This window comes from Streptomyces zingiberis, from assembly GCF_012034935.1.
Lineage (GTDB): Bacteria > Actinomycetota > Actinomycetes > Streptomycetales > Streptomycetaceae > Streptomyces > Streptomyces zingiberis.
Genome location: NZ_JAATEN010000011.1, coordinates 115,344 through 172,561, shown reverse-complemented (window position 1 = coordinate 172,561; position 57,218 = coordinate 115,344). Strand labels below are relative to the sequence as shown.

At 72.2% G+C, this 57,218-nt stretch carries 51 protein-coding genes and 2 pseudogenes (1 of these 53 only partly in view); 25 read left to right on the top strand and 28 right to left on the bottom strand.

Translation table 11 applies throughout. The features are described 5' to 3' along the window. The 3 genes in view from HCK00_RS16245 to HCK00_RS16235 are tightly spaced (at most 14 nt apart) and all read right to left on the bottom strand, a layout consistent with a single transcriptional unit that may run on beyond the window. Positions 1–704, bottom strand: partial view of a carbon-nitrogen hydrolase family protein gene (locus HCK00_RS16245; protein WP_168102671.1) — the 5' portion only. It extends 241 nt beyond the left edge of the window; 704 of the gene's 945 nt are visible here — the first part of the coding sequence; the start codon lies at positions 702–704; its stop codon lies off the left edge, out of view. A 14-nt stretch (positions 705–718) separates the two neighbouring features. Then, a complete protein-coding gene (locus HCK00_RS16240; protein WP_168102670.1) occupies positions 719–1,105 on the bottom strand; it encodes a hypothetical protein in 387 nt (128 codons plus the stop codon). Beyond that, positions 1,102–2,568 carry an APC family permease gene (locus HCK00_RS16235; RefSeq protein ID WP_168102669.1) on the bottom strand — a complete coding sequence of 489 codons (1,467 nt, stop codon included), beginning with the start codon at positions 2,566–2,568 and terminating at the stop codon, positions 1,102–1,104. The genes HCK00_RS16240 and HCK00_RS16235 overlap by 4 nt, the downstream gene beginning before the upstream one ends. A gap of 498 nt (positions 2,569–3,066) precedes the next feature. Here HCK00_RS16235 and HCK00_RS16230 point away from each other — a divergent pair, with 498 nt between their 5' ends. The 10 genes from HCK00_RS16230 to HCK00_RS16185 all read left to right on the top strand — a co-directional run bounded on the left by HCK00_RS16230 (position 3,067) and on the right by HCK00_RS16185 (position 14,605). Next, on the top strand, positions 3,067–3,465 hold the full coding sequence (locus tag HCK00_RS16230) for a peptidoglycan-binding domain-containing protein (RefSeq protein ID WP_168102668.1): 399 nt from the start codon (positions 3,067–3,069) through the stop codon (positions 3,463–3,465). A gap of 230 nt (positions 3,466–3,695) precedes the next feature. Then, positions 3,696–4,109 (top strand): peptidoglycan-binding domain-containing protein, encoded by a 414-nt coding sequence (locus tag HCK00_RS16225; RefSeq protein ID WP_168102667.1) that lies wholly within the window; start codon positions 3,696–3,698, stop codon positions 4,107–4,109. A 1,036-nt stretch (positions 4,110–5,145) separates the two neighbouring features. Further along, positions 5,146–5,976: an SDR family oxidoreductase gene (locus tag HCK00_RS16220; protein WP_168102666.1), complete on the top strand. Its 831-nt coding sequence runs from the start codon at positions 5,146–5,148 to the stop codon at positions 5,974–5,976. Positions 5,977–6,079: 103 nt separating this feature from the next. Then, positions 6,080–7,093: an ABC transporter permease gene (locus tag HCK00_RS16215; RefSeq protein WP_168102665.1), complete on the top strand. Its 1,014-nt coding sequence runs from the start codon at positions 6,080–6,082 to the stop codon at positions 7,091–7,093. Between the two features lie 231 nt (positions 7,094–7,324). Next, a complete protein-coding gene (locus HCK00_RS16210) occupies positions 7,325–8,296 on the top strand; it encodes a sugar ABC transporter substrate-binding protein (protein WP_168102664.1) in 972 nt (323 codons plus the stop codon). Between the two features lie 21 nt (positions 8,297–8,317). Then, the gene (locus HCK00_RS16205; RefSeq protein WP_168102663.1) at positions 8,318–9,823 is read left to right on the top strand and encodes a sugar ABC transporter ATP-binding protein; all 1,506 of its coding nucleotides are present in this window, start codon (positions 8,318–8,320) and stop codon (positions 9,821–9,823) included. Positions 9,824–10,259: 436 nt separating this feature from the next. Continuing rightward, a complete protein-coding gene (locus HCK00_RS16200) occupies positions 10,260–11,153 on the top strand; it encodes a transketolase (RefSeq protein ID WP_168102662.1) in 894 nt (297 codons plus the stop codon). After that, positions 11,150–12,109 carry a transketolase family protein gene (locus HCK00_RS16195; RefSeq protein ID WP_168102661.1) on the top strand — a complete coding sequence of 320 codons (960 nt, stop codon included), beginning with the start codon at positions 11,150–11,152 and terminating at the stop codon, positions 12,107–12,109. The genes HCK00_RS16200 and HCK00_RS16195 overlap by 4 nt, the downstream gene beginning before the upstream one ends. Then, positions 12,106–13,614, top strand: coding sequence for an FGGY-family carbohydrate kinase (locus HCK00_RS28200; RefSeq protein WP_168102660.1), 1,509 nt, complete (start codon positions 12,106–12,108; stop codon positions 13,612–13,614). The genes HCK00_RS16195 and HCK00_RS28200 overlap by 4 nt, the downstream gene beginning before the upstream one ends. Before the next feature lie 217 nt (positions 13,615–13,831). After that, positions 13,832–14,605 carry an SDR family oxidoreductase gene (locus HCK00_RS16185; RefSeq protein ID WP_168102659.1) on the top strand — a complete coding sequence of 258 codons (774 nt, stop codon included), beginning with the start codon at positions 13,832–13,834 and terminating at the stop codon, positions 14,603–14,605. Between the two features lie 302 nt (positions 14,606–14,907). Here HCK00_RS16185 and HCK00_RS16180 read toward each other — a convergent pair whose 3' ends face one another. The 7 genes and pseudogenes from HCK00_RS16180 to HCK00_RS16150 form a co-directional block, all read right to left on the bottom strand. Beyond that, complete coding sequence (locus HCK00_RS16180) at positions 14,908–15,861, bottom strand: sugar-binding transcriptional regulator (RefSeq protein ID WP_311765348.1); 954 nt, start codon at positions 15,859–15,861, stop codon at positions 14,908–14,910. Positions 15,862–16,212: 351 nt separating this feature from the next. Continuing rightward, positions 16,213–17,349, bottom strand: coding sequence for a non-reducing end alpha-L-arabinofuranosidase family hydrolase (locus HCK00_RS16175; RefSeq protein WP_311765352.1), 1,137 nt, complete (start codon positions 17,347–17,349; stop codon positions 16,213–16,215). A gap of 627 nt (positions 17,350–17,976) precedes the next feature. Next, a pseudogene (locus HCK00_RS16170) lies at positions 17,977–18,635 on the bottom strand (class I SAM-dependent DNA methyltransferase). 79 nt (positions 18,636–18,714) lie between these two features. Continuing rightward, positions 18,715–18,897, bottom strand: coding sequence for a DUF397 domain-containing protein (locus HCK00_RS16165; protein ID WP_168102657.1), 183 nt, complete (start codon positions 18,895–18,897; stop codon positions 18,715–18,717). After that, positions 18,894–19,757: a helix-turn-helix domain-containing protein gene (locus HCK00_RS16160; RefSeq protein WP_168102656.1), complete on the bottom strand. Its 864-nt coding sequence runs from the start codon at positions 19,755–19,757 to the stop codon at positions 18,894–18,896. Before HCK00_RS16160 ends, HCK00_RS16165 begins: the two co-directional genes overlap by 4 nt. 382 nt (positions 19,758–20,139) lie before the next feature. Next, complete coding sequence (locus HCK00_RS16155; RefSeq protein WP_168102655.1) at positions 20,140–20,805, bottom strand: class F sortase; 666 nt, start codon at positions 20,803–20,805, stop codon at positions 20,140–20,142. Then, entirely contained in the window at positions 20,802–21,626 is an 825-nt protein-coding gene (locus HCK00_RS16150) for a hypothetical protein (RefSeq protein ID WP_168102654.1), read from the bottom strand. The genes HCK00_RS16155 and HCK00_RS16150 overlap by 4 nt, the downstream gene beginning before the upstream one ends. 361 nt (positions 21,627–21,987) lie before the next feature. Between HCK00_RS16150 and HCK00_RS16145 the strand changes: the two genes are divergently transcribed. From HCK00_RS16145 to HCK00_RS16125, 5 genes are all read left to right on the top strand, one after another. Then, positions 21,988–22,353, top strand: coding sequence for a 6-pyruvoyl trahydropterin synthase family protein (locus HCK00_RS16145; RefSeq protein WP_168102653.1), 366 nt, complete (start codon positions 21,988–21,990; stop codon positions 22,351–22,353). A gap of 82 nt (positions 22,354–22,435) precedes the next feature. Continuing rightward, on the top strand, positions 22,436–23,113 hold the full coding sequence (locus HCK00_RS16140) for a 7-carboxy-7-deazaguanine synthase QueE (RefSeq protein ID WP_240965616.1): 678 nt from the start codon (positions 22,436–22,438) through the stop codon (positions 23,111–23,113). After that, entirely contained in the window at positions 23,110–23,709 is a 600-nt protein-coding gene (gene folE / locus HCK00_RS16135; protein ID WP_168102652.1) for a GTP cyclohydrolase I, read from the top strand. Before HCK00_RS16140 ends, folE begins: the two co-directional genes overlap by 4 nt. Before the next feature lie 63 nt (positions 23,710–23,772). Beyond that, positions 23,773–24,981 carry a glycosyltransferase family 4 protein gene (locus HCK00_RS16130; RefSeq protein WP_168102651.1) on the top strand — a complete coding sequence of 403 codons (1,209 nt, stop codon included), beginning with the start codon at positions 23,773–23,775 and terminating at the stop codon, positions 24,979–24,981. Between the two features lie 2 nt (positions 24,982–24,983). Then, positions 24,984–26,240 carry a glycosyltransferase gene (locus HCK00_RS16125; RefSeq protein ID WP_168102650.1) on the top strand — a complete coding sequence of 419 codons (1,257 nt, stop codon included), beginning with the start codon at positions 24,984–24,986 and terminating at the stop codon, positions 26,238–26,240. Between the two features lie 107 nt (positions 26,241–26,347). Here HCK00_RS16125 and HCK00_RS16120 read toward each other — a convergent pair whose 3' ends face one another. From HCK00_RS16120 to HCK00_RS16105, 4 genes are all read right to left on the bottom strand, one after another. Beyond that, entirely contained in the window at positions 26,348–27,127 is a 780-nt protein-coding gene (locus tag HCK00_RS16120; RefSeq protein WP_168102649.1) for an FkbM family methyltransferase, read from the bottom strand. Next, a complete protein-coding gene (queC, locus tag HCK00_RS16115; protein ID WP_168102648.1) occupies positions 27,124–27,876 on the bottom strand; it encodes a 7-cyano-7-deazaguanine synthase QueC in 753 nt (250 codons plus the stop codon). The genes HCK00_RS16120 and queC overlap by 4 nt, the downstream gene beginning before the upstream one ends. Positions 27,877–27,985: 109 nt before the next feature. Next, positions 27,986–31,048 carry a helix-turn-helix domain-containing protein gene (locus tag HCK00_RS28505; RefSeq protein ID WP_168102647.1) on the bottom strand — a complete coding sequence of 1,021 codons (3,063 nt, stop codon included), beginning with the start codon at positions 31,046–31,048 and terminating at the stop codon, positions 27,986–27,988. Between the two features lie 43 nt (positions 31,049–31,091). Continuing rightward, positions 31,092–32,003, bottom strand: coding sequence for a methyltransferase domain-containing protein (locus HCK00_RS16105; protein ID WP_311765347.1), 912 nt, complete (start codon positions 32,001–32,003; stop codon positions 31,092–31,094). A 530-nt stretch (positions 32,004–32,533) separates the two neighbouring features. Here HCK00_RS16105 and HCK00_RS27695 point away from each other — a divergent pair. Beyond that, positions 32,534–32,689: pseudogene (locus tag HCK00_RS27695) on the top strand (IS630 family transposase); the annotation flags it as partial. A 21-nt stretch (positions 32,690–32,710) separates the two neighbouring features. Here HCK00_RS27695 and HCK00_RS16100 read toward each other — a convergent pair. Continuing rightward, entirely contained in the window at positions 32,711–33,394 is a 684-nt protein-coding gene (locus tag HCK00_RS16100) for an alpha/beta fold hydrolase (RefSeq protein WP_168102645.1), read from the bottom strand. Between the two features lie 107 nt (positions 33,395–33,501). After that, positions 33,502–34,431, bottom strand: coding sequence for a DUF6461 domain-containing protein (locus HCK00_RS16095; RefSeq protein ID WP_168102644.1), 930 nt, complete (start codon positions 34,429–34,431; stop codon positions 33,502–33,504). Between the two features lie 306 nt (positions 34,432–34,737). Here HCK00_RS16095 and HCK00_RS16090 point away from each other — a divergent pair, with 306 nt between their 5' ends. Beyond that, positions 34,738–35,346: a TetR/AcrR family transcriptional regulator gene (locus HCK00_RS16090; RefSeq protein ID WP_168102643.1), complete on the top strand. Its 609-nt coding sequence runs from the start codon at positions 34,738–34,740 to the stop codon at positions 35,344–35,346. 107 nt (positions 35,347–35,453) lie between these two features. Continuing rightward, the gene (locus HCK00_RS16085) at positions 35,454–36,599 is read left to right on the top strand and encodes an epoxide hydrolase family protein (protein ID WP_168102642.1); all 1,146 of its coding nucleotides are present in this window, start codon (positions 35,454–35,456) and stop codon (positions 36,597–36,599) included. 174 nt (positions 36,600–36,773) lie between these two features. Here HCK00_RS16085 and HCK00_RS16080 read toward each other — a convergent pair whose 3' ends face one another. The 6 genes from HCK00_RS16080 to HCK00_RS16055 form a co-directional block, all read right to left on the bottom strand. After that, positions 36,774–37,448 carry a lytic polysaccharide monooxygenase auxiliary activity family 9 protein gene (locus tag HCK00_RS16080; protein WP_512700811.1) on the bottom strand — a complete coding sequence of 225 codons (675 nt, stop codon included), beginning with the start codon at positions 37,446–37,448 and terminating at the stop codon, positions 36,774–36,776. 318 nt (positions 37,449–37,766) lie between these two features. Next, on the bottom strand, positions 37,767–38,399 hold the full coding sequence (locus HCK00_RS16075) for a hypothetical protein (RefSeq protein WP_311765346.1): 633 nt from the start codon (positions 38,397–38,399) through the stop codon (positions 37,767–37,769). A gap of 73 nt (positions 38,400–38,472) precedes the next feature. Further along, positions 38,473–40,833: a hypothetical protein gene (locus HCK00_RS16070; protein WP_168102640.1), complete on the bottom strand. Its 2,361-nt coding sequence runs from the start codon at positions 40,831–40,833 to the stop codon at positions 38,473–38,475. A gap of 19 nt (positions 40,834–40,852) precedes the next feature. Next, complete coding sequence (locus HCK00_RS16065; protein ID WP_168102639.1) at positions 40,853–41,281, bottom strand: hypothetical protein; 429 nt, start codon at positions 41,279–41,281, stop codon at positions 40,853–40,855. A gap of 136 nt (positions 41,282–41,417) precedes the next feature. Beyond that, on the bottom strand, positions 41,418–42,158 hold the full coding sequence (locus HCK00_RS16060) for a MerR family transcriptional regulator (protein ID WP_168102638.1): 741 nt from the start codon (positions 42,156–42,158) through the stop codon (positions 41,418–41,420). Positions 42,159–42,606: 448 nt separating this feature from the next. After that, positions 42,607–42,813, bottom strand: coding sequence for a hypothetical protein (locus HCK00_RS16055; RefSeq protein ID WP_168102637.1), 207 nt, complete (start codon positions 42,811–42,813; stop codon positions 42,607–42,609). Here HCK00_RS16055 and HCK00_RS16050 point away from each other — a divergent pair. From HCK00_RS16050 to HCK00_RS16035, 4 genes are all read left to right on the top strand, one after another. Then, positions 42,806–43,456: a GOLPH3/VPS74 family protein gene (locus tag HCK00_RS16050; protein WP_168102636.1), complete on the top strand. Its 651-nt coding sequence runs from the start codon at positions 42,806–42,808 to the stop codon at positions 43,454–43,456. The two genes, HCK00_RS16055 and HCK00_RS16050, sit on opposite strands and share 8 nt — an antisense overlap. A gap of 70 nt (positions 43,457–43,526) precedes the next feature. Then, entirely contained in the window at positions 43,527–44,261 is a 735-nt protein-coding gene (locus HCK00_RS16045) for a DUF3159 domain-containing protein (RefSeq protein WP_168102635.1), read from the top strand. Positions 44,262–44,311: 50 nt separating this feature from the next. Then, positions 44,312–45,574 (top strand): phthiocerol/phthiodiolone dimycocerosyl transferase family protein, encoded by a 1,263-nt coding sequence (locus tag HCK00_RS16040; protein WP_168102634.1) that lies wholly within the window; start codon positions 44,312–44,314, stop codon positions 45,572–45,574. A gap of 168 nt (positions 45,575–45,742) precedes the next feature. Then, positions 45,743–47,185 carry an FAD-binding oxidoreductase gene (locus tag HCK00_RS16035; protein WP_168102633.1) on the top strand — a complete coding sequence of 481 codons (1,443 nt, stop codon included), beginning with the start codon at positions 45,743–45,745 and terminating at the stop codon, positions 47,183–47,185. 257 nt (positions 47,186–47,442) lie between these two features. On the opposite strand, the gene HCK00_RS16030 is transcribed toward HCK00_RS16035, so the two are convergent. Then, a complete protein-coding gene (locus HCK00_RS16030) occupies positions 47,443–48,090 on the bottom strand; it encodes a hypothetical protein (RefSeq protein ID WP_168102632.1) in 648 nt (215 codons plus the stop codon). Positions 48,091–48,233: 143 nt separating this feature from the next. On the opposite strand from HCK00_RS16030, the gene HCK00_RS16025 reads away from it, so the two are divergent. Further along, a complete protein-coding gene (locus HCK00_RS16025) occupies positions 48,234–48,845 on the top strand; it encodes a TetR/AcrR family transcriptional regulator (protein WP_168102631.1) in 612 nt (203 codons plus the stop codon). Between the two features lie 484 nt (positions 48,846–49,329). Here HCK00_RS16025 and HCK00_RS16020 read toward each other — a convergent pair whose 3' ends face one another. Both HCK00_RS16020 and HCK00_RS16015 read right to left on the bottom strand, forming a co-directional pair. Then, entirely contained in the window at positions 49,330–50,673 is a 1,344-nt protein-coding gene (locus HCK00_RS16020; protein WP_168102630.1) for a class I SAM-dependent RNA methyltransferase, read from the bottom strand. 272 nt (positions 50,674–50,945) lie between these two features. After that, complete coding sequence (locus tag HCK00_RS16015; RefSeq protein WP_168102629.1) at positions 50,946–53,063, bottom strand: APC family permease; 2,118 nt, start codon at positions 53,061–53,063, stop codon at positions 50,946–50,948. Between the two features lie 339 nt (positions 53,064–53,402). Here HCK00_RS16015 and HCK00_RS16010 point away from each other — a divergent pair, with 339 nt between their 5' ends. Both HCK00_RS16010 and HCK00_RS16005 read left to right on the top strand, forming a co-directional pair. Next, complete coding sequence (locus tag HCK00_RS16010; protein WP_168102628.1) at positions 53,403–54,071, top strand: potassium channel family protein; 669 nt, start codon at positions 53,403–53,405, stop codon at positions 54,069–54,071. Beyond that, the gene (locus tag HCK00_RS16005) at positions 54,068–54,736 is read left to right on the top strand and encodes a potassium channel family protein (RefSeq protein ID WP_168102627.1); all 669 of its coding nucleotides are present in this window, start codon (positions 54,068–54,070) and stop codon (positions 54,734–54,736) included. Before HCK00_RS16010 ends, HCK00_RS16005 begins: the two co-directional genes overlap by 4 nt. Before the next feature lie 286 nt (positions 54,737–55,022). Here HCK00_RS16005 and HCK00_RS16000 read toward each other — a convergent pair whose 3' ends face one another. From HCK00_RS16000 to HCK00_RS15990, 3 genes are read right to left on the bottom strand one after another with little or no spacing between them, the layout of a single operon-like run. Continuing rightward, the gene (locus HCK00_RS16000; protein ID WP_311765344.1) at positions 55,023–55,946 is read right to left on the bottom strand and encodes a DUF3159 domain-containing protein; all 924 of its coding nucleotides are present in this window, start codon (positions 55,944–55,946) and stop codon (positions 55,023–55,025) included. Between the two features lie 3 nt (positions 55,947–55,949). Further along, the gene (locus HCK00_RS15995) at positions 55,950–56,351 is read right to left on the bottom strand and encodes an OB-fold nucleic acid binding domain-containing protein (protein WP_168102626.1); all 402 of its coding nucleotides are present in this window, start codon (positions 56,349–56,351) and stop codon (positions 55,950–55,952) included. Between the two features lie 45 nt (positions 56,352–56,396). After that, entirely contained in the window at positions 56,397–57,107 is a 711-nt protein-coding gene (locus HCK00_RS15990; RefSeq protein ID WP_168102625.1) for a response regulator, read from the bottom strand. Positions 57,108–57,218 lie beyond the last annotated feature (111 nt).

The following is a 57,218-nucleotide window of genomic DNA, read 5'->3' as shown; positions in this document are numbered from 1 at the left end:
CCGGCTCCGCGGGCGTACGCCTCCCTGAGCTCCTCCGGGACGTCGGCCACCGGCAGCCAGGTCGCGGCGGCGACCACGAAGCACCGGCCCTCGAAGGCGTAGGAGCGCGAGGCCAGCCGGTGGGCTTCCGGCAGGTCGGGCCAGAGGGCGACGTGGATCTGCTCGTCACCGTGGTGCAGCGCGTGCCGGGCAATCGGATGCCAGTGCTCCCAGCAGATCAGGCTGCCGACCCGGCCGGCCGGGGTCCGGTGCGCGCGCAGACCGTGGGCGTCGCCCGGGGTCCACACCAGGCGTTCGGCGTGGGTGGGGAGCAGCTTGCGGTGAACGCCCAGCAGTTCGCCGTCGGGGCCGATGGTGGCGGCGCTGTTGTACAGGGTGGCCGAGTCAGGTCTGCTCCGCTCGTTGAAGCCGATGACCACGCTGACGCCGTGGGTGGCCGCGGCCCGGCGCAGGGCGCGCATGTGGTCGCCGTCGGCCGTGGCGGAGGCCTCGACCAGCCGCCGGAACCAGTGGCGGGCCGTGGCGTCGTTCCAGCCGGCGAGCCCGAACACCCAGGCCGGATAGCCACCCAGCCAGGTTTCCGGAAAGACGGCCAGGTCCGCGCCGAGCGCCGCCGCCTCGGCGATGTGGCCCACGGCCGCCTCGGTGCCGGCGTCGAGGTCGAGGAGGTGCGGCGGCCGCTGGACGACGCAGATACGGGTCATGGGGAGAGTGCTCCTTACCAGCCGGTGACGGCGCGTGCGGCGACCCAGGTCCAGGCGGCCGAGAACGCGGTGAAACAGATGAGGTCGACGCGGGCCGCCCAGGGGGTGCGGGACGGCAGGTCCGGCCACCAGGCGAGGGCGCCGGTGGAGATCGCCGTGTAGTACCCGGTGGCCAGCAGCACCGCCGCGGTGACGGAATCGACGGCGGCGAGCGTGTCGGCCGCGACGAGGACGGCGCCGATGATCAGGGCGTCCACGTGCCCCTGCCGCAGCCGCGTCCACTCCTTGATGCCGGCCCACCCCTTCGGCCTGGCGAGGGAGACATAGAGGAGAAGCCCGGACCAGCCGCCGATCGCGAGCAGGACGAGCCCGCCGGCGCCGAGGACGCCCACGTCGTTCACGGCGTCCCGCCGGTACGGACCTTGTCGAGCGGGCGGGCCAGCGCGAGGTGGAGGCCGGCGCAGCAGATGATCGCGGCGAACACCCACACGACCGCCCAGATCTGCCAGGCAGGCGCGCCGGGCGGCGCGAGGATCGCGCGGGGCCAGGCGATGTTGACGGTCTCGAACGCGAGCCAGCAGAAGGCCAGGACGTTGACGACCAGGCCCTTGCGGCCGAGTCGCACCGTTCCCGCGGGGCGCCAGCGCCCGGTGAGGCGGGCGAACAGGGCGGCGGAGACCACGATGAGGAAGGTGATGTACAGCCCGCCCGTCCCGAAGGTGATCATGGTGCCGATCGCCCCGTCGTTCAGGCCGAGGAGCAGTCCGGCCGCGGCGGCGGCGCTGACGGCCGTCATGGCGGCCAGCGGCACCCGGCCACGGCCGGTGACGGAGGCCAGTCTCCCCGACGCGGGCAGCATGCCGTCCCGGGCCAGGCCGAAGGTGATACGGCCCAGATAGGCCTGCATGGAGACGAGACAGGCCAGGAAGGTCACCACGACGACGGCCAGGAACGGCTTCTCCGACCAGGATCCGAACGAGCCGATGACCGTCGGCGTGACCGGGTCGGCGGTTTCCCCGCGGACGACGGCCCCCAGGTCCCGCGTGGCCAGCATGACGGCTATGGCGACCAGCACCACCGCGCCACCGACCACCGCGGTGGCCCTGACCATCGCGCGCGGCACGTTCCTCACGGCGCCCTTGGTCTCCTCGGCGACCGAGGCGCTGGAGTCGAAACCGACGAAGGCCCATCCGCAGACGGCGAGCGTGGCCAGGAGCGCCGCGCCGGTGGAGTTCCCGGCGGCGGCCGGCGCGCCGAACGTCTGGAACAGCACGGAGAAGTCCTGCACCCGGAAGAAGAACAGGAGGGCCAGCCCGACGGCGATGGAGCCGATGATCTCGGCTCCGAGGCCCCCGAGCACGACGAGACTCATGATCTTCACACCGGACGCGTTGACGGCCAGCGCGAGGGCCAGCAGGCCGGCCGAGACGAGGTAGCGGGCCGGCCCGTGCGGCTCACGGCCGGTGAACAGCAGCCCCAGCCAGGGTGCCGCCAGGTACGCGACCGTGGTGAGCGCGGCGGTCACCGCGGAGATGTAGACGACGCCGGTGAACCAGGCGGCGCGCGGTCCGATCAGCCGCCGCACCCACTGGTACGGCCCGCCGGCCACCGGGAACTCCGAGGCCAGCTCCGCGTAGACGACGACCACGAGCAGTTGCGCGACGAGGCTGACGAGCAGCATCCACAGCCACGCGGGACCGCTCAGCAGAGAGCCGAGCGAGAAGATCGCGTACAGCCCGACGACGGGCGCCACGGTCGTCACGCCGACGGAGAAGGTGGACCAGATCCCCAGGCCCCGACGCAGTTGCTGTCGGTAACCGAGCTCCTCCAGCCGGCTGTCGTTCTGACCGGTATGTTCGGTCACGGCTACCTCCCTATCGATCGATAGGGAAAGAATGGGCAGGGCGGCCTCCCGTGTCAACGGTTGCGGACGAGGACGTCGAATTTCCTGGTCGTCGGAGCGCCGCCGCGGCACGGCGCGCCCCGGCACGCCACGGGAGGAGGAAGCGCCCCGTTCCGGGGGTCCCGGACCGCCCCGCCCCGCCGGCGGCCGGTGGGGTCACGGCGCGTCACCGCGACGGCTCGCGGCCCGGCGTCCGGCCCCGGCTCCCGCCGCCCGCTCCGGCCGGGCCCGCGGCCGTCCTTTCGCACCTGATCGAAAAGGTGGCGGCGGCAGGGCCGCACATCACAGCCTGAGGACCGCGGTGGGCGCACCTCGCCCCCGCGGGGAGCCGGGTCGCCCGACCCCGGGGACACGGGAGCCACGGCGCCCGGGCCCCGCACGACCGGAACACGTGCCCCGAGGAGCGGCCGGCCCGCGGTGACCACCGCCGGATCACGGCCCGAGAGAAACGAGACGACCTTGCGCAGAGACCTCGCCGTGGCCCTGACGGCCGCGACGCTGATCGCCGGCACCCTCACCGCGCCCGCGGCCTTCGCCGGCACCACCACCGCCCAGGCGTACACCTGTCACTACTCCGTATCGGGCGGCAGGGCCTATGCCGGCTACTACAGCGGCAACACCGTCGTTCCGAGCTCCGGCGGGGTGTCGAACGCCGGGATCGAGGCCCAGTGCCTGCTCAAGCGGGCGAAGTTCGACCCCGGCACGATCGACGGGGTCTTCGGGTCCAACTCGCGGGCCGCCACCCGGCGCTTCCAGACCCTGATGAACAACGCGTTCGGCTACAACATCGCCATCGACGGCATCATCGGCCAGGAGACCTGGCCCGCCCTGCGGTGGTACGCCGAGTACAACGCCTGAACGGCCGTCGCCGCCCACGGTTCGGAGCCCTTTGCCCGGGAACGCCCCGGTGTGGCCGCACCGGGAGGACGGCGCAGCCGGAAGCGGAGCCCGCGGTCGCCGTCGCCGACGGCGCCGGGGTTCCGCCCGCCCACCGGCAGACCGGCCGCCCCGAGCCGAAGGACCCGCCACCAGGCGCAGTTGACCGGCGGGCACGCGGCCGGACCACGACACGAGAGAGACGAGACGACATGCGCAGAAGCGTTGCGACGGCGTTGACGGCCGCCACCCTGATCACCGGCGCCGTCACCGCGCCCGCCGCCTTCGCCACCACCGCCACCACCGCCGGCACCACCGCCCAGGCATACAGCTGCAGATACTCCGTCTCGGAGCCCTACGCGTACGCGGGGCACTACAGCGGCACCACGGTCGTTCCGGGGTCCACCGTGGTGACGACGGCCGGGATCGAGGCCCAGTGCCTGCTCAAGCGCGCCGGTTTCGACCCCGGCACGATCGACGGCGTCTTCGGAAGCAACTCCCGAGCCGCCGCCAAACGGTTCCAGACCATGATGAACACGACATACGGTTACCAGCTCGCGACCGACGGTATCGTCGGCAGCGCCACATGGCCCGCCCTGCGAACCTACGTCTGCTACCGGACCTGAGCCCCTTTCCGGCGGCACGCCCGCCGCGGACCGGCGCTCCACGCCGACGCGACCGCCCGATCCCGACCCCGGCCCGGACAACGGGCCGGGGTTCCCGCCTGTCCGGACATCCTCACGGTTCAGGCCACACCCACTTCGGGCCTTCCCCCGCCTGCCCGGCACGGCGAAGGCCCGGTCGCCTCCGCCGCCGGCATCGCCCGGTTCACCCCGGGCGGATCCCCGCCCGGAACACCTCGGGGCGCTTCGCGGCCGCCGGCGGCCGGCGCCGGGCGCCACAGAGGCCGCAAGGCCGGTCACGGCAGCCGTAACGGCCGCCCCCAGAGGGTGCCCGCGGCCGGGCCGACCGCGAGGAATCCGCCACGCCACCACTCGCCCCTCGGGGATCGGCCTTTCGCCGCCACCGGCACCCCGCATCCATCCCGCTTCACCACCACCCGGCACCACCACCCGGCACCACGCCCGGGCCGCCGCCCGTCCCGGGCTCCCCACCGCCCCCATTTCCCGGCCTCGGCACCCCGGCATCCCGCGCGCACCCCCGCGCACCCGCCTCCCCCATCGTCCAGTTCTGGCCACTCACCCGGGGATCGGCGACGGGACGACCGGGCAGCCGGCCCCACCGGGCCCGCCCCGGGCCGCCCGCCGGGCCTCCGGCGCCCGGCCCACACGCACCGGACCTCGGCGGGCCGTCACCCCTTCGCCGACAGAAATGTGCTGCTCAGGCAAGGCTTTCCGGGCGGCGGGACCGGCCGGCGCCGCCCTCCGCCATCGCCGCCCCGACCACCGGCCCGGTCGCGGCGGCGGAGGACGCGGGACAGGTGTTCCGACGGCATCGATTCACCCTATTGACACGTGGCCGAAACACGCCCAGCATGATGAGCGTCACGATTCATTCGTGAATAGCTATTCGGCCGCTCGGCGTCGTCCACCGCCGGCAGCCCACCCGTTCCCGCCCCTCCCGCCCGTCGCGCCTCCCGGCCGTGGGCGTGAGACCCCGTCGGATGCGGGATCCACGGTCCAGCCATCGAGGACGATCCACATGGTCACCACTGATTCAGCCGGTACCGCACGGTTCCGGGAACAGCGCCGGTTCGACGGCAGGAGCGTCGTCGTCACCGGGGCCGCCCAGGGCATCGGGCTCGGGCTGGCCGCGCGATTCGCACATGAGGGCGCGAACGTCGTGATGCTCGATCTGTCCGCGGCGGTCGAGGAGGCGGCCGAGCAGGTCGCCGCCCGGTACCCGCAGGGCAGCGCGCTCGGCGTCCGCGCGGACATCACCTCCGAGGAGGACGTGGACCGCGCCTTCGGCCTCGCCGACCGGGCCGGGGACGGCGTGGACGTCCTCGTGAACAACGCCGGCGTGATCACCATCAGCCCGGTGGAGGAACTGAGCCTCGCCGACTGGCAGCGGGTCCTCGCCGTCAACACCACCGGCACCTTCCTCTGCGCACGGGCCGCTGCCGCGAGCATGCGCGGACACGGCCGCGGCGGGCGCATCCTCAACGCCGCCTCCGGCCAGGCCCGCCAGGGATTCATCTACACCCCGCACTACGCGGCCAGCAAGTTCGGGGTCGTGGGACTCACCCAGAGCCTGGCGAAGGAACTGGCGAAGGACCGGATCACCGTCAACGCCTACTCCCCCGGCATCGTCGGCAGCGACATGTGGGACTACAACGACCGCGCCTGGGGCCGGCTGCTCGGCGGTTACGAGCCGGGCGAGCTCATGGCCGAGTGGGTCGCCGGCATCCCGCTGGGCCGGGCCGGCACCGCCGACGACGTGGCCGGTCTCGTGCTCTTCCTCGCCTCCGAGGAAGCCGCGTACATCACCGGCCAGACGATCAACGTCGACGGGGGGATGTTCATGAACTAGCCCCTCGCGCGGGTCACCACGGCCCACAGCCCCGGTGGCCGGCCACGGTCCACGCCGCCACCTCCCGATCTGGATTGCACCCTTTCACTCTTCGGAGACCCTCATGAGCACGACCAGCAGCGCGGCGAAGCCCGTGGACGCCCAGCCGGCCGGACGCCGGCCGAAGGCGCCCGCCTGGGCGACGGGCCTGCTCACCGGATCCCGCGGTCCCGCGCTCGGGCTTCTCGCCATGTGCGTGGTCTTCTCCGTCGTGACACCGTATTTCCTGACCCAGAACAACCTGCTCAACATCGTCGACCAGGCCGTGATCCTCGGTCTGCTCGCCCTGGGCATGACCGCCGTGATCATCACGGGCGGCATCGACCTCTCGGTCGGCGCCGTCCTGGCGCTGGCGACCATGGTGCTCGGATGGCTCTCCCACGACCAGGGCTGGCCACTGCTGCCGAGCGCTCTCGCCGCGATCGTCGTGGCCGGAATCTGCGGGCTGGCCAACGGACTGGGCGTCACCTTCACCAGACTTCCCCCCTTCATCGCCACCCTGGCGATGATGTCGATCGCCCGCGGCCTGGCCAACGTCATCACCGACGGCCAGCAGATCGTCGGGTACCCGGAGTGGTTCGACAACCTCTCCACCACCCGTTACCTCGGTGTCTTCACCGTGGTCACCTTTGTGCTCGTCGTGCTGTACGCGGCGGGGTGGGCGTACATGCGCTACCGGACGGGCGGGCGTGAGCTGTACGCCATCGGCGGCAGCGCGGAGGTCGCCAGGCTCGCCGGCATCAGCGTGCGGAAGCGGACGGTCCTCGTCTACACCGTGACCGGCGTTCTGGTCGGCCTGGCCGGTGTCTTCCTCGCGATGCGCCTGGACTCCTCACAGCCGAGCGCCGGCACGGGCTACGAACTCGACGCGATCGCCGCCGTGGTGATCGGCGGCGCGAGCCTGAGCGGCGGCGTCGGCTCGGTGACCGGAACCCTGTTCGGCGTCCTGATCATCGGGGTCCTGCACAACGGGCTCAACCTGCTCGGTGTCTCCCCGTTCGTCCAGCAGATCGTCATCGGCGTGGTGATCGCCCTCGCCGTCATGGTCGACGCCCTGCGCCGGCGCGACCCGCGCTGACCGACCGCCCGGATCAACCGGGGCCGGCCCCCGGCGCCACCGCCCCGCCCCTGCGCGGCTCCCCTCTCCCCCACCCCGCGCGCTCCCCCCGCCACCGGGTCTCCCCTCCCCTCCTCACGCGGTCCCTCCTCGGCCGCCCCGCCCGACCCCACGAGTTCCCCCTGCCTCTGGCCACCGGTCCGGCGCCCTCCCCGAGCAGCCGGACCCGCTTCCCGAAGGAGTACCACCGTCATGAAGTCCCCGTTCCGCAGAATGGCCACCGCTGCCGTGGCCGTGCTCACCCTTGCGCTCGGCGCCACCGCCTGCGGCGGTGAGACCGCAGGCACCACCACCGCCGACGGCAAGCCGGTGACGATCGGCCTCTCGGTCGCCAACCTGCAAGCCGACTTCTTCAACCAGATCAAGAAGTCCGTCGAGGCCGAAGGCAAGAAGCAGGGCGTCAAGGTCGTCGTCGCCGACGCCCGCGGTGACGCCGCCACCCAGGTCAACCAGATCCAGGACTTCATCAGCCGCCAGGTCAGCGCGATCATCTACATCCCCGCGGGCGCCACGGCCGCGGGTGTGCCGGTGAAGGCGGCCGCCCGCGCGAACATTCCCGTCATCACCGTCGACCGCAACCCGTCGGACGCGCCGGGCAAGTCCTTCATCGCCACCGACAGCGTCGCGGCGGCCAAGACGCTCGGCGAGTGGGCGATCGAGCAGAAGGACGGCAAGGGGCAGCTCGCCGTCCTTCAGGGTCAGCTCGGCACCACGCCGCAGGTCGACCGGCAGAAGGGCTTCGGCCAGGCACTCGCCGGGGCGCCCGGTGTCAAGGTCGTCTCCCAGCAGTCCGCCGACTGGGCCCAGGACAAGGCGTACTCCGTGGCCCAGGACATGCTCCAGGCCCACCCGGGCATCGACATCTTCTGGGGCCAGGCCGACGCGATGGCGCTGGGCGCCGCGCAGGCGGTCAAGAGCGTCGACCACAAGAAGCGCCTGATCCTCGGCTTCGACGGTGACTTCGCGGGTATCAAGGCCGTCCGCAACGGCACCATCGACGCCACCATGGTCCAGCAGACCCAGAAGATGGGGCGGCTGTCGGTCACCACCGCGCTGGACGTCATCAACGGCAAGAAGGTCCCCGCCACCCAGCTCCAGCCCGCGTTCCTGCTGACCAAGAACGACACGGCGAAGGCCGACCAGTACATCAAGAACCACCCCTGAGCCCCGGGGAGCGACGTCACCATGACGAACCTCAGCCACGCCACGAGGGACGGGACGCACCAGGGCCTGATCGTCCGGGACGTGTCCAAGCGTTTCGGCCCGACCCGGGCCCTCGACCGGATCGACCTCGACATCCGCCCCGGCGAGGTGGTGGCCCTGCTCGGCGAGAACGGCGCCGGGAAGTCCACCCTGGCCAACATCATCGCCGGCACCTTCGGCTCCGACACCGGTCACATGACCTGGCAGGGCCGGCCCTACGAGCCGAAGTCGCCCGGGGAGGCCATCACCCACGGCATCGGCCTCATCCACCAGGAGATGCGGCTGCTGCCGGACCTGCCGGTGGCCGAGAACGTCTTCCTCGGCCGCCTCCTCACCCGCGGTGGGCGCGTCGACCGGGCGGAGATGAACCGCCGCGCGCGCGAGCAGCTGCGCCGCCTCGGGCTGGACATCTCCCCGACCCGGCTCGCGGGAAGCCTGCGCGTGGCGGAACAGCAGCAGGTCGAGATCGCCAAGGCCCTCACACTCGACGCGAAGCTGCTCATCCTCGACGAGCCGACGGCCGCCCTGGGGGGTGAGGAGACCGATCACCTCTTCGAGCGAATCGACGCACTGCGCCGGGAAGGGGTGTCCTTCATCTACGTCAGCCACCGCCTGGAGGAGATCGCCCGTATCTGCGACCGGGTCGTGGTGATGCGGGACGGGCAGCGCGTCGCCACCCACGCGACCGCCCAGGTGCCCGTCGGGCAACTGGTCGAGGAGATGGTGGGGCGCAGCGTGGAACGTATCTTCCCCGGCACGGGAGTGCCGGAGGAACGCGAGGTGCTGCGGGTGGCGGGGCTCTCCGGCGCCGCCTTCCGGGACGTCTCCTTCGGCGTGCGCGCGGGCGAGGTGTTCGGCGTGGCCGGGATCGTCGGCGCCGGGCGCACGGAACTCGTCCGGGCCATCGCCGGGGTCGACCCGGTGACGGAGGGAACGGTCGCCGTCGACGGGACGGTGCTGCGCCTGCGCGGGCCCCGCGACGCCATCGAGGCGGGCGTGGCGCTCGTACCGGAGGACCGCAAGGGCCAGGGCGCCGTGCTCGACCTGACGATCGCGGACAACGTGGTCCTGCCCAGCCTCGGCCGGGTCGCCCGGCGGGGCTGGCTGACTCCGCGGCGCGTCGGAGAGGTCGCCGCCGGCGCGATACGGACGATGACCGTCAAGGGGCGGGCCACGCAGCCGGTGCGGACGCTGTCCGGCGGCAACCAGCAGAAGGTCGTCATCGCCAAGTGGCTGGAGCTGGGGCCCAAGGTCATCATCCTCGACGAGCCGACCCGCGGCATCGACGTCGGCGCCCGGGCCGCCATCTACGAGGTGATCGCGGGCCTGGCGCGGTCGGGCATGGCGGTCGTGGTGGTCAGCTCCGACCTCGACGAGGTGCTGGGCCTCTCCCACCGCGTGCTGGTCCTCAGCCGGGGACGGCAGCAGGGCATCCTGCCGGCCGGGGAGGCGACGAACTCCACCGTCATGCGTCTCGCCACGGCGTGACCCCCTCCGCCGTCTCCGGGGCCGTCCCCGACCGGTGACCGGTGACCGGCGGAGTCGGCGGGCGCATGCACCGTCCGCCGGCACCGGTCCTCCCGGGCCGGTGCGGGCCGGTGCGGGCCGGCGGTGCATGCGCCCGGGGCGTCCGGCACCGTGCGGGGCCGGGCTCGGTGCCGCCCCGCCGGGCCCGGATCCGTCGGGGCGCGGTGGCGACCGCCGGCGCCGCCGTGGCGGGGCCCCGGCCGGCACCGGCGGCGGAGCTCCGGGCGACGCCGGCGCGTGCCCGGGCGTGCCGCTCCGCGGCACGGGTGTCCCGCGCCCCCCGCGGCCCCGAACCTCGGTGCGCGGTCCACGCGGTGGCCCGTCCCACTTGACGCGCCGGGGTTCGCGGGCTTCACTTCAAATGAATCGCAACGCAGACTCGAATGGATATTCACTCATGGCTCTCGCACCAGTCCCCGGCGCCACGGCGCGGCTCGCCGCCATCAGGCGAGAGCTGCGCGAGGCTCCCCCGGCCGAACGCGCCGCGCGGCTGAGGGAGCTGGCCTACGCGATCCGCCGCAGCGACCTGGAGATGATCAGTCGCGCCGGTCAGGGGCACATCGGCGGCGACTACTCCGCCGCCGACATCGTCACCGTGCTGTACTTCGGAGTCCTCGACATCCGGCCCGAGGAGCCGGAGTGGGCCGAGCGCGACCGGTTCGTCCTCAGCAAAGGGCACGCCGCGGGCATCCTGTACGCGGCCCTGGCACACGCGGGCTTCTTCCCCCAGGCGGAACTTGCCACGTTCCTGGAGCCGCTGTCGCCGCTCAACGGCCACCCCAATCGCCGCAAGGTCCCCGGAGTGGAGACCAGCACCGGCCCGCTGGGCCACGGCTTCCCGGTCGCCGTGGGGATGGCGGTCGCCGCCCGGCTCGACGGCTCCGGCCGGCGCACCTACGTCCTCACCGGCGACGGTGAACTCCAGGAAGGCAGCAACTGGGAGGCGGCGATGAGCGCGGCCCAGCAGCGCCTCGGCCGGCTGACCGTGATCGTCGACCGCAACCGTTTCCAGCAGGGCGCCGCCACCGAGGACACCTCGGGCCTGGACCCGCTCGACGCCAGGTGGGCCTCCTTCGGCTTCGAGGTCCGCACCCTCGACGGCCATGACCACGAGGCGCTCCACCAGGCCTTGAACGGGGAGCGGGCCGTCGACGAACGCCCGCTGTGCCTGATCGCCGACACCGTCAAGGGCAAGGGCGTCTCCTTCATCGAGGACCGCGTCGAGTGGCACCACAAGGTGCCCACCGCGGACCAGACCGCCGCCGCCTTCAAGGAGCTGACCTCCCGATGAGCACCACCGCAGCCGCACTGCACGACTGCCGCAAGACCTTCGCCGAGACGCTGATCGAGCTCGCGGAGGGCGACCCACGCACCGTGGCCGTGTGCAACGACTCCGTCGGCTCCTCCAACCTGGGGGAGTTCCAGCGGCGCTTCCCGGACCGGCTGGTCAACGTCGGCATCGCCGAGCAGCTCATGGTCGGCGCCGGCGCGGGCCTGGCGAACGGCGGCCGCATCCCGTTCGTCTGCGCGGCGGCTCCCTTCCTCACCGGCCGCGCCCTCGAACAGATCAAGGCGGATGTCGCCTATTCGCGCACCAATGTCAAGCTCTGCGCCATGAGCCCGGGGTTCGCCTACGGCCAGCTCGGCCCGACCCACCACGGTGTGGAGGACTTCGCCTGGGTGCGCACCCTGCCCGAGATGGTCGTCCTGGCGCCGGCCGACCCGGCGGAGACCCGTGAGGCGCTGCGCTGGGCCCACCGCTACGAGGGCCCCGTCTATCTGCGCATCGGCCGCACCAAGGTGCCGGACCTGACGCCGCACGTCCCCTTCGAGGCCGGCCGCGCCGCGCTGCTCCGCGAGGGCGGCGACGTCACGCTGATCGGCGTGGGCACGACCGTCTCCACCGTGCTGGCCGCCGCCGGAGAGCTGGCCGCCGAGGGCGTCGAGGCGCGCGTGCTCAACTTCTCCACCGTCAAACCGCTGGATGAGGAGGCGCTGCTCGCGGCCGCCGGGACCGGCGGCATCGTCACCGTCGAGGAGGCCAACGTCCACGGCGGACTCGGCAGCGCCGTCGCGGAGTTCCTCGCCGTCCGCAACCCCGTCCCGATGAGACTCCTCGGCGTGCGCGACGAGTTCACCCCGACCGGCAGTCCCGCCTTCCTCTCGGAGTACTTCGGCATCGACGCGGGAGCGGTCGTCCGCGCCGCCCGGGAACTGGCCGGCGCGGGGCGGGGAGCGGCCGCGTGAGTACCGCGGGCCGGGGCGCCGTCCTCGCTCTCGACCAGGGCACCAGCGGCACCAAGGGCCTTCTCGTCACGGAGGACGGACGGGTCTCCGCCACCGCGCACCGCCCGCTGACGCAGCAGTATCCCGCCCCCGGCTGGGTGGAGCAGGATCCGGCGGTCCTCTGGCGCGGCGTCACCGCCGTGGCCGGGGAACTGGCCGCACGGGCCGCCGCCACGGGCACGCGCGTGACCGGGCTGGGACTGAGCGTCCAGCGCGAGGCCGTCCTGGTCTGGGACCGCGACACCGGCGCCGCCCTGTCACCACTCGTGAGCTGGCAGGACCGGCGTACCGCCGAGCGGTGCGCCGGGCTGGCCGCATCGGCCGAGGCCGAGCTGATCAGTGACCGTACCGGTCTGCCGGTCGACCCGATGTTCTCCGCGACCAAGGCCGAGTGGCTGCTGGACCGGGTCGACCCGCGGCGCGAGCTCGCCACCACCGGCCGCCTCCGCGTCGGCACCGTCGACGCCTGGCTGCTGCACCGGCTCACCGGTGGCCTCACCGACGCCACCGAGACCGGCTGTGCCTCCCGCACCCAGCTCGTGCGGCTGGACGACGCCGGGTGGGACCCCGAACTGCTCGACCTGTTCCGCATCCCCCGCGCGGCGCTCCCCCGCATCGCCGCCTCGGACGGCGCCGGTGAGGAACTGGGGCACACCAGGGACGTCCCCGGGCTCGCGGACGGGCTGCCCATCGCGGCGGTGCTCGGCGACTCCCACGCCGCGCTCTTCGCGCAGAGCCACGGGCGCCCCGGCACGGTCAAGGCCACCTACGGCACCGGCGCCTCGCTCATGGTCCTCAACCCGGACGGCCGCCGGCCCGCCGGGGGGATCGCCGCCACCCTGGCGTGGCGGCGTACCCGGGACACCGGCGCCGCCCGTGCCCTGGAGGCGAACATCGCCTCCGCCGGCACCGCGATCCACTGGGCCGCCCAGCTGCTCGGCACCGACCCGGCCGGCATCGCGGCCCTGGCGGCCGGCGCGCGGGAGGACGCCGAGGTGTACCTGGTCCCGGCGTTCTCCGGGCTGGGCGCCCCGTACTGGGACCGCGGCGCCCGCGCGCTGCTGGTCGGCATGGACTTCGACACCGGGCCCGCCGAAGTGGCACGGGCCGCGGTCGAGTCGATGGCCTACCAGGTGGCCGACACCCTCTCCCGCTTCGACACCGTCCTCGGCGGCCCGGTCGGCGAACTGCGCGCGGACGGCGGCCCGACGGGCAACGACCGCCTCATGGCGCTCCAGGCCGAGCTGATCGGCAGGCCCGTGCGCCGGTCCGGGCGGCCGGAGGTGTCCGCCCTGGGCGCCGCCCATCTGGCGGGCACCGCGCTCGGCCTCTGGAACGACGCCGACCTGCCCGCGCTCACTCCCCGCGGCACCCGCTTCACCGCGTCCGGGGACGACGCCCCGCGCGACCGCCGCATGGCCGGCTGGCGCGACGCGGTCGCCTGCGCGCGCGGAAAACCGGCATGACACCGGCCGGTACGGGCCCCCGGCCCGCACTCGCCGCCCCGGCACCCGTCGGCGGGCGCCCGCCCTCCCGGCCGCCCGTCTCCCGCCGGCCGGGTCTCACCCCCGCGCACGCGTGGCGCCCCCGGGGAGCCCGACCGGCCGTACCCGCCGCACCGGACCCCTCAGCCGTTCCGGCAGAACCCGCCGATCCAGCCGTACTCGTGGAAAGAGCCGCACCATGACCTTCACCCCGGAGGCGTTCTCCCTCACCGGCAAGCCCGCGTTCATCACCGGGGCGGGCAGCGGCATCGGCCGGTCCGTCGCCCTGGGCTTCGCCGCCTGCGGCGCCGCCGTCGCCTGCTTCGACCGGGACGCCGAGGCCGCGCGGACCACCGCCGGCCTGATCGGCGCGGCGGGCGGCAGGAGCATCGCCATCACGGGAGACGTCACCTCCGCGCACTCCCTGGCCGAGGCCGTCCGCACCGCCGTGGAAGCGATCGGCCCGATCCGTACCGCGGTCAACTGCGCCGGGGTGGCCGGTGCCACGGCCGCCGAGGACATGTCCGCGGAGGACTTCCGCCGGGTCGTCGACATCAACCTCACCGGTGTCTTCCTCAGTGCCCAGGCCGAGGCCCGCGTGATGCTCGCCCACGGTGGCGGGTCGGTCGTCAACATCTCATCCATGTCCGGCACCATCGCCAACCGCGGCTTGCTCCAGGCCCACTACAACGCCTCCAAGGCCGGGGTCACGCACCTCACCAGGAGCCTGGCCACCGAGTGGGCCGACCGCGGCGTCCGGGTCAACTCGATCAGCCCGGGTTACACGCTGACGCCGATGAACAAGCGGCCCGAGGTGGCCGGCCGTCTCCAGGCGTACGCGGACGACACCCCGCTGGGCCGGATCGCCGAGGTGGAAGAGATGGTGGGCCCCGCGGTCTTCCTCGCCTCCGACGCCGCGTCCTTCGTGACGGGGTCCGACCTGATCGTGGACGGCGGTTACGTCTGCTGGTGAGCGGTCGCCGCGCCCCCTCGCGCGTCCCGGGCCCGCCGGTGCGGCCGGCGGCCCGGCCGCCGCACTCAGGCCGGATACCACGAGCCACCGTCGGGACGGACCGCCGTGGCGGTCCGTCCCTTCCCCGCAGACCCCCGGCGGCTCTCCCGGCCACGCGCCGTCGCGTTCGGGCCGCGCGTCCTCACGAGCCGCCGGTATCCGTGGCGGCCCCGGCCCAGTTCTCGTTCCCCGCCACCGTCACGGCCGTGGCGCCGGCGTTCCGAACCGGAGCCCGGCCGCCGGGCCGCGTCGCACCCCGGTGGTCAGGCCATCAAGGCCGCCGCCGTCTCCTGGTCCGTCACCAGCACGTCCACCAGGCCGCCCGTCACCGCCGCCCGGATGGCCCGGTGCTTGCGGCGGCCCCCCGCCACGCCGATCTTCCGGCGGCCGGCGGCGAGCTGCTCCCGGGTGATGCCGACGACACGGGAGTCCAGCTCGAACCGGACCGGGCGGCCCCGCTCGTCGTAGAAGCGCAGGCACACGTCGCCCACCGCACCGAGCTTCGCCAACTCGGCCCGCTCCACGTCGGAGAAGGCGTTGCCGCTGCGAGCGAGCGTGCTCGACGGGGTTATCTCGCCGATGCCCACCAGCACCACGTCCAGGTCGCCGAGCTCCCCGAGGGCGGCGGACACGAAGGGGTCCCCGCGCAGCGCCTCGGCACTCTCCGCCGACCCGGCCACGCCGGGCGCTTGCAGATAGACGGCCTCGCCGTTCACCAGCCGCGCGAGCTGTCCGGTCATCTGGGAGGCGTGGCCCGCCGCGGCCGGATCGCCGATGCCGCCCACCGCCTGCACGATGGACACGTCCTTCAGGCCGGGGACCGGCTGCATCGCCTGCACGGTGGCGAGCAGCGTGGCGCTCCACGAGGAAATACCCACGGTGTCGCCCGAGCGAAGGGTCGTCTGGAGGTAGTACGCGGCCGCCGCGCCCAGATCGCCGAGCATCGTGCGCTCGTTGTCCGGAGCGGTCTCCACGACCAGGGCGAGCTTCAGCCCGTAGCGCTCCTGGAGGCCGTCCTCCAGGTCCGGGTGCGTACCGGACGGCGGTGTCACGGTGATCCGCACGATGCCCCGCTCCTGCGCCTTCTTCAGCAACCGGGACACCTTCGCCTGCGACAGGTCCAGCCGCGCGGCGATCTCCGGCTGCCGCACGCCCTGCAAGTGGTACAGGCGGGCGACGTGCGTCATCATCCGCAGTTCCTCGCCCACGACCGCCACGGCACACCTCTTCCGTTCTTCCGCCGACCCGGCTCATCCGCGCCCGCCGGCCCGTGCCTGAGCGGCACCCCCGACAGCGACTGCATAGATATTCGCATACCGCGGTCGATTCTTGGATACGGGGGTGCGAACAGATGAACAAACGGTCCGGAGCCGGTCCGGACGGTTCGTCCGGACCGGCGGCCCCCGGTGAACCAGCGGTACCGCACGGCCCGCCACCCGCGCCCCGGAGGCAACGAGCACCTCCGGGGCGAGGCGGCCGGCCGTGCGGTGCCGGACCGCTCTCGCGGCGATCGATTCAGCCGGCCCGGCGAACGGCGGAAGCCGTCCGCGCCGCCTGAACCGGGAAGGTCAGCGCTGGAGGGTGAGCAGGCCCGGCCGCCACGGCAGCCGGTTGTACTCGCCGCTCGAGCCCGGGGCCATGCCCTGGTAGAGGAACTGCAGGTTGCAGGGGTCGACGGTCATGGTCTGGTCGGGGTTGTTGCGGACCAGGTCACCGTGGCTGATGTCGTTGGTCCAGGTGGCGCCGCTGTTGGCCTTGCCGGCGAAGGGGTTGCTCTCGCTGGCGGCCTGCGGGGTCCACGAACCGCTGAGGCTGTTGGAGGTGAAGGAGCGGTAGTACCGCCCGTTCGCGCCCATCGCCTCGACGATCATGAGGTACTGGTTCTGGTCCTGGAGCTTGTAGACCTGGACGCCCTCGAACAGGTTGGCCGTCGTGTCGCTCATGATCGTCTGGTACGAGGAGCCGAAGTTGCCGGGGAAGTTCCCGATCGGCATGCTCGCCCGGTAGATCTTGCCGTTGTCACCGGCGAAGAACAGGTACATGTTCTGGCCGTCGGCGATCAGGGTCTGGTCGATCGGGCCGGTGCCGGAGCCGGAGATGCTCCCGGTGAACAGCGGCTGCGGAGCGGACCAGCCGTTGGGGTTGGTGGGGTCGCTCGACGTGCGGTAGATGAAGGGCCACTGGCCCCACTGGTACGCCAGCACCCAGATGTTCTTGGGCGCGAAGTAGAACAGGGTGGGCGCCACGGTACCCTGGTTCATCCCGTTCTGGCCGGTCCAAGACATGTCGGACCAGTTCGTGAACGGGGTGAACATCATCGAGCCGTACGCCGAACCCGAGTAGTTCGACCCGTAGACCAGGTACTTGCCGTTGTGCTTCACGGCGGTGAAGTCCTTCAGCGAGGCCCATCCGTGCGCCGGCTGCGCCAGCGCGCCCGTCGACGACCACCGGTAGGACGACGGGAGGGAACACGCGGCGGCGCCACCGGGGGCCGCCTGGGCCTGCGGGGCGACCAAAGTCGCCGCTAACACGAACAGGGACGCGACCGCGGCGGCCAGCGCCGCGGACGGGTGCCTGCGGGCGAAACTTCCTCTGTGCATGGGGGGTTCCTCATCCTTGGGCAATCGGTTCCGGCCGGCCCCGTCGGAGGCGTCCGGACTGTCGGTGGAGAGCGGCGTGCGGTGGCCGAGGGCGCCACGGCACAGCGCTGGTGGGGCTTCCCGGCCCTTCGCGGTTCCCGGAAGGGCGGGGGTGCCCGGCGCCTTCGGGTTACCGGGTAACCCGGGGTGGGAGCGCCCGGCGAGGTGACGCGGGATGGGGCCGGGAGTGACGGGTCCCGCCGGCGCGGAGGACATCACCGGCGCCCGTGAGGGCCCGTCGGGCCACCGGGCTCATGCACGACCCGGTGGTCACGCCGTACGGCCCCGGCGGGATCGGCCGTGCCCCGGAGCCGGTCCCTGGGTGGGTGCGGGCGCGGCACGGACGGCTCCCGTCAGCGGGGGGACCGGGGGGACCCCGCCGCCGGCCGGGCCGGTGGCGGCCGCCGGCACGCGCTGACGGGACAACGCTGATGCGACCATGACATACACATGCGGCAGGTCCCTTGCGGCTCGGCGTTCGAGGGGGGTGCGACGACCCGGAGATGCCCTGCTGTGCGGTGGAGCGACCTCGACCCCGTACCGTCCGAAATTCCGAACAAGGGTCGAAGTATCGAGCAACCTGAATGATAGGGAACCGTTGAACGACGTCAATACCTCGCGCAGACGCCGTCACCGGCGAGGGGACTCACCCGGCCGGCGGGGACCCGAACGGGACCGGGTGACCGGGGCCGGTCACGGAGCGACCGCGCGCACGAGCAGCGTCCCGATGTACCCGGACCGAGGCGCGTCCAGGACACGCGCCTCGGCCGTGGCGAACCCGGCCCGGGTGAGCAGGCGCTCCCAGACGGCCGGACGGTAGCTGTAGCGGTAGGTGAACATCGCCTTCCCGGCGAATCCCCCCCCTTGTACATGCCCTGCGGCCCGTACGCCCCGGGGATGGCCGGCGGCTGCGAGAACGCGAAGACGCCACCGGGCGCGAGCCGCCGGCGGACCAGGGGGAAGAGGCGGCCCGGGTCGGTGAACCAGGCCGCTCCGAAGATCGAGTAGACCGCGTCGTACCTCGCCTCGTGCCCGCTCAGGTACTCCAGCACCTCGGCGCACACGAACTCGGCCCCGGTACCGGCCCACTTCCGGGTGACCTTCCCGACCATGCCCGGAGACAGATCGACACCCCGGGCGGCGATGCCCTGCCCCGCGAGGTGGGCGAGGGCGCGGCCGGTGCCGCACCCGATCTCCAGCACGGAACGCGGGTCCCCCAGCAGCTCCGGGCCGGGGCCGTGACCGGCGTACTGGGTCCGGCGGAAAGCCGGCTCCGCGTCCTCCGTGAAGGCGGAAGCGGCGTAGGCGTCCCACAGTTCCGCCTCGGCGGCGATGTCGTGGTGTGCGGGCAACGGGCTCCCTCTTCGCAGAACCTGTTCTTCCGTGCGGCGGCACCCGGGCCCCGCCGCACGGACCCTGCGCGCCGAGGTCTCAGCGGGTGGCGTGACCGATGAAGTCCACCCAGGCGGCCGGGGATATGGACAGCGGCTGACGCCGGAGATCCTTGGAATCGCGGACGAGGACGGCCTCCGGGCACATGGCCGCCTCGACGCAGTTGTCGCCGCCCGTACCGCTGTAGCTGCTCTTCAACCAGACCAGTTCGGTGGTGCTCATGGGGCTCCTCGCATCTGTTCCAGCAGGCCGACGGATGCTTCCGAGGTGAGAGCTTGCGAGCGCATCCTTCCATAACGCTGAAGCATGCCGCTGACCTGCTGGGGATGCGTGAGGAGGCCGCTGCTGTCATGCCCTTCGTAGTAGCCGACCCACTGATTCTGAGAAGTTTCAGCCAGATACAGCGAGCCGTCGAGTCCGGCGTGCGACGACTTCCGCAAAGGCATGATCTGCAATTCCACGTTCCGGTGCCGCGCCCGGTCCAGCAGCTGATCGATGAGGGCGCGGGTGACGTCGTCTCCACCTGTTCGACGTTCGATCAGCGCTTGCTCAATGATGAAACCGAACGCGGTGTTGGCCCTTTCGGTGAGCAGGCGTTGCCGCTCCAGCCGGGCCATGACCTGATCGTCGAGCTGCTTGTCGGTCAGTGGTGGGAGGCGGCTGCCGAAGACCTCCCGGATATAGGGCTCGGGCTGCAAGAGCCCCGGGATGACTCGGCACTCGTACGCGTACAGCGACACGGCCTCCTCCTCGATGCCCGCCCACTGCTGGAACCAGGAGGCCAGCCCGGCCCGGCGGGTCAGGCTGCGGTGCGCCGCCGCCAGGACGCGGGAGGCGACACACCCCAGAGGTTCTTCCGCGCGGCCGGACAGGTCCCTCGGCGGATACCGCTTGCCCTGCTCGATCTTGGCGATGTACGGCGCCGAGTACCGCACCCGCGGGGCGAGTTCTTCCTGCGTCAGCCCCGCCTCCTCGCGCAGCGCCTTCAGCACCGCGCCGAAGGTCTTCAGGCTGTCCGACAGTTCCGCCCCGCCCTTGCCGGCCGAGCCGCTCCGGGCACCGTCACCGCTGTCCGCCGTCATGGCCACCGCCTCCCCCTCCGCACGGCGACCCGGGATCCTCTCCCTGGCCAACGGCACAGAACGGCCGCCGTCACGCCCCCGTACCGGCCCAGCCCACGGCGGCCACCCACCCAGCACGCCCTGTACCGGTGGCGAACCATCCGGCCGGACCCGGGGAGCAGCGGGGCGGCGGGAGCGCGCCCACCGGGGCCGCACCGCTCGCGGGCCGAGGGGGAGGGCCGGAGCGCGCCGGCGGTGCCGCCGGGGGCGCCGGGGGCGCCGGGGGCGCCGGGGCGCCGGGGGCGCCGGGGGCGCCGGGGCATCGTGGCGCGGCCGGCGCGGCCGGGGTGGGCGGCCGCGCCGTGCGGTTCACGGCTCCGAACCGCTCGGGCCGCCCGGCCGCCTACGCGACGCTCGTCATGGTCGCGTACACCACGACGTTGTGGGTGTAGTAGTGCCGGTCCGCGTCGAACTCGCCTCCGCAGGTGACCAGTCTCAGCCCCGCGTGGTCGACGTTCTTGTAGACCTCCAGCGTGGGGAACTCCTTCTTCGGATACTCCTCGACGCGGTCCACGGTGAAGGTGGCCGTCTTCCCGTCCTCGCGCTTCACCTCGACGGTGTCGCCGGCCTTCATCGTCTTCAGGCCCTTGAACACCGCGTCCGCGCCGTTCCAGGTCACGTGCCCGGCGATCACCGCGGGTCCCTCGGAACCGGGGCTGGGCCCGGGTTGGTACCACCCGGCCAGATCCGGGTCCTCGGGGGTGGTCATCACTCCGTCCTTGTCCTGCCCGAGGGTTTCCAGGGCGCTGGTGACGCCGAGGGAGGGGATGCTGACCTGCTGCGGCACCGACCGGTCCAGGGCCGCGACCGCCTGACCGGCACCCTGGCCCGTGCCCGGTGCCTCGCCGCCCGCCGCCCCACCGGTCACGCTCTGGCCCGGGGGCGTCTGCGTGGCCGGCGCGTCCTGGCCCCCGCAGGCGGTGAGCAGCAGCAGGGCCGCGGTGGCGGCGGTCACGGCGGCGGGGACGCGCCGCCCCTGGGCCCGTGCGCTCCGTTCGGGCCGGTTCACGCGGCACCCCCGGTCCGCGCCGCGGAGGCACCGGACGCCTTCCGCCGGCGAAGGGCGAACAGCGCCCCGGCCACGGCCGCCGAGGCGGCACCGGTGGCGCCGGCCGTCATCCCCGGGGACATGCCCGAGCCCTCCGCCCCACCGCCGGTCTCGATCCCACCGACCGGGACGGACCCGACCGACGCGCCCTTGACCTCACCGCAGTTGGTGGGCGCGGTCGCCTCCTGCGGCAGCTTCGGGTCCAGTTCGCTCTTGCCGGCGCCGTCGAAGTCGTACTCGCCGTTGCCGTTGCGGTCGATGCCGTGCTGGACGATGTGCAGGTCCTTGATCTTCTCGACCACGTCCTGGCCGACCTTGATGGTCCGCTTGTAGGAGATCTTGCCGTCCGCGTCGGCCACCGGCATCCGGTCCACGGCGAGCCCGCTGGTCGCCGCGTCGGTGTCCCCGGAGACGGTGAGCGCGATGTTGATGTCGCCGTAGTGGACGGTGGCCTCGGTGTTGTCGAGGATCCCGTCCTTGTTGGTGTCGGCGCTGCCGTCCGGGCAGACGAAGTTGTGCCCTTCGGTCGAGCCGTGCAGGTGCTGCGCCGAGGGCTGCCCCGGCACCATGCCCTCGGACTTGATCCACACCGTCATCCGGTCGCCGCGCAGGCTCACCAGAGCCGTGCCCTTGGAGCCGGAGTCGTTGAGCTGCTCCAGGTCGAGCTGGAACGCGGGCGTGTCCGACTCGGCGAAGGCCGGGGACGAGACGCCGACGGTGAACAGGGCGGCGGTGGGCAGAGCGGCCAGGACGGCCAGACGACGGGTTCGCTGGGATATCACGTGCGGTCCTTGTCCGTGGAGGTCTCGGGGGGGGTCTGCTGGGGCGTGCTCTCAGTTACCCCTAGAACGCGGCCGGGTTTGCCGGTGTTCAAACACGCCGGGGAGACGCGCGCGACCAGGGCCGACGGCCGCCGCGCGGAAGGCCAGGACGTCGGTCACGTCGCCGGTACGGCACGAACACGCCGCGGGGCCGGCCGATCCGCGGGGTGCGGCGTCCGGCCACGGCCACGGCCACACCATGGCGGCCGGGGGTGATCGTGAGCGCGCCGGTCCACTTCGGTCCGCGGGCCGGCGTCTCTCGGTACCGGCCCGTGATGTGCCGTCCGGTCGCCTCGTCCAGGCTGGTGGCAGGAGGCGAACGATGACCTATCGCATCAGTAAGGAGTTCCACTTCTCGGCGAGCCACCAGCTCGACGGGTTGCCGGCCGACCACCCGTGCGGACGGTTGCACGGCCACAACTACGTGGTGTCGCTGGAACTCTCCGCGCTCACGGACGCACTGGACGACGTCGGTTTCGTGCGTGACTACGGGGACCTCGGGGACTTCAAGATCTGGCTGGACGAGGAGGTGGACCACCAGCACCTCAACAAGGTCGTCGGGGATCGCAACCCGACCGCCGAGAACCTCGCCCGCTGGCTGTACGAGCGATGGACCGGGCGCTACCCGGAACTGGTGGCGGTCCGGGTGGCGGAGACGCCCAAGACATGGGCGGAGTACCGCGGGTGACCGCGGCGCCGGCCGGCCGGAGGAAAGGTGGTGGTGCCGTCGTGGAACCGAAGCTCGTCGTGAACGAGATCTTCGGCCCGACTTGAGGGCCGTCCAGGGAGAAGGGCCCTCACTGGGCCGGTGCTGCGCCTTCGTCCGGCTCGGCGGCTGCAATCTGGGGTGCACGTGGTGCGATACGCCGTACACCTGGGACTGGACCGGCAGTAGCGATTCCGGGAAGGCGTGGGACCCCCGCGCGGAGCTGCACGCGATGCCGTGGCAGGAGGTCGCCCGGCGGCTGCGGGCCTTCGCGGTGCCGCTGATCGTGGTGTCCGGCGGGGAGCCGTTGAACCAGCAGCGCCGCCTGGTGCCCCTGCTGCGCGACCTGACCGGGAGCGGTCACCAGGTGGAGATCGAGACGAACGGAACGGTCGTGCCCGCGCCCGAGGTGACGGCGATGGTCCGCTTCAACGTCTCTCCCAAGCTCGCCCATTCCGGTGAGCCGGAGGCACGGCGCATCGTGCCGGAGGCGCTGTCCGCGCTGGCGGCGGTGCCGGGCACAGCGTTCAAGTTCGTCTGCCGGGGGCCGGAGGACCTGGACGAGGTCACGACGGTCACGGCGCACCTCGGCAGGTCCCCGGTGTGGATCATGCCCGTCGCGCGGTCGCGGCAGGAACTGGACCGCAACCTCGCCTCGCTCGGTGACGCCGTGGTGGCCCGTGGATGGAATCTGACAACTCGGTTGCACATCTCCATATGGGGTGACCGGAGGGGTACATGACCACGACGCATGACGAACGCACCGGCGCGTCCGGCGAGCCGGAGCAGGACCGGAGACGTGACCCGCTGGAGGACGTCGCACGGCAGCTGCTGGTGGAGATCGGTGAGGACCCGGACCGTGACGGTCTGAAGGAGACCCCGGCCCGTTTCGCCCGCTGGTGGCGGGAGTTCAGCCAGTACGACGCCGGCAACACCAGCACCAGCTTCCCCCTGTCCACCAGCGGTCAGGTCGTCATCGTGGGGGACCTACAGCTGTGGTCGCTGTGCGAGCACCATCTGCTGCCGTTCAGCTGCTCGGTCACCATCGCCTACCGCCCACTCGGCGAGGTCCTGGGCCTGTCCAAGTTCGCCCGCATCGCGCAACGCCACGCGCACCGGCTCCAGGTGCAGGAGCGTCTCGTACAGGACATCGCCGACGAGATCGGCGCGGTGACCGGTTCGCCGGACGTCGCGGTGGTCGCGCAGGGCGAGCACCTGTGCATGAGCATGCGCGGTATCCGTACTCCGGCCCGGATGACCTCCTCGGTCTTCCACGGTGTCTTCGAGGAGTACGGCCCAATCCGCCAGGAGCTGGTTGCCATCGCCTTCCCCGGCTGACCGCGCGGGCCCGCCGGTGGCACTCCGGCCGGCAAGCTCCCAAGCGCTCCTGAGGAGTCCCAGATGAACGTTGCCTTCGTCCTGCTGACCCACGCCTCCGACGAACCCGCGGGGGTCGAGCGCGCCGTCGACTCACTCGCCGACGGCCTGCGCTCGACCGGCCACAACGCACTGATCATCGCGGCCGGGCCGGCACGGGCCGAGGACGGGCCGGACGTGGTCCGGCTCGACTCGGTCACCCTTCCCCGCCCGCTGCTCTTCGACGAACTTCCCCAGTTGTTCGACAAGCCCGGGCCGGTACGCCGCGAGTTGCCGGACATCCTCGGCCGGTTCGACGCCGATGTGGTCTGCTGGGCCGACGCCGTGGTGGGCCTCGGCTTCCTCAGTCCCGCACCACCCGGTGTGCGCACCGCGCTCATGGTGCACTTCCTGCGCGTGGACGACCACATGCGGCGCGCGCTGGCACACCGTCCGGACGTGGTGCTCCCGGTCAGCCCTTTCATGATCGAGGAGGCGGTGCGCGCCGGGCTGGACACCGCCGGCTGGCGCGCGCTGCCCAACGCCGTGCCCGGCGGGCGGGCCGGACACGGCACCGTGCCGGAGGCACCGGAGCGTGAGCGGCTGCGCCGGACCGGCCCGGTGCGGATCGTCACCCGCGCCGACCCGTCCAAAGGCATCACCGAACTGCTGGACGCCTGTCCCGGGGACCTCGGCAGGCCTGTCCAGATCGTCATCGCCGAGGCGGGGTTCGAACTGTGGCCCGGTATGCAGGCCGACATGATCAAAGCCGCCCGGTCGCGGGCCGCCGCCCTGCCGGACGTCGAGATACTGCCCGCCATTCCCTGGCAGGAGGTACAGCCCTTCCTGGCCGGGGCCGCCGTCACGCTGGTGCCCTCCACGAGCCCGGAGACGTTCGGCAACGTCGCCGCGGAGTCCCTTTCGGTCGGCACGCCGGTGGTCGGCTACGGCTTCGGGCATCTGCCGGTGCTGGTCGGCGAGGCGGGACGGCTGGTGGACCTCGACGTGGTGAACGGTTTCGGCCACCTGCCGGCGCTGACCGGCCGCACGTTGGAGACCAACGACTTCACCGTGAGCGCCGGCCGCCTCTGGGGGGCCACCACCGCGTTGCTCGCCGACCCGGACGCCTACCGGGCCGCGTCGCGGCAGGCGCTCCGTCAGGTGGCGTCGCTCTCTCCCGCGGCCGTGGCTGCCGAGTTCCTGCGGCTCACCACCGGAGGGCCGGCGCCCGTCCCCGCACCGGACGGGGCGTAGGCATGGCGGCGGGCCCCGGCGGCCCCTCGGCCGCCGTCGTCATCCCCACCTACAACCGGGCGGAGCTGCTGCGGGGCACCTTGGCGGCGCTGGCCGCCAGCCGGCCGCCCGACGAGGGCGCCTTCGAGGTGGTGGTCGCCGACGACGGGTCGGCCGATCACACACGCGCGGTGGTCCAGGAGTTCGGCGGCAGGCTCGCGGTGCGCTACTGCTTCCAGGAGGACCAGGGCTTCCGGGCCGCCGCCGCACGCAACGCCGGCGCCCGGCTGGCCTCGGCACCGGTCCTGATCTTCATCGACGCGGGAGTCAGACCCGGTCCGGACTTCGTCCGCGCACACCTGGCCGCCCACGCCCGCGGACCACGCGCGGTGGTCGGCTACACCTACGGCTACCGGCCGGACATGAGCCTGCCGGACGCCCTCGCCGCGGCCCGGCAGGATCTCCTTCCCGCCGAGGCGGTGCGCCGTCACGGCGATGCCGACGTGCTGCGTGACGTCCGGCAGCCGTCGTTCGAACGGTTCGGGTACGACCTGGCGGGCACGGTGGTCCCCTGGCAGTGGTTCTGGTCCGTCAACTGCTCCGTGAGCAGCGCCGACTTCCGGGCCGTCGGCGGCTTCGACGAGGACTTCCGCAGTTGGGGCGGCGAGGACCTCGACCTCGGCTACCGGCTGCACCGGGCCGGCACCCCTTTCACGGTCAGCCGGGCGGCCTGGGCGCTCGACACCCCGCACCAGCGGTCCCCGGGCGACGACCTGGCCAGCAACGCGGCCAACATCGCGATGCTCGCCGACAAACATCCCGAACCGGTGACGGAGCTGCTGTGGGCCTTCTTCGCCCGGCCCGCCGACCGGTTCGAGCTCCGCCACGAGTGGAACGTCGAGGACGAATACCGCCTCGTCCTGGCGGCCGCCGAGCAGGCGCGCGGGACCGACGTGCGCGGTGAACTCGCCCTGCTGCGCGAGGTCACCGGCGATCAGCGGGTCGTGGTGCTGGGCTGCGGTGCCGATCCGCCCACCGGCCTCGTCGCGGATGTCCGGCTGTTCGACTTCGACGGCCGTCTTACGGGGTCCGCCGCCCCGGGGGAGGTGGGCCACGCCCTCGGAGTCCGTCTGCCCCGCGCCGGCGGTTCGGTGGACCGGATCCTGGTCACCTCCCGGCTCTCGGGTCTGTGGGAACGGTGGCAGGCGCACATCCGGTCGGAAGCACACCGGCTGGGGGCCCGAGTGGATGTTCCCTTCCTCGGCCGGACCGTCCGGTAGCCGGGCGGGCCTGGCCGGATACGGTCCCGAAGCCCCCGCCCCACCCGGCCACCGTCCGGCCGCCTGATCGCCGTGCCCGGCGACCCACACGCCGCCGGGCACGGCGATCAGGCGGTCCCGGTCTTCGCGCGGACCGCGTGCACGACGTACGTGCGGATGTCGGCGGGAATGAGCGGAGCGGGACGGACGGCGGCGGTCAGACCCCGCAGCTCCAGCAGCGCGAGTACCGCGTCGAGCCGGCCGTCCAGATCCTGCACCTCCAGCACGACCTGGTCGAGGAGCGGCCAGTGAGCCGCTTCGATGCCGTGCAGCACGTCGAGTTCGGCACCCTCGACGTCGATCTTCAACAGGTCGACCCGATCGCCGCGGGTGAGGAAGGCGGAGAGGCGCTCCACGCGCACCGGGACCTGCGTGCCGACGTAGTACGAACGGACGTACTCGCGCGGGCCCTCCCGTGAGAGCACGTCGATCTGGAGTTCCTTCTGCTCGGGGTAGCGGGTGGAGTTGCCGGGCGCCCTCGGGTAGTAGACGAAGGGCACGGCCTCCTCCGTCCGCGCTCCGAGCGCGCACTCCTGCACCGTCACCCCCGCCGCCATGCCGTGCAGGTCGAGATTGCGGCGCAGCGCGGCCAGCGGGAGCGGCATGGGTTCGAAGGCGAGGACCCGTGCGGTGGGGCTGAGCTGCCGCACGAAGTAGCTGAAGAGGCCGATGTTGGCTCCGACGTCCACGACGAGTGCGTCGGCCGGCAGGCGCACGTCGTCGTAACAGCCCTCCCGGAACATCTCCCCGTACTGCCAGTGGGCCTCGCCCTCGTGGGGGACCCAGAACCAGGTTCCGGGGGCCAGCTCGACCTTGTGCAGACCGGTGTCGGCCGCGATGCCGCTCACCGGGGAACCGGCGGGGTGAAGACAGTGGTGTCGTCCAGGTACCGCGTGGGGTCGGGGACTCCGGCCTCCTTGAACGCCTCACGGCGCTCGTAGCAGGTGCCGCAGGTGCCGCAGTGCGCCTCGCCGCCCCGGTAACAGGACCAGCTGGCCTCCAGCGGCGCGCCGAGCCGGGTGCCGTGTTCGGCGATCCGGCCTTTGGTCCAGCTCATGAAGGGCGCCTCCACCTGGGGAGTCGGGAAACCCTCGTTGGCGACGGCGACCAGTTCCCGCAGGGCGGTGAGGAAGACCGGGCGGCAGTCGGGGTAGATGAAATGGTCCCCGGCGTGCATGCCGAGCGCGACGGTCCCGGCCCGGTGGGCGACCGCCACGGACACGGCGGCGTTGGCGAGGACCGCGTTGCGGTTCGGTACCACCGTGGCCCGCATGGACTGCTCGGCGTAGTGGCCGGCGGGTACCTCCACACGGTCGTCGGTGAGCGCGGAGCCGTTCAGGAGCGCTCCGAGTCCGGTGAGGTCGAGGACGTGGTGTGCGGCGCCGTAGTGCGCGGCGACCAGGCGGGCCGACTCGATCTCCTTCCGGTGGCGCTGGCCGTAGTCGACGGTGAGCGCCACCAGACGGTGACGCAGCGCCGTGTAATGGGCCATCAAGGTGGTGGAGTCCATGCCGCCGGACAGGACGACGACGGTGAGGAACGGGTCAGGCGCGTCCTTGCCGTCGTCGGCTTCCCACGCGGCGGGGTCTGCGGTCATCGTGTGCCTTCCTCTGGTCTGTCACGGGAGCCGGGCGGACCGGTGCGGCATCCGGCAGGCGGGGGAGACCGCCCCGTTGCCGTGGGGACGCCGGTGGACGCCTCGCGTCTCACCAGTCTGGACCGGGCCGTCGCCCCGGCACCTCACGGTCGGGTCCGAAGGCCTCGCCCTCGCCCACCGAAGGTGGCAGCTCACCCGCCCCACCGGGGGTCCGTCCGCCCTCGGGACGACGGGCCGTGGGAGCGCTGGTGAGCAAGGTCCACAGGCCGGGGGCGCGGAACAGGGCGGGAAAGCCGTCGCGCCCGGAGACGCCGAGCTTGCGGTAGGCGCTGGAGAGATGGAGTTCGACGGTCCGGCGGGTGATCGCCCGCTGGTGGGCGATACGCCGGTTGGTCAGGCCGCGCATGGCGTCCACCAGGATCTCGCGCTCGCGCGGGGTGAGGGAGAGCACCCCGCTCAGCGAGGCGTGCATCGCCGCGTCGCCGCTCAGGACCAGGATGCGGCTGCCGGCGCGGAGGGCGAGCTCTCCGGCACCGCAGCGTTCGGCCAGTTCCACCGCGCGGTTGAGGGCGGCCGTCGACTCCTTCCGGCGGCCGTGCCGCGCGTCGAGATCGGCCAGGTCGGTGAGGGCGGCGGCGAGGTCCAGCGGGGTGTGTCCGAGTTCCAGCAGCGCGACGGCCCTGCGCAGCAGCGTCTCGGCGTTCCGGTCGCCGGTCCGGGCGAGGACGCGCAGTGCACGGCCCAGTTCGAAGGCGGATCCGCTGTCGCGGGCGAACCGGACCTGCTGGTCCGCCAGGGCGCGGGCCTCGGCCGCGGCGCCGGTCTGGTCGAGGAGTTCGACGCCGTGTGCTCGCCACAGGGTCGTTCCGGTCCGGCGCAGACCGCCCGCACGGGCGCGTCCCCGCAGTTCCGCGAGGTCACGGGCCGCGTCCGGCAGGGCACCGAGCGCGGCGGCGCACCTGGCCCGGGCCAGCAGCAGGTCCTGATGCCGGTGGCCGGCGGGCAGGCGGCCGAGCCAGCCGCCGTCGCGCAGCAGGACCTGGGCCTTGCCGAGTTCGCCTTGGCTGATCAGCACGTTGGCCAGCATTCCCGCCGCGCTGGTGCGCAGGGCCGCCGCGTCGACCGTGGCATTCGGACCGTCGAGGACCGTGAGGCATTCGGCGAGCAGCCGGCGGGCGGTCACGAGGTCGCCCCGGACGCGGGCTATGTGCCCTGCGACGTGGAGGAGGTACGCGCGCCCGCCGTAGGGTTCGGCGGCGGACGCTCCCGCCGCGGTGTCGCCGATCCGGTCCAGATGGGCGGCGGCCTCAGTGGGGTGGCCACTGTCCACCAATACGGTCAGCGCGGCGGCGAGCGCTGTCGGGCACATCTCGGACCAGCGGGTACCGCGGCCGAGGACGGCACGGGCGCGGTCGGCCGAGCGGCCCGGGCCCTCGTCCATGAGGTAACCGTAGTAGGTGGCGACGGCCTCGACGACGGTCCGCAAGGGCCCGTCGCCGGCCGCGCCGGCCGGACGAGGACGCGTGCCCGTCCGATGCCGCGCGGTGCCGGCGTCCGGCCGCAGCCGCGGCGGGAGACCGAGCAGGAGGTTCATCGCCTCGGCCGGCGAGACCCCCGTGAGCCGGAGGGCCAGCCGCTGTAGCTGGGGCCAGTCCTCGAACGCGGTGTTGCGCAGTTCCGAGCCGGCCACGTCGAGTACGGCCGCGCTGTCCCCGGTGGCATGACCGGGTGTCGAGAGCACGCGGCCGAGCCGGGCGAGCAGGGCGCCCCGTGTCGGATCGTCATCGGCACGGCGGAGCAGGGCGGCCAGTTCCCGTGAGCCGCCCGCGGGGTCGCCGCCCATGTGGAGGTCGGCGAGCGCGAGGACGGCCCGGCGCCGCTCGTCGCCGGTGGCGGTGTCCGTGACGGTCTCCAGATAGCTGCGCGCGGTCCCCTCGTGGCCCGCCTGCCGCGCGGTATCGGCCGCACGCAGCATCACGCCGGCCGGCCAGTCCTCGTGGTGGGGCACACTGGAGGCGCTGAGGTGATCGGCCACCCGTTCCGCGGGCCCGTGCCTCTCGTGCAGGTAGGAGGCGGCGGAGAGGTGGATGGCGTTGCGGGCCAGCCGCGTCATGGAGCCGAGCAGGGTGCGCGCGAGCAGGGGATGCCGCAGTTCGAGTTCGTCGCCGTCGGTGACCAGCCTGGCGCGTGCCAGGACGTCGAGCCCTTCCAGGGTCTCCACCAGGCCGAGGCCGCTGAGGTGCGCGATCAGAGCGGGGCCGGCGCCGCCGGAGTCGCCGGCCACCGCGACGGTCTCGGCGAGGCGCACGGCGTGTGGGTGCTGCCGGGCGGCTCGTCCGACGAGCAGGCCGGCGGCGGCCGGGAGCACCACGGAGTCGAGTTCCTCGATGCCGGGCCGGGGGCGCGCGTCGCGCAGGTGCGTCGCGAGCAAGGCCAGGAGGTAGGGGTTTCCCGCGGTCAGCCGATGGCACGCGGCAGTGAGGCGGCCACCGGGGCGCCCGGCGAGCAGCGGCTGGAGCATCTCACCGGTCTCCCGGAGCGTCAGCCCTCCGAGCGTCAGCCGCCGCGCTCCGAGGGTCAGCTCCGTGTATTCGGCGGGGGCGGCCGGCGGTTCTCCCGCGCGCTCGGTGAGCAGCACGAGCAGGCGCGGTCCTCCTGCCGCCTCCGCCACGATCCGCAGCACCTGCCGGAGGCGGGCGGCACCGGCGAGGTTGGCGTCGTCCACGGTGAGGACCATCGGCCCCCCTCCGCCCGGCGCCGCCAGGACACCCTTCGGGCCGGTCGAGGCGGGCTCGTACGGCTCCTTCGCCGCTCCGGCAGGGCCCGCCCCGGTGCCGGCGAGCGGGGACCCGGCCACCAGGACCGCCCCGGTGGCCCGCCCGGCGGGGCCCGGCACCGGGCCGGGCGGGCACAGACCGCCCGCGGGTTCCGGGAGTCCGCGCGCCGCCCACGTCTGGCCGGCCGCGGCCGTCACGGGCACCACGTGGAGACCGCGGGCCCGGCATCCGCCGAGGAAAGCGCCCAGCAACGAGGTGCGTCCGATACCGGCCTCACCCGATACCACGCACCTCACCATTCCGTCCCCGGCGGTGTCGTCGAGTGCCCGGGACAGCTCCCGGAGCAGGTCGTAACGACCGGCGAATCGCCCTTTTCCCCTGCCCGTCGGGCTCACTCCCCCACAGCTCCTTCCGCCGGATCGCGGCCACGGTTCCGGGTCAGTTCCGGGAGCCGCACACCGCGACCAGGACGATGCCCTGGTCCCCGATGGCGTACGGACGGCGGGCGAAGTGCCGGCGGAGTGCCGGCCGCAGCGCGACGCGCATCTCGTCCGCGCGTGGATGCTCCTCGTACCAGAAATCGGTCAGCAGAGCGGCTGCGGCGGTAATGCGCTCTTCGGGGTCGGATTCGGGGAAATGCAGCGCGGCTTCGGTCCGGTGCAGCGAAATGGCCGAGAAACCCAGCTCACTCAAAGTACGGGCGGCATTTTCGAGCAAGTATCCCTGATGGTCGTGCGGTTCTCCGGCAATCGGCACGCAGACCTCGTTGAGGAGGCTGACGAGTTCGTTGTCCGGAGCGCCGCCGATCAGCACCACGCGGCTGCCGGGCGTGTCCCGGTCACAGACCCGGGCCAGCTCCCTGACCGCACGGTCGGGGTCGTCCGCGTAAGGCAGCACCCAGCAGGCCAGTACCGCGTCGAAGGCGGCGTCCGGTAAGGGCAGTTCCTCGGCGTACCCGGGGAGGACCTCGATCTCGGCGCCGTCCGGGGCACCCGGTGCGTCCGGGGCGCCCCCGGACGTGTCGACGGAGGTCTGGAGCGCCTCGACACGGTGGGCGTGCGGCTCCACCGTGACACAGTGGACGGCCCTGGCCGCGACCGCGCGGGTGAGTTCACCGGTGCCACCGCCGACATCCAGCACCCGGTCGCCGGTGGCGACGGCGGTGAGGACCGAGGCGACCTCCTCCCGGCGTTCCAGGCGGCCCGCGAAGTTGAGCCACCCGTGGTGACTGAGCCGGTGCGGACCACGGTGGTGGGCAGGCCTGCGATCCAGAGGACCGAAGAACGGATGATCCGCGATGCCCGCGGCACCGAGAGCGTCGACGGTGGCGGTAGTTCCTGTCGCACCCACAATGAACTCCTTCTCCATGAAGTGGCCGGCGTGAAGACGTAAAGCGCGCCACAGACAGGCGATACAACCCACCCGAAAGGGAACGGAGAGGAATGACCCGGGAAACCCGCCTCGGCCTTGCCTGTACGAACGGCCGCACGTGGTGATCACGCTGACGATCCAGGATCGCGGCGAGTCAATGAACCTAAAATATTAGACGTCATCGGAATGCCGTCGTCCAGGGGTGAAATCACGACTTGGCCAATAAACTCCCGAGCCCGATCAGGTACGGGCAGATCAGATCGGTGCCCTTGGCATGAGCCTGGCCGGAAAACACTTCCGGCAACCGGACTGCGTCGGGAGAACCAGGGAGATCCGCACATGAGCCTCGCGAGCGCCGTCTCAACGCGGGGACACCGCCCGCACCACCCGCACCATATGGCGAGCGCCCACGAAACCGCAGCTCAGGTGCTCTTTGCGGCCGGCTCAAGGATCGCGGCTCACTCCACAGCAGTGGACGAGGTCCAGCCGGGCGGTACCGGCCCGCTTCACCGGGGCAGACCCGGGCCCTGCACGCCTACCTGCGCTGGCCCAACGCCAATGCCCGCCACCCCGACATACTCGCCACCCAACGCAAGGAACGCGCCCGTATCCGCAGCGAAAAGGGCATCCGCTGGGGCGGCAGACCACCACCGGCAGCGGCATGACCACCCAACCCCGCCACAGCACTACGAGTTCGCGGTCTCCGCCAGGAGGCGGGCGAGCTCGCGGGGGCGGGTGGCCATCGGCCAGTGGCCCGAGTCGAGGTCTACGTACTCAAGGTGGCCGGCGCGGGCGAGGTCAGGGCTCTCGCCCGCGGCGATCCACTCCTTGGCCTGGGCGGGGGTGAACTCGGGGCAGATGAGCGCGACGGGGACGTCGAAGCGGCGCTCGTCGGCCAGGCGCATGACTCCCCGGGCGACCCCCTCGGGGACGGGAATAGCGGCGGACGCGAGGCGCTGCCGGGTCTCCTGGTCCAGGTCGGCGGAGTCCGCCCCCTCGAAGGGGCCCCAGCCTGGGAAGGGCATGCTGCCGCCCTCAATCGCGAAGTGATCGGCGTAAGCCCGCCCGTCGGCGGCAGGGAAGCCGCCGATCAGTGCGACCTTGGCCACCTTCCCCGGTCGCGCGTCGGCGGCCAGCCAGGCCAGGCTCGACGCAGCGGAGTGCCCCACCACCAGGGGCTTCCCCGGCGCCGCGTCAACGGCGGCGAGCACTGCTGCCAGCTGGTCATCGAGCGTCGCGGAGGCGGTGCCGTCGCCCTGGCCGGGGAGGGTGAGCGGCACGGGACGGTGGCCGAGCGCAGTGAGTTCGGGCACGACCTCGTCCCATGCGGATCCGTCGAACCACAGGCCGGCGATGAGCAAGATGTCCACGGATGTTCTCCCGGAGAAGAGTCGGATCCGGCTGCCGGCACGTTATCGGGAGGCTCTGACAACGGGCTCAGGCCACCCCAACCCGGCAAACCTTCCCGGTCACAGCACTAGCCCGGGATGATCGCGACGTGTGCCTGACCGGCGAGGTCGGCGACGCCGGGGGAGATGCCGGCGATCCTGCGCAAGAGTTCCAGGTCGTTGAAGAAGCTCTCGGGGTCGTCCTCGAAGGCTTCCGCGTCGTCGATGCCCATCTCCGGAAACACCCTGGTGATCTCCTCGGGGTGGGGCCCCTCGACCGCGCGGAGACTGGACAGGTGCATGGAGGCGAGCTCCTCACCGTCGCGGCTCACGCTGACATGCTCATAGCTGTGGTTGGCGAAGGCCGAGACGGTGAACGTGCCCACGGACAGGTCAGCCCGGTGGACGCCCTCGTTACCGATGTCCTCCACCAGCAGGGCGTGCGGACCGAGGGCGAAAGCCGCGACGACGTGGTTGTGGTGGTGGTCGACTTCCTCGAACTCGACGCGATCCCTCAGCTTCCGCCAGGTGGAGACGGAGATCTCGTCGTCCGCCGCGCCGAACCGGCGCAGCGCCTCGTACGGTGTGACGTTCTGGATCACAGTCACGCAGTAGTGCTCGCCCATGTCGAGGTAGTCCATCCAGGGCTCGGGCCCGTCGGAGGACTCATCGGCCGGCTCGGCGTCGACGGGCCGGTAGCCGCCCGGGAAAAAGCCCTCGCTGTGCACCCACACGACGGAATCGTGCTCGTCCACGAGCACGGGCGCCCACCCGGACCACCCGCCGAAATCGAGGAAGCGCCAGGTGAGCCTGGTTCCCGGCAGTTCGAGGTCGCGAGCCTCATCCGCGGACATGCCCGTCGATCCGGCACCGCCACCACGGCGGAAGTCGAGCCCTCCGTCAGGGCGTCGGACGACCGCGCGTTTCCCGTTGCCGGACAGCAGGAAACGGCCGTTGGCGATCGCCGAGGCCGGGGCACTGTCCCCCAAGGACTCGGACAGGCCGTTCTCGCCCCGCATGCGGACCCCCCTGAAGATCACTCCGATACCGGCCGTTCACTGTAGCGGCCGGGCGGCCGGGCGGCCGGGCGGCCGGGTCGAGTGCGCCGCCGGCGAAGTTCACCGGCCAGGCTCTGACACCGACACGGCCGAACCGCAGGAGACGCGCGGAGCACGCAAGATCGAGGTTGGAGACGAAGGCGCCGGGGAGACGCCCGCGACCAGGGCCGATGGCCCTCGGGCCGAGACGCCGCGAGTCGGGTGGCAGAGCAGGGCAGGGCGAGAGGATAAGAACGTCCGTTCCTAACGTCATGTACTTTTGTTCTTGTGCAGGAGAAGGAAGCGCCCGGAGAGCAGCGGACGGCCGGCGACGGACGGCGGCGCGTACGCCGCCACGATCCCCGGCGCAGGGAGCGGGTGCTCGATGCCACGCTGGAGGTGCTGGTGGAGGACGGGGTCGCCGGGATCACCCACCGCAAGGTGGCCGCCCGGGCCGACGTACCGCTGGGCTCCGTCACGTATCACTTCGCCGGCCTGTCCGGCCTGCGCACGGGGGCGTTCGCCCGGTACGTCGAGCAGCGGAGCGCCGAGTACGAGGCGCTCTTCGCCGAGGTCACCTCCCGGGAGGATCTGATCGACGTGCTGGTGGAGCTGGTCCGGGGAGGGCCCTCCCGGCACAGGAGCGCGGTCCTCGGCTTCGAGCTGCACCTGGCGGCGCTGCGCGATCCCACGCTGCGCGCGCTGACCCAGGAGTGGACGAGGTCCAGCCGGGCGGTGCTGGCCCGCTTCACGGGGGCCGAAACCGCTGCCCGCCTCGACGCCCTCCTGGAAGGAATGATCATGCACGCGCTGCTGTCCACGGAGCGGGAACCACGGGAGGAGACCCGGGCCGCGATCATGCAGATACTCGGCCCGGCCACCGGACCGGGCACGTGAACCTCCCCGTCGCGGCCGGCGCCACCGCGGGCACCCCGCCCGGTCCCGCCCACCGCCCACCGCCCACCACGCACCACGCACCACGCACCACGCACCGGGAGAACACCGTGCCGACCACCACCCCCGTCATCGAGGTCGACGACGCCCGACTGGAAGACCTCCGAGCACGGCTGCGCGCCACCCGGTGGCCCGAGCCCTGGCCCGTCGACGGCTGGGAGGCGGGTACCGACGCCGCCGAACTCCGCCGTCTCGCGGAGTACTGGGCCTCGGGCTACGACTGGCATGCCCATGAGGCCGCCGTCAACGCGCTGCCGTCCCACTTCGCCGACCTCGACGGCACAGCCGTGCACTACCTCCGGTACGACGGTGAGCACCCCGGCGCCCTGCCGATCGTGCTCACCCACGGCTGGCCCAGCACCGTCCTGGAACTCACGGCCCTCGCCGAACGGCTGGCCACCCCGTCACGCCACGGAGGAGACGCCCGGGACGCGTTCACCGTGATCGTCCCCTCACTGCCCGGCTTCGCCTTCTCCCCTCAGCGGCCCGGCCTCAGCGAGCAGACCCATGAGCTCTGGCACCGGCTGATGCACGATCACCTCGGCTTCCGGCGCTACGCGGCCCACGGGGGAGACCTGGGCGCGGGCGTCACCTCGCGGCTCGCCGAGGCGCACCCCGGGTCCGTCGTGGGCATCCACCTGCTCGCCGCCGCGGCCCCGGCCGGTCACGACCCGGCCTCGCTCACCCCCGAGGAGGCCGCCCATCTCGCCTCCTCCGCGGCCTGGCAGGCGGAGGAGGGCGGGTACATGCACCAGCAGAGCACCCGCCCGCTCACCCTCGCCCCCGCCCTGACGGACTCACCCGCCGGACTGCTCTCCTGGATCATGGAGAAGTACCGGGCGTGGAGCGACTGCGGAGGCGACCTGTCCACCCGCTTCAGCGACGACTTCCTCCTCACCCAGGCGTCCCTCTACTGGTTCACCGGCACGATCGCCACGTCCTTCCGCCCGTACTACGAGTACGCGCACGACCTGACGCGACGGGTGCGGCGGGTGGACGTCCCCACCGCTCTCGCCCTGTTCCCCGCCGACCTCTCCCAGCCGCCACGGAGCTGGGCCGAGCGCACCTACCGCCTCACGCGCTACACGCCCATGCCCCGCGGTGGGCACTTCGCCGCCCACGAGGAACCGGCCTTGCTCGCCGACGACATCACCGCGTTCTTCCGCGAACTCCGCTCCCCCCACCCCCCGGCCTGAGACCGGCGGCGGGCCTGCCGCGACGCGGGGCCGGGCGTCACCCGCGGGAACGCGGGGAGCCCCGCCGGGGCAGGGTGACCGGAGGGGTCCCCTGCCCCGGCGGGGCTCGGCCGGCCGGGCGGCGGGTCAGCGGCGCCCGGCAGCGGCCGGCGCCGTGTGCGGCGCCCTGACGGGTCAGCCGAAGTTCACGTCACTGCACCACATGTAGGCCTGGTCGAGGTGCGAGGCCTGCCAGATCACGAACACGATGTGGTGTCCGCTGTAGCCGGAGGTGTTGACGTTGAAGCTGATGTTCGTCGCCGGGGCGTAACGGCCGGTCTGCGTGATGAAGTCGAGGTTGCCCCAGCCCAGGCTCTGGGTCTTGGGGTTGAAGCCCTGCTTGCTCACGTAGACCCGGAAGTAGTCGGCGCCGTGGGACGCCTGGTCCTGCAACTGGACCGTGAAGTTGTTGCTGATGTTGGTCGTCTTCCAGTTCCCGGGCTTGTCCAGGCTGGAGTTCCTCGAGAGGTTGTTGCTGCAGAGGGACCCGTCAGGGGTCCGCGCCTGGAACTGGCCACCGAGACCGTCGCGGAGCGCGCTCATCCAGTTCCACATGGTGTCGGGGTTGGCCTGGAACGCCTGGTAACACATGGGATCTTCGGTCTGCATGGCCGGGCTGGTGTGGCTGCTGCCCCACGTCTTCCAGCACTGGTACGCGCGAGTACCGGGGTTGACGATGGTGCCGTGCGCCTGGGCGGGGGCCGACCAGGCCAGTGCGCCGGCGACCAGGGCGAACAGCATGACCAGGGCCTGGAGAGGCCGCCGGAGGGCCGACCGGGAACGCCCGGCCGATGTGCTCTGCTTACGCATGTGGGGGACTCCTTCGGATTGCGAAGCACCATGGGAGCGCTCCCAACACGGTACGGTCCCTGAGTGAAATGTCAATGAAACAACCGATGTTGATCACACGGCTGAGGACGGCCGAGGTGCCAGGGGCCGGGGGCATGGGGCACCCCTTCCCGAACCCGGAAGGTGAGGGTGCGGCCCTTTCCGCAGTACGTCGACCACATCGAAAGGGGTGCGCCCTCCAGCGTTCCGGCGAAGCGGCAGAGCGCCACATCCAGCAGACAGCCCCTCCCCCGAACGGGAAGGGCCGCCGCCTGACGGCAGCTCCGCGCAAGCCGGCCGCTACGCGGGATCCAGCACGGGCCGCGCGGGGAGCTCACCGTTCTTCTCGCAGCGCAACTCCTTGGCCATGGCCAGCGAGAAGGAGTGGGCCACGGTCGCGTAGGCGTCCTTCAACGCCTCGACGTCTTCCTCGGGCCCCTTCGGCATCATCCAGCGCTCCACGCCGACGACGATGTGGCCGACTCTCGACGCGTCGGACAACCGGTCACTTCGACACGCAAACCGGACCGACGCCCTGTTCTCCGCCGCCAGGGTGCGCTCCCCCATCTTCAGCACGGTGTAATCTGCGGCCGGATTTCCCGTCGGGGGGCCCTCATCCAGCCCCCAGGTGACTCGGATCGTGAAATCCGGCGTACCGTCGGCCGTGTAGATGCGGCAGATATCGTCGCGCCCCCCGGTCGGGGCCGGAAACGCTTCGACCAGGTCCGTCGCGGCCTGCGCGACGGTGGATTTCTCCGCTGTCGTCCCGAACCGCGACGACCCTGTGATCACCCTCAGCGCCTCGGACGCCTCGGCGGACACGGCCTCACCACCGCACAGTTGCGTGCCAGCCAGAGATTCGTCGGCCGTTTCCCCGTCTCCGTCCCCACCACAACCGGTGGCAACGAGATTCAACAAGCCGACCACGGCCATGGCAAGGAGTCCAGCACGCACCGGCCTACGACTGATCACTATCCACATCCTTACATCTCCCAGGCCGCGGGCCTCAGCCGGTCTCCGGGCGGTTGCCCTGCTGGTTCGCTCGGTCGTTGCCGACCCCATATCCGATCAGCATCGATTCGCGAAAATCAGCCGCGAACTTACTGTTCGCGGGGTCCCGGACGTGCCACTCCAGGAAGTCCTCCATCGGCGCCTCGGCCATGCTTTCACCAGCGGAGTAGATCGCCTTCCTCTCCTCGGTGGTGAGGTCCTCCATCTTCTCCTTGTGCCCATCAACCGAATTGTCGGAAATCTCTCCGACCATCTGGCTGATGACCTGCTCCGCGGCCCCGCTCGCGGTGTCGGTCGCCAGCGGGACGAGTACTGCGGCCGTGCCCACGGCCGCAGTCGCGGGCAGGAAGGCGACGCCCGCCGCGACGCTCGCCGTGGCCCCGAACTCGACCCAGCCGGCCCGCTTGGCGACCGCCTTCTCGTAGTCCTCATGGGTCTTGAGGTTCGTCGCCTCCACCTGGTCGGCTCGGGACTGGTCGAGCATGCCCTGCACCTCGGCGCCCACGCGCACGGCCGCCCTGGCCCTGGCCTCGACCTCCTCGGTGATCTTTCCGTCCGGACCCACCGCCCCTTCCAGCACGCTGCGGGTGTAGACCTGCTCCGCGGTCGAGACCGTCGCGTAGGCGTCCGGATGCTGGCCGAGGGTGCTGAGGAAGCCCCGGACGACGCTCCGTCCGTTCCCGTCCGCGGTGTCCGCGAAGTCGATGTGCCCGTCCGGGTTCCTGCCCGGGGCGAACACGCTCTCCGGATGGTTCTTGGCCAGCGCCCAGTTGATGTCGTCGATGTAGCCGGCACCCATGACGCCCAGGCTGTCGGTCAACGCCTCGTGATGCTCCTTGAGCAGACCCGGATCGTCGCCGTACTTCTCCATGACCTTCTGCATGACCGCGGCGTTGTCCGCGTCCCGCACCACGTCGGCGTCCGGGCGCCCGGCCGGATGGCCGAGGGTCGCTGCCTCCAAGGCGTGGCCGAGTGCGTCGGGCATCTGGTCGAGCGAGGCCTCGAGCTCCCTCTGGTCGAGCGAGTTGACGTCCGGGAAGGACTCCCACTCCTCGCTGGAGAAGAAGTCGAGGTAGTTGCCGATCGCCTCGCCGTCCTTGTCCTTGCCGAGATCGGCCGCGGCACCCTTGTTGACCGTCCCGTCCTCGTTGTACGCGGTCGGGGGGTCGGCGAAGAACCGCTTCGCCGCTTCCGGGCTGTTGCCGAGCGCTTCCAGCATGGCCGTGGCAGGGTCGTAACCGGCGCCGTTCACACCGGAGGGGTTGAACGGGTTCTTGAACGGACTGTTCACCACCTTGGTCTCGGCGAACAGGTACGGGTCCTTCGCGTGCAACTGCGCCACATGTTCGGCCATCGGATTGAGGAACTTCGCATCGTAGTTCCCGTACCGCATGATCCCGCCGAGCAGCTGGTATCCGAACGGTCCGCCGTAATCATGCTTGGCCAGCGGAATGCGCTCCGTTCCCAACTTACGGAGCTCCGGGCCCCACTTGTCGGAGAACTCCTTGTCGTGGGAGGCGGTGGCCAGGTTGAAGCCCAGGTTCTTCTGGAGCTCCTGGACGTCCTTGAGGCGCTCCGCATCGGCCTTGCCGTACTCGTACGTGTCCGTGGAGAGCTGACCGAAGAACGCGAGCGCCTTCTCGGGGCCGAGGCTCTCGTAAAATCGCCTGGAGAACTCCACCGACGATTTGTTGTCCTTCAGCAGCTCATTGAGCTGCTGAAGTTCGGCGTGCGTGATGTCCCGGCCCTTGGCCGCCAGGGCGGCGGCGCGTGCGGCTTCCTCCTGGTCCAGCTTGGTGTAGGTCGGAGCGCTGAAGTCCTTGCGGTCGGTGACGTTGGCCTCAAGGGTGTTCTTGAGGGCCACGTCGGTGTCGTTGCAGGTGTCGACGATGAGGTCGATCTTCTTCTGCCACGACTCGACGTTCCTCCTCTCCTCCCCCAAGAACCTGCTGTAGTCGGGGTCGTGCCGCGCCTCCTCGCTCTCGGACAACGGGGACCTCGCCGTGACCTTCCCGTTGCCGCTCACGCGGATACCGGCCGCGGGCCCCTCGACGTCCCGGATGCTGATCAGGTCATCCCTGGCCTTCCTGAGGGCCGCACAGCCTTCCAGGAGGATCCGCTTCACGCCCCTGGCCTCGGCTGCGGCGTCCTCGAATTCCTTGGCCGTCTTACCGATGAACGCCTTGGTGACGCCTGCGTTGACCCCCTCCCAGGCCGCCCTGTCCGCCTTTGTCTTCATTCCGTCCGCGGCGGCGGTGGCGAGTTTGTCCAGTTTCCCCGCCATCTCCGACCAGTCGTCAGCGGCAGCCTTCAGCTTTGCCACCGGCGCGTCGATGACGTCCTCATACTTCAGCATGGTGCGTGCTCCCCCGACCCTATTTCAGGTATTCCGAGAGTACGGATACCCGCGTCAGATCGCCTTCGATCTTCACCTCGTCCTTGGCGTGCTGCGCCTTGCTGTAATCGAGGTGATTGGAAATCTGCGCACAGGCGTCCAGCAGCGTCTTCAGGTGCGTCTGCCACAAGTCATGCACCTTCAGCACGGCCGAACCGCTCACGAAATTCCCGTTGGTGAGAGCCGTCGCCGCGTCGAAAGTGGAGGAACGGGCTACGTCACCATCCCTCGCCAGCCGGCCCAGCAGGTCATACGCATCATTGCCGATGGCGCCGAGGTCGTCCCGGTTGACCACCAGATCATTCCCGCCGGCACCTCCGCCGCCTTCGGCCGGAGCACTGTTCGTCTGCATGGCTGTCCGCCTGGCCGCCGCGTCGCGCAGTTCGGCCCATTCCTGTTCAAAAGCCATGATCCCCCACATCCATCCGGACAGGCCACCTCACCGTATACCTGGCCGGTATCACAAGAGTGCGATCGGGCCGCGTCCTCCGGCGCCCAGGTTTCGCCGGCTGCCTGCCACCGCCCAGGTGGCGGTGGCGGGGCGGTCACCGCGGGGCGCGCGCGTCGGACAGGAGCTCGCGGAGGCGCCGCATCACGTCGGCCTGGGCCGGATTGTAGAGATCGGTGACGGCTTTGCCGATGGTGCGAGCGGTGTGGGGCCGGCCGCGCGGGGCGTCCGAGGCGAGGTCGCTCAACCCGGGATGCCTGACCCGGAGGCCCCGGACGTACGGCACGAGACGCTCGGCGAGATCCTGGCGCACCCGCTCGCCCGCATCGGCGGGAAGCTCGTCGAGTTCGCGTGCCACCGGCTGCGGCTCCTCATGGAGCAGGTCCGCGTAGGCGTCCATCCCCGCGGGGCCGAGGACCGTACCGAGGACGGTGACGAAAGAGCGGTCGGCGTCAGGGAGTTCCGCCGTCCCGTCCACGGAGGCGAAGCGGAGGGGGAGATCGCTCGCGGCCGTTCTGCGCATGAGGGCGCCGACCTCGGCGCGGGCGTGCTGAAGCCGTTCGATCGTGGCGGCCAGCTCTGCGTCGAGAGCCCGCAGATCGCGCGGATCCTGGGCGGAATCCGGGCCGTCATCCATGTCCGCGATCTGGGAGAGGGAGAAGCCCAGAGCGGTGAGGCGCTTGATCCTGAGGAGACGGACGAGATGACCGACGCCGTACTGCTTGTATCCGTTGGAGCGGCGTTCCGGCTCCTCGAGCAGGCCGATCTCGTGGTAGTGCCGTACGGCTCTGAGACTGGTGCCGGCCAGCTCCGCCATCTCCCGGGTGCTCCACGCCATGATCGATGTCTCCCTCACCCTCCGGTGCCGTCGGCGCGGCCGCGCCGTGGGCCCATTGAAAACCATGACGTGACGGCAGACCGGCGCGAGGGAGGGCGCCGGGCTCCTCGTGGCGTTCCGTCGTGCCGGTGTCCCGGCCGGGGAACACACCCACGGTCCCGGCGTCGCGCGTCGGGTGTCCGGCATCGCGCCGGAGCGAGGCATGGCCAGGGCCGGGCGTCAGGTGGCGACGTGCTGTCGTCCCGTGCGAGGCCGAGCCGTTCGGCTCGGGCTGCGTCACCACGTGCGCGGAGGTTCCCGGCCCGGCCTGCGACGGGGTGCGAAATGCGGTGATGCGGGGATATGACCGCCCCCCTGAGGTGCGCAGAAGTGTGCCGTAACGTCACCAGTTTCACGGCTCGGACCGGAGGTAGTAGTCACGCAGGAAGGAAACGCAGCGGCAGGGAATTCACCCACCGACATTCATGACCCCCGTGAACACCCGCCCTTCTGCGCCTTTTCTTTCCATCGGAACGCCATGGGGAAAATCGCGAGGGAGGGTGCAGGGAAAATCCTGCCGCAGGGAAAGTTCTCCCGCCACGCTCGACACCTCCTGCCGCGGCAGGAAATGCACCACCTCGCAGCGGCCGACATCAAGGGAAACCACCGTGCCCACGACTCTCGCTCAAAAGCTGTACCTGCTCTGTTACACCGTCAAAAAGGAAAAATTCCAGCTGGACAACATCCAGGGGCGCGGCCAGCTGCTACGGGCCGGGGCGATGACCGAGCTGGCCCGTGACGGCCTGCTGGACGCCACCGGGGGGAAGGTGCGGCGCCTCCCCGGCGCCCCGCCCGAGGATCCGTTCACCGCCGCGGTCTGGTACGACCTGCCCGAGGACAAGCCCAAGGGCTGGCTCAAGTTCCTCCACGACAAGGCCCACAAGGCCGAGACCCCCGTCCGCGACCAGCTGCTCGCCGCCGGGGACGTCGCCGTCGCGCGCGAGAAGAAGTTCGGAGTCGTCCCCTTCGACCGGGTCACCGTGGTCCACCCGGACCTGGTGCACGCTCTCCAGGACCGGGTGCGCGCGTCCGTCGTCGGCGGCGCTCCCGCCGAGGACCTGACGGACGAACTGGCCATGGCCGTCCTGGCCGTGGAGCTGGAACTGACCTCGGTGTGGAGCAAGGAGGACCGCCGCACCCACAAGTCCGGTCTCACGGCACACGCGGCGCGGTTCGACGCCTTCGTCCCCGGACTGCGCAAGGCGCTCCGCGACTCCTATCTCGCGAGCCGGGCCGTGGGGGGCGGCTGGAGCGCCTGACCCGCGAGGTCATCGAGACGAGAAATACCCCAAGAACGCTGGACCCGCAGTACATGACCAGGAGTGATCGATGTCCCATCCCGAAATCGAGCGCGGCCTCTCCCCGGCCGGCGACAGGAATCCCGGGAACACACCGCCCGCCACCCCGCAGCCACCCGTGCTCGAATCCCTGGGCGGCAAGGCGGGATTCATCTACTCGACCGTCCCGGTCGCGGTGTTCGTGATCGCTCTCGCCTTGCTGTCCACGAAGGCGGCCGTGATCGCGGCCGTGTTCACCGGTGCGGTGCTCACCGTGGTCCGGCTGGTGCGCGGGGAACGTCCGCTCGCCGCCTCCGGCAGCCTGAGCGGCGTTCTGGTCGCGGCGGGCATCGTCGCGCTCACCGGTTCCGCCAAGGACTTCTTCCTGCTGGGCATCTGGGTGGCCTTCGCCGGTTTCCTCGCCACCTTCGGTTCGGTCCTCTTCCGCCGCCCGCTGACCGGGGTGGCATGGAATCTCCTGCACGGTGGCCGGTACGCCTGGCGCGAGGCCCGTCAGGTCCTGCGGGCACACGACATCGCCACACTCGCCGTGGCACTCGTCCTCGGAGCCCGCTTCGTGGTGAAGCAGTGGCTCTACGTGCACGACGCCACCGGCTGGCTCGCCTTCGCGAAGATCGCCATGGGCACCCCCCTCACCGTGGTGGCCGCGCTGGTCGTCGCCTGGGCCTTCCGCAGGACGTCCAAGCACCTGGTGGCCGGCCGATCGGACGGGACGACGGCTCCGCAGGAGCCCGAACTCCCGCCTCGCCAGGGTGCGTCCAGGTAGCGACGCCGTCACAGCACATCGCATCACATCAACGGAGAAAGGACCCCTGGATGCCGATCAGCCATACCCGCGCGGAGACGGTGAGGGAACTCGGAGCGTTCGAGCGGGCCATCGACCTCTACATGCACCGCAATCCCGTCCAGTTCTCCCTGGTCGCCGAGACCGGCCGGAAGGTCTCCGAGCGGACTCTGGAACGGGCCCTGCGGGAGGTGCAGGCACGTCATCCGCTGCTGCGCGTCTCGGTCGACCGCCGGATCCCTCAGGCCCCCCGATACCGCTGGGCAGAGGGACCGGTCAGGATCGACACCGTCGCCGAGGGAACTCCCTGGCAGGCGGTCGTCGCCGATGAGCAGACACGCCCCATCACACCGGAGCCCGGCCCGCTGATGCGGACCGTACTCGTTCCCGCGGAGACCGGCAGCGTCCTCGTGCTGACCTTCGCCCACCAGATCACCGACGGCACGGGCGGCATGCGGGTGGTGGCGGATCTGGTCGCCGCTCTCGACGGCGGCGAGGAGGGCGGCGAGGAGGGCGGCGAGCCGGCCTCCTGGGATGTGCCGCCCGCCCAGGAGGATCTCCTGCGATCCCTCGACGCCGCGACGCCCACCGTGGGACCACCTCACGACGAGCTGATGAACACGCCCGGCGAGCTGGCGGAGTTCTCGGGACGGGCACCGCACGTCTCCGCCGTGGCCCTGGAACGCGGTGCGACCGCACGGCTCGTGGAGCGCTGCCGTGCGGAAGAGGTGTCCGTGCACGCCGCGCTGTGCGCCGCCGCCTGTACGGTCTTCCACCGCGCGGGCCGCTCCCGGGTGAGGGTGCTGAGCCCTGTCGACCTGCGCCGTGCTGCGGGTCTGCCCGACGCTGTCGCCAACCGGTTCGCGGGAGCGCGGACGGCGAGCGATCCGTCCCGGGCCGGGGACTTCTGGAAACTGGCCCGGCACCATCACCAGGCTCTGGAACACGAGCGCGCACCCGGGGTGCTCAGGGCCGGCTCGGAGGCCCTGCGTCAGCAGCCGCCGGCCACCCCTGAAGAGGCCGAGGCGATGATGACCGTGGCCACGGCCGCCGACATCCAGATCACCAATCTCGGGGTGGTGGAGCCGCCGGCACACGGCCCCACCGGTCTCACCGCTCTGTGGGGGCCGGCGCAGACCACCCAGCTGCGCGGTGAGCACGTCCTGGGCGTCGTCACTCACGGGGGACGCCTGCGCATGACGGAGCTGACCCACGACCCCCTGCCCGTCCTGCTGCCCGGCATGGCCGCCGTCCTCGCCCAGCAGTGCGCCGGGCCCGGCTCCCCCTCCGCCTGATCCGTTCAGGACGCCGAGCTCGTCCCCGATACGTCCCCGGCCGTCCGGTGGTTCGGCACGGCCTCGCCGAACCGGAGGACCGCCACCGGACCTCGCCGGCCCCCCGGTCACCGCACCCACGCCGCGCCCCCGGCGGCCGCACCCGATCAGCGACACACAGGAGTACCCATGCAGTCCCCTGCCGATGCCGATACCGATGCCCCCGAGGCGGTCAGCGCTGCCCTGCTGGCCGAGCTGCGGTCCCACCTGCCGGCGGACCGTGTGCTCACCGGCGGGCCCGACCACACGCGCGCGTCGGCGTTGTTCAACGCGGCGGTCGACGTCCGCCCCTCCGTCGTCGTGCGGTGTGTGACCACCGCCGACGTGCAGGCCGGCGTCCGCGCGGCCCGCCACCACGGAGTGCCGCTCTCCGTGCGCGGCGGAGGTCACGACTTCTGGGGCCGGGCGTTCCGCCCGGGTGGACTGGTCCTCGATCTGACCGGCATGCGGGGAGTTCAGGTCGACATCGGCCGGCGTTGCGCGACGGTGGGTGGCGGGGCGCTCTCGTCCGACGTCGTATCCGCCGCCGAGCAGGTGGGCCTGACCGCCGTCACCGGAACGGCGGGCGCCGTCGGGATGGTCGGCCTCACGCTCGGCGGCGGCTACGGCCCCCTGATCGGGCGGTTCGGGCTCGCGGCCGACAACCTGCTCGGCGCCGAGGTCGTCCTGGCCGACGGTTCACGGGTGGACACCGACGCCGATCATCATCCGGACCTCTTCTGGGCGCTGCGCGGCGGCGGAGGCAACTTCGGGGTCGTGACCTCGGCGCGGATCCGGCTCCACCCCGTGCCGACGGTGGTGTCGGGAACCATCCTGTACCCGATCGCCCAGAGCGCCGACGTGCTGGCCGGGCTCGCCGGGATGCTTCAGGAGTGTCCGGACGAGCTGACGGTGGACGTGGGGTTCCTTCCCGGCCCGGACGGCGAACCGGTGGTGTACGTCGCTCCGACCTGGTCGGGGGATCCCGCGGTGGGGAACGCCGGGAACGGCCCGGTGCGCGCCCTGGGCCGACTCGGTACACCCGTGCTGACCGAGGTCGGGCCGGTCGCCCGTTCCGCGACACTGGCCGCGACGGACGCCATGTTCCCACCCGGGCGCAGGGGCGCCATCCGCACCCGGAGCGTCCGGAGCCTCTCCGGCTCCATGGCGACCGTCCTGGAACAGGCCGCCCATGGGTTCACCTCACCGTTCTCCGCGATGGTGTGGCATCAGTTCCATGGTGCCGCCACCCGTCCATCTGTCGGTTCGGCCGCGTTCGGCCGACGCTCACCGCACCTCATGGTCGAGCTGATCTCGATGTGGGAGGACAGCGACGGCAGCGACAGCGCGGGCGGCGGCAGGTCCCCGCACCTGCGCTGGCTGGAAGAGCTGCACGCGGCCCTCGAGCCCTTCTCCCTGCCGGGCGGTTACGTGAACTTCCTGGGTCCGGAGACCCCCGACCAGGTGGCGAACTCCTACGGGCCGAACACCGAACGTCTGCTCGCCGTGAAGTCCGCGGTCGACCCGGACTGCGTCTTCGCCGCCACACCACTCCCCACCCCGGCCGCCGATGCCGGTTCCGCGCCCGTGTGAGGCATGGGCGGGATCGCCACCGCGGCCGCCGGAGGCGCGATCACGTGGACACACCCCGGCGGTGAGCGCGCCACCGGTGACGTTCTGCTCCGGCGCACGACATGCCGCGTCCGGCGTGCGCCGGGGTTGTCGGGGCGGGGCCAGGCCGGCGGTCCTCGGCCGGTGGATCTCCGGGCGGGGGTGCGCCCTGTGCGGTCGTGGTGTTCGAGCCGGGCCTCCTGCCAGGGCAGGCGGCGGACGCGGCTCACGTCGAGGGGTCAGCGGCCGGCCGCGTCGAGCAGAGAGGAGTACCGCAGGCGGAGCGCGCGCTCCATGCTCGCCAGAACGGCCCCGCCCCCCAGGACGAGGTTCAGCCAGACCGGCAGGTGTATCGGCGACTCGAACGTTCCGACCCGCTGCGCGACGGGAGGAATCTGAGAGACAGGTTCGACGAGCTGGACCAGGTTCAGGCCTACACCGATGACGAGCAGCAGCACCGATCCGATGGCGATCGCCCGGCTCAGTCCCGGATGGCGGTCACCGAAGCGCGCCCGCCGTCCCTCCGCCGAGGCCGGGTCGGGCGTGAGCTGACGCGGCTGTCCGTCCGAGGGGCGGTAGTGGCAGCGCCGGATGCCGTAGTTACTCATGGCCACCTCGATGACACCGCCGTCGACGGGGAAGACCGCGGGCAAGGTCGACTGGGCCACGTGCCTGCCGTCCAGGAACAGATGCGCCCGGATCTTGCTGTTGCCCAACCGCGCCCAGTGCCGTACGTCGACGGCGTGCAGGCGGGCGTGCCCGTCGGCACCGGGAAGCCGTAGCCAGAACAGGGAGCGCAGGGGCAGCTGCCACCAGCGGAACCGCTGCAATGCCCTGCCGTCTCCCGGCTTGAGGCGCTTCGACGCAGCCCACCGCTTCCATCCCATGCTTCACCCCTCCTGCGCACACCAGCCGCGACATCGCTGGTACAGCGTTTCAGGAGCACGCTAGCACGCTGTACTAGTACGGCGTGCTAGTACAGCGTGCCAGTACAGTGGGGGCAGTGAGGAGAAACGAAGGAGAGCGGAGCATGGACACACGGGAGAAGATCCTCCAGGCCGCCGCGGAGATGCTCGCCGAGGACATGGCGGCGAAGCTGAGCGTCCGAGCGGTCGCCGCGCGGGCGGGGGTGAGCACCGGCTCGCTGAGGTTCCACTTCCCCACCCAGCGCGCCCTCCAGGACAGCCTGCTCGCGCGGATCTACGAACACCTGCTGCCCGGCGACCCGATCCAGGACCGGACACTGCCGCCCCGCGAACGGCTGCTGAACTGCCTGCGGCAGTTCCTCGCCCCCCTCGGCACCAGCGAAGACGCGCGAACCGCGTGGGGCACGACGTATCGGGCCTTCATCGAACCCGAGCCGACCGAAGCGGTACGCGTGGCCTATCTCGGCCATGAGCGGGAGGCGGAGCGCCGGGTCGAACACTGGCTGACCGTGCTCGCCGAGGAGGGCGCACTGCCCCCGGGAGACCACACCCGCAACGTCAGGTTCCTTCTCACCGTCCTCAACGGGCTCTCCGTCGAACGCGCCCTCCCCACCGGCGAATCCGTCCTCACCGCCGAGACCGCGACCCTCAAAGCCGCCGTCGACCACGTCCTCTCCACCGGCCCCGCACCACCCGCCGGACCGGCTCGGCCCTGAACCGGCGACCCTCCGCACCGGTACCCCCCGAGGGGCAGGGCGCGAGAGCACGGTGAGACGGGCCCTGCCCTGGGCAAGCCGGGGGTCTCGGCGGCGATCCGCTCGGGTGCGCGGTGCCGAGGACGCCGGCGCGCGCGGTGGCCCGTACCCGCGGGCCGGTGCGGCGGCCGGGAACCACGGGCCCGGCGTTCCGGTGAGGTCTGGCGCAGGCAGGCCGGGAAGGGCTGGGCGTTGAGGAGGCCTCACGCCGGCCGGCCGACCGCAGCGTTCCGGGCGACGAACCCGCGTGGGCCGCGGTGGCGTCGCCGAACCGCTGATCACCGGCAGCCGCCCTTCCTCCCGCACCGCGGCACCGCGTACACCCCCGACCCGCTGCCATCAGTCGCTCCGGTGTGGCTCCGCAGGCGGGAAGGGCCCGGAGAGCTCGACCCGCCGGAGGTCGCGCAACCGGTCGAGACCCCCGGCGCTCCTGCTGAACCGCTGCTCAGGCTCCCTTGCCAGCGGGCTCGAGGATCGCCACGCACTCCACGTGCGACGTCATCGGAAACAGGTCGAACGCCCGCAGCATGCGCACCTTGTAGCCGCCCTCGCGGAAGTAGGCCAGGTCGCGGGCGAGGGCGGCCGGGTCGCAGGCGACGTAGGCGATGCGGCGGGGGCCGAGGGCGGCGATGTCGGCGACCGTGCGGCGGCCCGCGCCCGCGCGGGGCGGGTCGAGGACGACGAGGTCGGCCTCGGTGATGCCGGTGCGCGGCAGCACCTGCTCGACCTTGCCCTGCTCGACGCGGACCCGGTCCAGGTCGGCCAGGTTGTGCCGGGCGTCGGCCACGGCCCGCCGGCTGGACTCGATGCCGAGCACCGCGCCCTTCTCCCCCACCCGCTCGGCGATGGCGCCCGCGAAGAGGCCCACCCCGCAGTAGAGGTCGAGCGCCGTGTCGCCCTTGCGCGGCAGCAGCCCCTGCATCACGGCCTCCACCAGCAGGTCCGGCGCCTTGGGGTGGATCTGCCAGAAGCCGCCGGAGCCGACCCGCCAGGTGCGGCCGGCGGCGCGTTCGCGGACGAAGGGGCGGCCGTGCACCCGGTGCACTCCCCCGTCCTTCTCGTCCACCCGCATCACCGACACCGGCCGGTCGAGCTCGACGATCGGCAGCCGGCCTCCGGGGCGCGGGGTGAGGATCGCCTGGCGGTCGCCGGAGCCGCTGGCGGCGATGGCCTCCACCGCCGCGGTCTGCGGCCACTCCCGGTCCTCCACGCCGAGTTCGGTGACGCCCGGCGCGGCGATCAGGCACTGGTCGATCCGCTGCACCTCGTGCGAGCGGTGGCGGCGCAGCCCCGCGTACCCCTCCTCGTCCACGGTGTACTGCACCCGGGTCCGCCAGGCGGGCACCTCACCCTTGGGCACCTTGTCACCGGGGACGGGCATGACGGTGCCGTCCCACTTGGCCTCCTCCGGGGTCAGCCCCGCCAGCCGGGCGAGCTGTTCGGTGATCACGGCCGCCTTCAGCCGCCGCTGCGCGCCGGGGCCCGCGTGCTGCCAGTCGCACCCGCCGCAGCGGCCGGGGCCGGAGAAGGGGCAGGGCGCGGGGATCCGGTCCGGGGACGCCTCCACCACCTCCACCGCGTCCGCGCGCAGGTAGCGGGAGTTCTCGTCGCCCTCGGTGACGCGGGCGACGACCCGCTCCCCCGGCAGCGTGTGCCGGACGAACAGCACCCGGCCGGCCTCGGTGCGGGCGATGCAGTGGCCGCCGTGCGCGACGGGCCCGACCTCGACCTCGTACTCCTCACCGACCAGGGAGGGGGCGGCGGCGGAGGGGGTGGCTGGTGTGGTCACTGCGGAGTGCTCCTGGTGTGGTGGGCGGTGCGGAAAGCGGTGAGTTCGAGGCGGGCGGGGACGGGCGAGGGAACGGGGGCGGGTGCGCCCGGCGCCGCGGCCGTGGCGGGCCCGGCGCCCCCGGCCGGGCTCCGGCCGGACGGCACGGGCCGCGCGACACGCCAGTTGACCTGGCCGTGCGGCCGCGGCGGACCCCCGCCGGCGCCGCCCGGACGCCGCGCCCCGCCGCCGGGCGGAGTGCAGCCGTCCAGTGTACGGCCGCCCCCCGGACTCTACGTCCCCGGCCGGGAGCCGCTGTCCAGGCCCGCGTCGGTGCGGGACGCGGGCCCGCCCGGTCCCCCGTCCCCGCCACCCGGGCCGCCCGGGCCGTCCGGCCCCACCGGTCCGCGGCGCACCGCGCCCGGCGCGTCCCAGTCGGCCCGGCGCCGCGCCCGCGCCCGGGCCCGCTCGGAGGACTCCAGCTGGTACGGCACGGAGGTCACCATCACCCCGGGTGTGAACAGCAGCCGCCCCTTGAGCCGCAACGCGCTCTGGTTGTGCAGCAGTTGCTCGTACCAGCGGCCGACGACGTACTCGGGGATGTAGACGGTGACGGCGTCCCGCGGGCTGTCGCGGCGCAGCCCCTTGACGTACTCGACGGTCGGCCGGGTGATCTCCCGGTACGGGGAGTCGAGGATCTTCAACGGGACGCCGATCCCCCGCCGCTCCCACTCGGCGCGCAGCGCGCGGGTCTCCTCCGGGTCGACGTTGATGCTCAGCGCCTCCAACGGCCCGGAGCGCATCAGCTTGGCGTAGGCCAGCGCCCGCAGGGTCGGCTTGTGCACCTTGGAGACGAGCACGATGGAGTGGACCCGGGACGGGCGCACGGTGTCGTCCCCCGGGCCGTCCGGCGCGGCCAGTTCCTCGGCCACCCGGTCGTAGTGGCGGCGGATCGCGGTCATCAGGCCGTAGAAGAGGATCATCCCGAGCAGGGCCACCCAGGCCCCGTGGGAGAACTTGGTGACCAGCACGACGGCCAGCACCAGCCCGGTGAAGCAGGCGCCGGTGAAGTTGATCGCCCGGGCGCGCCTCATCCGGCGCCGCGCGGCCGGTTCGGGTCCCTCGGCGAGGTGGCGGTTCCAGTGGCGGACCATGCCGGCCTGGCTGAGGGTGAAGGCGACGAAGACGCCGACGATGTAGAGCTGGATCAGCCGGGTGGAGTCGGCCTCGTAGATCCCCACCAGGACGGCGGCGGCGCCCGCGAGCAGCACGATGCCGTTGGAGAAGGCGAGCCGGTCGCCGCGGGTGTGGAGCTGCCGCGGGAGGTAGCGGTCCTGGGCGAGGATCGAGCCGAGCAGCGGGAAGCCGTTGTAGGCGGTGTTGGCGGCGAGGAAGAGCACCAGCGCGGTGGCCGCGGCGAGCAGCACGAACAGCGCGCTGCCCGGTCCGAAGACGGCGGCGGCGACCTGCGAGATCACCGGGTCCTGGTGGTAGCCGGCGCCGACCGGCTCGCCGTCCCGCAGCAGTTCGCGGGCCGGACGCTCGGCCATCTTGACGCCGGTGGCCAGGGCGAGGCCGATGATGCCGGCGAACATGGTGACGGCCAGCCCGCCCATCAGCGCGAGCGTCGTGGCGGCGTTGCGGCTCTTGGGGCGGCGGAAGGCCGGCACGCCGTTGCTGATGGCCTCCACACCGGTGAGCGCCGCGCAGCCGGAGGAGAACGCCCGCAGCAGCAGGAAGACCAGGGCGAACCCGGCCAGCCCCTGGGTCTCGGCGGCGATCTCGAAGTCCGCCGTGGGCGCGCGCATCTCCTCGCCGAGGAGCAGCCCGCGGAAGGCGCCCCAGCCGATCATGAGGAAGACACCGGCGACGAAGACGTAGGTCGGTATGGCGAAGAGCTTGCCGGACTCCCGGACCCCCCGCAGGTTCATCAAGGTGAGCAGGACGATCGTGCCGATCGCGAACTCCGTCTGGTGGTTCGCCACCACCGGCACGGCCGAGCCGAGGTTCTCCACCCCGGCCGAGATCGACACGGCGACCGTCAGCACGTAGTCGACGAGCAGCGCGCCCGCCACGGCGCGGCCGGCCCGGGGACCGAGGTTGGTGGTCGCCACCTCGTAGTCGCCGCCCCCGCTGGGGTAGGCGCGCACGTTCTGGCGGTAGGAGGCGACCACGATCAGCATGAGCAGCACCACGGCCGCCGTGATCCACGGGCTGAAGTGGTACGCGGTGATCCCCGCCGCGGACAGGACGATCAGCACCTCGCCCGGGGCGTACGCCACGGAGGAGAGCGGGTCGGAGGCGAAGACGGGGAGGGCGATCCGCTTGGGGAGCAGCGTCTCCCCGAGCCGGTCGCTGCGCAGGGCCCGCCCGATGAGGATGCGTTTGGGCAGGTCGGTCAGTTTGGACACGCTGAGGATGGTAAGCCCGTCCGGGAAGCGCTCCGTGTCTCCCGCGGGCCCTGGGGGGAAGTCCTTGACGAAATTCGAACGGGATGCGAACGAACGGCGAACGGCCCACCAACGGGAGCGGACCGGCCGGCGGCGGTCCGGCGGGGCGGGCCAGGCGTCCGGAGCGGTCCCGGCCCCGGCCGGAACCATGGTCGAATACGCGGTGGGCCCGCTTCCGAGGCGGGCGGGTAGCGTTACCGGCGACAGCACGGCACCGGTGGCACCCCGGCGGGGACGGAAGGATGATGGGCGATGTGTGTCCAGGTCGCAACAGCAGCGGAAGGCGCGGGATAGGGCCCCATGCACATCGTGATCATGGGCTGCGGCCGGGTCGGCTCGGCCCTGGCGCAGACGCTTGAGGAGCAGGGCCACACGGTCGCGGTCATCGACCAGGACCCCACCGCATTCCGCCGTCTCGGCTCCGGCTTCGGCGGCCGCCGCGTCACCGGGGTCGGCTTCGACCAGGACACCCTGCGCGAGGCCGGTATCGAGGAGGCGGGCGCCTTCGCGGCGGTGAGCAGCGGCGACAACTCCAACATCATCGCCGCCCGGGTGGCCCGCGAGATGTTCTCCGTGGAGAACGTGGCCGCCCGGATCTACGACCCGCGGCGCGCCGAGGTCTACCAGCGTCTCGGCATCCCGACGGTGGCCACCGTCCGCTGGACGGCCGACCAGATGCTGCGGCGCCTGCTGCCCTCGGGCGCCGAGGCGCTGTGGCGCGACCCGAGCGGCGCGGTGCAACTCGCCGAGGTGCACGTCTCCACGGAGTGGGTGGGCCACAAGGTCGGCCGGCTCCAGGAGGAGGCGGGCTGCCGGGTGGCGTTCCTGACCCGGCTGGGGGAGGCGATCCTGCCCGGTTCGCAGACGGTGCTGCAGGAGGGCGACCTGGTGCACGTGATGATGCGCGTCGACGACATGGAGAAGATCGAAGCCGTCTTCTCCGAGGGCCCCGGGGAGGAACGGCGATGAGGGTCGCTATCGCGGGCGCCGGCGCGGTGGGCCGCTCCATCGCGGGCGAGCTGCTGGAGAACGGGCACGAGGTGCTGCTGGTCGACAAGGCCCCGACGGCGATCTCGGTGGAGCGGGTGCCGCAGGCCGAGTGGCTGCTGGCGGACGCCTGCGAGATCACCTCGCTGGACGAGGCAGCGCTTCAGCGGTGCAACGTCGTGATCGCCGCCACCGGGGACGACAAGGTGAACCTGGTGGTCTCGCTGCTCGCCAAGACGGAGTACGGGGTCCCCCGGGTCGTCGCGCGGGTCAACCACCCCAAGAACGAGTGGCTGTTCAACGAGGCGTGGGGCGTGGACGTCGCGGTCTCCACGCCGCGGCTGATGTCGGCGCTGGTCGAGGAGGCGGTGAGCGTCGGCGACCTCGTACGGCTGCTGCGCTTCACCCACGGCGACGCCAACCTGGTCGAGCTGACCCTGCCGCCGGAGTCCACCCTGGCGGGCACCCGGGTCGGCGACGTCGCCTGGCCGGACAACACCTCGCTGGTCACCATCATCCGGGGCACGCGGGTACTCGTCCCCAACCCGGACGACGCCCTGGAGGCCGGGGACGAGCTGCTCTTCGTCGCCGCCCAGGAGGAGGAGCAGCGTCTGGAGGACCTGCTCTCGGCGCGCCGGGAGGGCTGACCGGCGGCGCTCCGGGGAGGCAGTCGCCCCGGCCGGTCCGGGCGCGCGGGTGCCGGCGCGGGCGGGGCGAGGGCCCCGGCAGCGGCGGGCATCCTCCTCGCGGGCCGCACCGGCGGTCCGGTGGCTCCCGGGCGGCCGGACGGGGCGGGCCGCCGGGTACAGGACGTGCGGAAGGGCCGGACACCATCGCTGGTGTCCGGCCCTTCCGTGTGCCGGGCCCCGGGGCCGCACGGGGCGCGGCCGGCCCTCACGGTCCGGCCCGTACCGCTCCCCGCCCCGGGCCGGTTCAGTCCCGCGCGTGGCGGCGCCGGGCGGGCGGCTCCGCGGGGCCCCCGCCGGGGCCCTGGGGGCCGCCCGGGGTCCCCTCCCGGGAGGGTTCGGAGGAGAGACGGTCGACGGCCTCGTCCGCCATGTCGTGCACCAGCCGCTCCAGGGCGTCCTCGCCCTGCTTGGCGGCCCGCTCGCGCTCCTCGCGCTCGCGTTCCTCGGCCTCCATCTCGGCGATCACGTCGATCGGAGGCGGCGCCTTCGACAGGAACACCCACGTCAGGTAGACACAGAGCAGGAACGGCGGGATACCGAGGGCGACCTTCACCCAGCCGAGCTGGGTGGCGTCCCCCCACCAGTAGAGCGGGAAGAGGATCGCCGACTTGGCGAGCAGGATGATCCCCCAGGCCCAGGTGGCCCGGGTGTAGGCGCGGAAGCGGCCCGGGTTGCGGGTCCGCCAGGAGAGGTTCTCCCGCAGGATCGGGCCGAGCAGCACGCCGATCAGCGGGAAGCGGAACACCGCCGAGAGGATGTAGACCACGGCGAGGCCGAGGGTGTAGAGCATCCCCGGCAGGTAGAAGTTCTTCGCGTCGCCGGACATCGTCGCGAAGACCGCGCCGATGGCCACGCCGAAGACGCCGCTGAAGGCGTGCTTGAGGGTGTCCCGCCGGACGAGGCGGATCGCGGCGAGGACGAGGGTCAGGCCCAGGGCGGCGACCGCCGCCAGCTGGATGTCACGCCTGATGGTGTAGATCAGCACGAACACCAGGCCGGGCACGGTGGTGTCCACCATGCCGCGGACCCCGCCGAACGCCTCCATCAGAGCCTTGTCGGCGGAGTCGGCGGAACCGGCGGAGCCGTCGGGCCCGGCGGTGCCCGCCGGGGCGGCCGGATCCGCCGGCTCGGTTCGGTTCGCGGGGGTGGGCTTCTCGGAGGACGCCACCGGCTACTCCTGTCCAGGTGGTCGGAGTTCGTATCGGGGGTTGAACAGCACCCGGCGGCCCTGGCTGCTGGAGACCCGGCCGGAGGCGATGATCCTGCGGCCCGGTTCTATGCCGGCGATCGCCCGGCGGCCCAGCCAGACGACGTCCAGCGGTGCCGTCCCGTCGTACAGCTCGGCCTCCAGCGCGGGCACGCCGGCCCGCGGGCGCTGGGTGACGGTGCGCAGCGTACCCGTCACCGTGACGACCTCGCGGTCCTGGCAGTCACGGATACGGACACAGCCGGCCGTGGCGCGGGTGTCCTCGCGGAGCTCATCGGCCTCCAGCTCCTCGGGGGTCGAGGAGAGACGGTCGAACATCCGGCGGAGGCGGCCGGCTGACTTCACGGATCGGGTGGCGCCACTCATGGGGGAAGCCTAACGGGGGTGCGGCCGGGCGGATCGCGGCCCGGATCACGGCTCGAAGCGGTACCCCATCCCCGGCTCGGTGATGAAGTGCCGCGGATGTGACGGGTCCGCCTCCAGTTTACGGCGGAGCTGGGCCATGTAGACGCGGAGATAGTTGGTCTCGGTGCCGTAGGTGGGCCCCCACACCTCCTGGAGCAGCTGTTTCTGCCCGACGAGCCGCCCGGGGCTGCGGACCAGCACCTCCAGCAGATGCCACTCGGTCGGGGTCAGCCGGATGTCCTTCCCGCCGCGGTTCACCCGCTTCGCGGCCAGGTCCACGGTGAACTCCCCGGTCCGGACCACCACCGGCTCCTCGGCGGCGACCGGCTCGGCGCGGCGTACGGCCGCCCGCAGCCGGGCCAGCAGCTCGTCCATCCCGAAGGGCTTGGTGACGTAGTCGTCGGCGCCCGCGTCGAGCGCCTCCACCTTCTCGTCGGAGGTGTGGCGGGCGGAGAGCACCAGGACGGGGACGCGGCTGCGCCGGCGCAGCTCCCGGATGACGTCCACCCCGTCCATGTCGGGCAGCCCGAGGTCGAGGATGACCACGTCCGGGTGGCGCTCGGCGGCGGTGCGCAGCGCGGTGGCGCCGTCGGCGGCGCTGTCCACCTCGTAGTCCCGGGCGCGGAGATTGATCACCAGGGCGCGGACGATGCGCGGCTCGTCGTCGACCACCAGGACCCGGTGCCGGGCGGGGGTGGAAGCGGGTGGCTGCGGCATGGCGGTGCGGCCTCTCTCTCGTCTCCTGGGCCCGGCGGGCCGGGACGGCTCCGGCGATGGCTCCGGCGACGGCTCCGGCGGGCCGCCCGGCCGGGGCGCCCGGGAGCCGCC

What these genes read in the sequence shown, in the direction of transcription:
- HCK00_RS16215 (WP_168102665.1), top strand. Translation starts at nt 6,080, where the DNA reads ATGAGCACGACCAGCAGCGCGGCGAAGCCCGTGGACGCCCAGCCGGCC.
- HCK00_RS16005 (WP_168102627.1), top strand. Translation starts at nt 54,068, where the DNA reads ATGAGGGTCGCTATCGCGGGCGCCGGCGCGGTGGGCCGCTCCATCGCG.
- HCK00_RS16160 (WP_168102656.1), bottom strand. Translation starts at nt 19,757, where the DNA reads ATGACGGCGGACAGCGGTGACGGTGCCCGGAGCGGCTCGGCCGGCAAG.
- HCK00_RS16185 (WP_168102659.1), top strand. Translation starts at nt 13,832, where the DNA reads ATGACCTTCACCCCGGAGGCGTTCTCCCTCACCGGCAAGCCCGCGTTC.
- HCK00_RS16035 (WP_168102633.1), top strand. Translation starts at nt 45,743, where the DNA reads ATGCAGTCCCCTGCCGATGCCGATACCGATGCCCCCGAGGCGGTCAGC.
- folE (WP_168102652.1), top strand. Translation starts at nt 23,110, where the DNA reads ATGACCACGACGCATGACGAACGCACCGGCGCGTCCGGCGAGCCGGAG.
- HCK00_RS16075 (WP_311765346.1), bottom strand. Translation starts at nt 38,399, where the DNA reads ATGGCCGTGGTCGGCTTGTTGAATCTCGTTGCCACCGGTTGTGGTGGG.
- HCK00_RS15990 (WP_168102625.1), bottom strand. Translation starts at nt 57,107, where the DNA reads ATGCCGCAGCCACCCGCTTCCACCCCCGCCCGGCACCGGGTCCTGGTG.
- HCK00_RS16200 (WP_168102662.1), top strand. Translation starts at nt 10,260, where the DNA reads ATGGCTCTCGCACCAGTCCCCGGCGCCACGGCGCGGCTCGCCGCCATC.
- HCK00_RS15995 (WP_168102626.1), bottom strand. Translation starts at nt 56,351, where the DNA reads ATGAGTGGCGCCACCCGATCCGTGAAGTCAGCCGGCCGCCTCCGCCGG.
- HCK00_RS16220 (WP_168102666.1), top strand. Translation starts at nt 5,146, where the DNA reads ATGGTCACCACTGATTCAGCCGGTACCGCACGGTTCCGGGAACAGCGC.
- HCK00_RS16205 (WP_168102663.1), top strand. Translation starts at nt 8,318, where the DNA reads ATGACGAACCTCAGCCACGCCACGAGGGACGGGACGCACCAGGGCCTG.
- HCK00_RS16125 (WP_168102650.1), top strand. Translation starts at nt 24,984, where the DNA reads ATGGCGGCGGGCCCCGGCGGCCCCTCGGCCGCCGTCGTCATCCCCACC.
- HCK00_RS16145 (WP_168102653.1), top strand. Translation starts at nt 21,988, where the DNA reads ATGACCTATCGCATCAGTAAGGAGTTCCACTTCTCGGCGAGCCACCAG.
- queC (WP_168102648.1), bottom strand. Translation starts at nt 27,876, where the DNA reads ATGACCGCAGACCCCGCCGCGTGGGAAGCCGACGACGGCAAGGACGCG.
- HCK00_RS16060 (WP_168102638.1), bottom strand. Translation starts at nt 42,158, where the DNA reads ATGGCGTGGAGCACCCGGGAGATGGCGGAGCTGGCCGGCACCAGTCTC.
- HCK00_RS16095 (WP_168102644.1), bottom strand. Translation starts at nt 34,431, where the DNA reads ATGCGGGGCGAGAACGGCCTGTCCGAGTCCTTGGGGGACAGTGCCCCG.
- HCK00_RS16225 (WP_168102667.1), top strand. Translation starts at nt 3,696, where the DNA reads ATGCGCAGAAGCGTTGCGACGGCGTTGACGGCCGCCACCCTGATCACC.
- HCK00_RS16040 (WP_168102634.1), top strand. Translation starts at nt 44,312, where the DNA reads ATGCCGATCAGCCATACCCGCGCGGAGACGGTGAGGGAACTCGGAGCG.
- HCK00_RS16070 (WP_168102640.1), bottom strand. Translation starts at nt 40,833, where the DNA reads ATGCTGAAGTATGAGGACGTCATCGACGCGCCGGTGGCAAAGCTGAAG.
- HCK00_RS16195 (WP_168102661.1), top strand. Translation starts at nt 11,150, where the DNA reads ATGAGCACCACCGCAGCCGCACTGCACGACTGCCGCAAGACCTTCGCC.
- HCK00_RS16025 (WP_168102631.1), top strand. Translation starts at nt 48,234, where the DNA reads ATGGACACACGGGAGAAGATCCTCCAGGCCGCCGCGGAGATGCTCGCC.
- HCK00_RS16030 (WP_168102632.1), bottom strand. Translation starts at nt 48,090, where the DNA reads ATGGGATGGAAGCGGTGGGCTGCGTCGAAGCGCCTCAAGCCGGGAGAC.
- HCK00_RS16045 (WP_168102635.1), top strand. Translation starts at nt 43,527, where the DNA reads ATGTCCCATCCCGAAATCGAGCGCGGCCTCTCCCCGGCCGGCGACAGG.
- HCK00_RS16065 (WP_168102639.1), bottom strand. Translation starts at nt 41,281, where the DNA reads ATGGCTTTTGAACAGGAATGGGCCGAACTGCGCGACGCGGCGGCCAGG.
- HCK00_RS16010 (WP_168102628.1), top strand. Translation starts at nt 53,403, where the DNA reads ATGCACATCGTGATCATGGGCTGCGGCCGGGTCGGCTCGGCCCTGGCG.
- HCK00_RS16080 (WP_512700811.1), bottom strand. Translation starts at nt 37,448, where the DNA reads ATGCGTAAGCAGAGCACATCGGCCGGGCGTTCCCGGTCGGCCCTCCGG.
- HCK00_RS16210 (WP_168102664.1), top strand. Translation starts at nt 7,325, where the DNA reads ATGAAGTCCCCGTTCCGCAGAATGGCCACCGCTGCCGTGGCCGTGCTC.
- HCK00_RS16165 (WP_168102657.1), bottom strand. Translation starts at nt 18,897, where the DNA reads ATGAGCACCACCGAACTGGTCTGGTTGAAGAGCAGCTACAGCGGTACG.
- HCK00_RS16130 (WP_168102651.1), top strand. Translation starts at nt 23,773, where the DNA reads ATGAACGTTGCCTTCGTCCTGCTGACCCACGCCTCCGACGAACCCGCG.